Genomic DNA, 52,041 nt, shown 5'->3' with positions numbered 1-52,041 from the left:
CCCCCCCCCCCCCCCCCCCCCCCCCCCCCCCCCCCCCCCCCCCCCCCCCCCCCCCCCCCCCCCCCCCCCCCCCCCCCCCCCCCCCCCCCCCCACGACGGGGGATCGAGGGACCGGTCGGGGAGCGGGCCCAGTCGGTGCCCGCGGATCAGAGCGCGTACGGCGGCTTGCCCGTCCACCAGTTGCCCGGGGCCTCCGGGTCGCGGCTGGTCCAGTACTCGATGATCGCGTTGGTGAACTCGTCGGCCGACAGCGTCCCGTCCCCGTCGAGGTCGAGGTGGCGGAAGGCCTCGTCGGCGTCGTCCCGGCTGAGACCGGCGAAGTGGCCGCGCTGGAAGACGAAGAACTCACCGGCGTCCACCGTCCCGCTGCGGTCGGGGTCGGCCACGGCGAGGAAGGCTTCGGCGAGCGTGCCCAGGATCTCCCGGGCGGCCTCCGGGTCGTCGGCGAGCGAGCTGGTCGAGGCGACGAACTGCTGGCGGGTGATCGCCTCCGTCCCGGCGGGCTTTCCGGCGAGGTGCAGGTCGTGCCAGATGGTCAGGTAGGCGCGGACGATGAGGGCCTCGGCCTCCGAACCCTCCTGGTGGCCGAGCGAGCGGGCCACCGAGTGGCCCATCAGCACGTGGTCGCGTTCGGTGAGCAGGCCGTCCCCGTCGGCGTCGAGCTGGTCGAAGCCGTGGTTGATCTTCGCGGTGAGCAGGTCGTCCGACACAGAGCCCCTCCGATGGGGATTTCCGCGGCTCAAAAGGACCGCGCAGGCGATGTCGCGTCGCCAGCACGCTAACGCCTTGAGCCGCGCTCGCGCAGCCGAACGACGGCCGAATGGCAGGGCCCGCCGCCCCGCCGTCCCGCCGCACCGCCTCCCGCCGTCAGGCCGCCGCGCCGTCCCGGCTCAGCCGGTCTCCTGGTCGGCCCGGAGGTACGCCACCGGCAGCAGCTCCGGCACCGGCAGGGCGGTCAGCCGGCCGTTCCGCTCGACGATGACCCGCGCCCCCGGGAAGTAGTCCAGCAGCACCTGGCGGCAGCGCCCGCACGGCGGCACCACCCCGCGCCCCTTGTCGGCGAAGGCCACCACCGTGGTCAGCTCGTAGGCCCCCTGCCCGGCCGCCGCCCCGATGAGCACCAGCTCCGCGCACGGGCCGCCGGTGAAGTGGTAGACGTTCAGGGCCGTGAAGATCCGCCCGTCGGCGTTGCGTCCGGCCGCCGCGATGGTGTGGTTGTCGCCCCGCGAGTACCGCTCGGCCACCGCCCGGGCCGCCGCGACCAGTTCCCGGTCGACCCCGGGCTGATCGCCCGCCGCATGATCGATGTCGGACATCTCCGCCAGTCCTCCCAGGTCGAACCGCATCACACCGGACCGCACCGGACCGCACTGCATCACACCGGATCGCACCGGATCGGGTCAGGCCCGACCTGACACGCTTCGATCATGACCGTCCCGCCCGGCATCGTGCCACCCCCCACACGGGCCGGACGGACCCTGGGGCACCCCGACCCGACCGCCCGCCCCGGACACCCGGCCCGACCGCCCGCACCACCCAACACCCCACCCCGAACACCCGCCCCGGGCTCGCGGTACCGCATGCTGAGACCCCCGCGGCAGTCCCCGCCGGGTTGGTACGATCCCGGTGGACCGCGACTGGCGCGTACGGATGGAATCGACCATCGGGAAGCGGTCCCGTGAATCCTCACGTCGAGTTGCCGAGCGCCTGGGCCCCCCGCATCGCCGTCAGGAGACCGCCATGGCCCAGCCCGCGCAGACGCCCCACACCGCCGCCGTTCCCGCGGCCGACACCGCCTTCCGCAGCGCCCTGGACGTCGTGGCCGGCGTCGAACCGCGGATCGCCGCCGCCATCGGCCGGGAACTGGAGGACCAGCGCGCCTCCCTCAAGCTGATCGCCAGTGAGAACTACGCCTCCCCGGCCGTCCTGCTCGCCATGGGCAACTGGCTCAGCGACAAGTACGCCGAGGGCACCGTCGGCCGCCGCTTCTACGCCGGCTGCCGCAACGTGGACACCGTCGAGGCCATCGCCGCCGAGCACGCCCGCGAGCTGTTCGGCGCCCAACACGCCTACGTGCAGCCGCACTCCGGCATCGACGCCAACCTCACCGCTTTCTGGGCCGTCCTCTCCCAGCGGGTCGAGAGCCCCGCCCTGGAGCGGGCGCAGGTGCGCAACGTCAACGACCTCACCGATCAGGACTGGGCCCGGCTGCGCCAGGAGCTCGGCAACCAGCGCATGCTGGGCATGTCCCTGGACACCGGCGGTCACCTCACGCACGGCTTCCGGCCCAACATCTCGGGCAAGATGTTCGAGCAGCGCAGCTACGGCACCGACCCGGCCACCGGCCTGATCGACTACGACGCGCTGCGCGAGACCGCCCGCGAGTTCCGCCCGCTGATCATCGTGGCCGGCTACTCGGCCTACCCGCGACTGGTCGACTTCGCCCGGATGCGCGAGATCGCGGACGAGGTCGGCGCGACCCTGATGGTCGACATGGCGCACTTCGCCGGCCTGGTCGCCGGCAGGGTGCTCACCGGCGACCACGACCCGGTGCCGCACGCCCACATCGTCACCACGACCACCCACAAGTCCCTGCGCGGCCCGCGCGGCGGCATGGTGCTGAGCAACGCCGAGCTGGCCGAACACGTCGACCGCGGCTGCCCGTTGGTGCTCGGCGGCCCGCTGTCGCACGTGATGGCCGCCAAGGCCGTCGCCCTCGCCGAGGCCCGCCGCCCGGAGTTCCGCGCCTACGCTCGCGCGGTGGTGGACAACGCCCAGGCCCTCGCCGACGGCCTGCTGCGCCGCGGCGGCACGCTGGTCACCGGCGGCACCGACAACCACCTGGTGCTCGCCGACGTCTCCGGCTACGGGCTGACGGGTCGTCAGGCGGAGGCCGCGCTGCTCGACTCGGGCATCGTCACCAACCGCAACTCCGTTCCGCTGGACCCGAACGGCGCCTGGTACACCTCGGGCGTGCGCCTGGGCACCCCGGCCCTGACCACCCGTGGCCTGGGCGCCGCCGAGATGGACGAGATCGCCGCTCTGATCGACACCGTCCTGCGCGCCACCTCCCCCGCCGCCGGCGCCAACGGCAGCCCCTCCAAGGCGCATTACACCCTCGACGAGTCCCTGCGCGACGGCATCGCCAAGCGCGCCGCCGACCTGCTCGCGCCCTTCCCGCTCTACCCGGGCGTTGACCTGGTCTGACTCCGACCGGGCGGGGGCTGTCCGGCACCGGCCCGACAGCCTCCGCCCGACTCCGCTAGTACTGCAGGGACTTGTACTGGAGGAACTCCTCCAGGCCGTGCCGGCCCAGCTCGCGCCCGAGGCCGGAGCTCTTGTAACCGCCGAACGGGGCCAGCGGGTTGAACCGGCCACCGTTCAGGTCGACCTGGCCGGTGTCGAGACGACGGGCGAAGGCGGCGGCGGTGTCGGTGTCCGCTGCCCAGACGCCGCCCGCCAGGCCGTAGACGGTGCCGTTGGCGATCTCGGCGGCGTGGTCCTCGTCCCGGTACGGGAGAATCGACAGCACCGGGCCGAAGACCTCCTCCTGGGCCACCGCCATCTCCGGGGTGACATCGGCCAGCACGGTCGGCCGGACGTAGAAGCCGACCGGCAGCTCGGGCAGCGGCTCGGGGCCGCCGACCACCAGTCGGGCGCCCTCGGCGAGCGCGCCGTCCAGGTAGCCGCGCACCCGGTCCAGCTGCTTCGCGTTGACCAGCGGGCCGATCCGGGTCTGCGGATCGGCCGGGTCGCCCGGGACGTACTTCTCGGCGGCCTTGGCGGCGATCGCGACGGCCTCCTCGTACTGGTCCCGGTGCACCAACAGCCGGGTCCAGGCGCTGCAGGTCTGGCCCGAGTTGGCGAAGACGTTGGCGACGTTCACACTGACCGCACGGGCCAGGTCGGCGCCCGGCAGCACCACGTTGGCGGACTTGCCGCCCAGCTCCAGCGCGACCCGCTTCAGCCCGCGCCCGGCCGCCTCGGCGACCTGCCGACCGACCGCGGTGGATCCGGTGAACGACACCACGTCCACCTCCGGGTGGGCGGCGAGCGCCGCGCCCGCCGCCGCACCGGTACCGGTCACCAGGTTGAACACTCCCGCCGGGAAGCCGGCTTCGTCCACCAGCCGGGCGAACAGTCGGGCCACCAGCGGGGTGTCCTCGGCCGGCTTGAGGACCACCGGGCAGCCGGCCGCCAGCGCCGGGACGACCTTCGCGGTGATCTGGTGCAGCGGGTAGTTCCACGGCGTGATGGCCGCGACCACGCCGGCCGGCTCGGCGAGCACCACCGAGTTGCCGATCCGCTCCTCGAAGGGGTGCTCGGCCAGCAGGGTCAGGTAGGAGGTGGCCACGGTCAGCGGCAGACCGGCGTGCACGGCCCCGGCGAAGCCGACCGGGGCGCCCAGCTCGGCGACCACCGTCGAGGTGATCTCCGCCTGGGCGGCGGCGATCCCGTCCCGCAGCCGGGTCAGCAGCGTCAGCCGGTCCTCGCGGGTGGTGGCACCCCAGCTCCGGGCCGCCCGGCGGGCCGCCGACACCGCGGCGTCGACGTCGCTCGCCCCGCCCGCCGGTACGGTGGCGAGCACCTGCTCGGTCGCCGGGTTCAGCACGGCGATCGACCCGGCGTCCCCGGAGGGCCGCCAGGCGCCGTCGATGTACTGGTCGCCGTACTCCGCGTACTCCTGCACGGATCGTCCTCTCGACTGGTCAGCGGCTTCGACGAACAGCGCGGGTCGCAGGACCACCGCTGGTCGACGTTCAGTCAAGGTGGCCCAACGGCCGCACGCAAGAGCCGATCCCGCCGGATGTACCCGCATGTACCCGCCGGTCACTTCGGGGCGAACCGCGCGGTGTACTCGTCGAACGGCTCGATCCCGACCGCCGCGCGGCGCTCGTCCAGCCGCTCCGGGTCCTCGCACGGCCACGGCACCGGACGGCCGTCGGCCACCGCGCCGATCTGCGTGCCGTAGCGCTGCTCGCGTCCCTCGTTGACGGCCAGCCGATCCTCCAGGAACGCCAAGTCCCGGGCGCTCGCCGCGCCACGCGCCACGGCCTCGGTCATCAGGGCCACGGCCCTTCGCTGGGCGTCGAGTTGGCGGTCGGCGTGCTGGGCGACCAGCCAGGCCGCCCGGGCCGCCTCGGCGCCGACACTCCGCTCGGTCGGCCAGCCGTGCTCGGTCATGATCTCAGCCAGCCGGTCCCCGTGCCGGGCGGTGAGCCGGCGCCAGGGCGCCTGCTCGGCCAGGTCGGCACTGTTCGCCAGCCGGGCGTGGGCGCCGTCCTGCGCCATCATCGCCGTCAACTCCGCTGCCAGGCACAGGTCCTGGGCACCTGACTCGCCCCGCTGTGCTTCCGTCACGTCGATCCGCTCCTCGCCTCCGGGCCCTCCGGACGGGCCGCCCGCCACCACCGTAGGCGCGGAAACCGCGACGAAGATCATTCCCGAGGCGGGTGACAGCACGCAGTCGACGGGACACAATGGAGGTACGCCAGTCGCCGCGCCGTGTTCATCTCCGGCCGCGAATCGACAGGTCCGCCGGCACGTCTGTCCGGGAGCCTGCCCGGGCCGGTGGAGCCGCTGTGGATTGCAGCGAACTCGGCGGTGGTGCCTACTGTCGTTGGGGGCCGACTCGCGCACGGCCGGGCGGTGCAGGTGCATTCCCGCAGGGCGGGCGGGTAGCCGCTACCGCACCGAGACGTGGGCCGGATTCCGAAGGTCACCCTTACCCCGAGGAGCAACCCGTGACCGACACAGCGTTGAAGGGCGAGTCGCAGCAGCCCGTCGAACCGGCCGTGTTGGAGGACGTTCCGGGGTGGTTCTGGGACCACGACCGGCACTCCTTCGACTGGTTCCTGGGACACCAGGAGAAGACGGGCGTCACCGGCGACCTCCTGGAGATGGGCGCCTACCTCGGCCGCAGTGCGATCGTGATCGGCGAGCACCTCCAGCCGGGCGAGACGTTCACCGTCTGTGACCTCTTCGACTCGGACGCGCCCGACGAGGAGAACTCCGAGGAGATGACCACCTCCTACCGCAGGACGCTCAGCCGCGCGGCCTTCGAGGCCAACTACCTGGCCTTCCACGACGAACTGCCGCAGATCATCCAGGCGCCGACCTCCGTCCTCGCGGGCGGGCGGATCCCGGCCGGGGCGTACCGCTTCGTCCACATCGACGCCTCGCACCTCTACGAGCACGTGGTGGCCGACCTCCAGGTGGCCCGGACCGCGCTGCAGCCCCAGGGCGTCGTGGTGCTGGACGACTACCGCTCCCAGCACACCCCGGGCGTGGCCGCCGCGACCTGGGAGGCGGTGTTCAACCGCGGCCTCAACCCGATCATGCTTACCGAGTGCAAGTTCTACGGCACCTGGGGCGACCCGGAGCCGTTCCAGCGCGAGCTGCTCGACCGGGTGGGCCTTGCGGCCGGCTGCCACCTGACCGCCGAGACCCTCAACGGGCAGCAGCTGCTGCGGATGGCCGGCAACTCGGCGGGCATCCGGCCGTTCCGAGGCTCCCGCCACCAGGCGCGACTGGCCGCCGAGGCCGCCGAACGCTCGGCGCAGGAGCCCGGACGGGACATCCGGAGCGGCCAGAACGAGGCCGCCCTCGACCTCGCCGCCCGCCGCGCCCGCGCCGCCGAGGCGCGCCGCCCGCTCAACGTCGCCAAGCGCGCCGCCCGGGACCTCCTCCCGCCGGTGCTCACCTCCGCCATCCGCCGCGCCCGGCGGGCCCGCTGCGCCCGCCGAGGTTGACAGATGACAGCGGACAGATAACAAATTTCAACATCTGTTATCTGTTAGCTGAAGTCTGTTATCTGTCCGCTGTCATCTGGGCGCTGTCACCCGAACGCCACCCCACTCCCGCCACCCAACGCCGAAGGGCCGGTCGGAAAACCCGACCGGCCCTTCGATCCCCTGTGAGCTCAGGCCCGCGAAGGCTCCGTGGCCCCGCCGACCTCCGCCGCGCCGGACGATGCCGCGGCCTCCTCGGCCGCCAGCTCCTGGCGGACCGCGTCCAGCGAGGGGTTGTTCCAGGCGCTGGCGACGCCCCAGTAGTAGAAGGCCAGACCGATCGCGGCGACGACCAGCAGGTCCCAGCCCTCGGGCAGGTAGCCCTGGCCGCCGAAGTCGGTGCTGCCGGCCCAGGAGATCCCGGCCATCACGAACAGGTAGGCGACCATCCAGGCGCCCGCCTTGAGGTGCGGCTTCAGCTCGGCGAACGGCTTGCGCAGCTCGTACCAGGCCCAGATCGGCAGGCCGGCGGCCATCAGCAGGATGACCTTGCCGGTGAGCGGCCAGCGGGCCCAGTAGAGGACCAGCGAGCCGAAGACCATGGCGACCGGCGCGATCACCGGCATGGCCCGCAGCCGGACCGGCCGCTTCAGGTCCGGGGCGAGGCGGCGCAGCGCCATCACGGCGACCGGGCCGGTGATGTACGAGATCACCGTGGCCACCGAGACGATCTCGGCCAGCGAGCCCCAGCCGCGGAAGACCGCGAGGAACAGGAAGGCCACCACCAGGTTCAGCACCAGCGCCGGGCGCGGGATGCCGGTCTTGGCGTCGACCTTGCCGAAGACCTTGGGCAGGTGGCCGTTCTCCTGCACACCGTGGATCATGCGCGAGGTGGTGGCGGCGTAGATCATGCCGGTGCCGGACGGCGAGATGAAGGCGTCCGCGTACAGCAGCATGGCGAGCCAGTTCAGGCCCCAGGCGATCGCCAGGTCGGCCAGCGGTGAGGTGTAGGCGAGGCTGCTCCAGCCCTTGGACAGGTCACCGGTCGGGACGGCGCCGAGGAAGGCGATCTGCAGCGCGACGTAGATCACCAGGGCGATCAGGATCGAGCCGATGACGGCCTTCGGCAGCGACTTACCGGGGTCGCGGGCCTCGCCGGCCAGGTTGAGCGGCGACTGGAAGCCGTTGAAGGCCCAGACGATGCCGGAGACCGCCACGGCGGTGAAGACCGCGCTCCAGCCGTTCGGCGCGAAGCCGCCGTGGTCGGTGAAGTGGGCGGAGTCGAAGTGCGCGAGGAGCAGCGCGCCGGCGGTGAGCGTCGGCACGACGACCTTGAAGACGGTGATCGCCGTGTTGGTCTTGGCGAACAGCGTGATCGCGAACCAGTTGAGGGCGAAGTAGACGAGCAGCAGGACGCTGGCGAGCGCCACGCCGCTGACGCTGAGTTCCTTGCCGTCGTATAGCCCCTTGGCCCAGCCGAAGTGCCAGGAGCTCATGTACTGCACCGAGGCGGTGGCCTCGCCGGGGATGACCGAGACGATGGCGATCCAGTTGGCCCAGGCGGCCAGGTAGCCGGCCAGCGAGCCGTGCGAGTACTGGCCGTACCGGACCATGCCGCCGGCCTTGGGGAACATCGAGCCCAGCTCGCTGTACGTGAGGGCGATGGTCAGCGCCACGGCGGCGCCGATCATCCAGGCCAGGATCGAGGCGGGGCCGGCCAGCTTGGCCGCCCGTTCCGCACCGAACAGCCAGCCGGATCCGATGATCGACCCCAGCCCGACCGCGGTCAGGCTGATGGTGCCGAGCGATCGGCGGTAGTTCTGATGTGATGCCGTCGACGATTCGGGCTCACTCAACGTATCGGTCCTCTCGCTCGGGGTTCATCGGGTGGTGTCGGAGCTTTTACGGTTTTGCGTCGGTATTCCGGACAAACCCCAGAAGCCTATGGTCCGAAATGGGGCGTTTACCTCAGGGGAAGCTCAAACCGCCCCGATCGTTGCCATCTCGTGTCCGGTTTCCGGACTCGGTGATCCGCGCAGCGAGACCTGCGCCACACGCGAGGGGACGCGGCAAGGGGCGCGGCGCGGGCGTGGCAAGAGGCGGGCGGGGAACGGCGGGTGGCCGACGGCCGGCGGATCACCGGCCGAGCCGGGAAAAGGGAATTCCCCGTGGGTTCCTTTCGGATCCCACGGGGAATTCGGCTGTGTCCGAGGGGGGACTTGAACCCCCACGCCCGATAAAGGGCACTAGCACCTCAAGCTAGCGCGTCTGCCATTCCGCCACCCGGACGGGGTGTGTGTGCTCCGGGGGCTTTTCGGCTCGCCCCCTCGGCGACAGAGAGAACATTACCAGGGTTCTGGAGTGCTTCTCACCTGCGTTTCCTCGGCCTCAGGCCTACGTGCGCCCCACCGGCCGCCGTCCATCCCGTGGCCGGTGGGGGCGTCCGGCGGGCGGGACTGGCCGGGGTGGCTGGGACGGCTCGCCGGAGCGCTCGAACGCCGGCCGAAGCGGTGGCGAGCGCGAAGCGAACGCTCAGGTTGAGTGACGCAAGCGATCGGCATCGGTCCGAATCGATCCGACACGGGCAAGTTGTCGCCGGTGCCACGTCCGTGCCGACCGCTCTCCTAGCCTCTGGGGACCGAGGGCGCCATGAGCGGATCGCCTGATTCCCGGGTCGCGGACGAAGGGCGGCTGAACGTGGAGCAGATCAGCGGAACGACGGAGGCGGAGCCGAGACGCGGCAGCCACGACGGCCCCGTCGAGGGCGTCTGGCGCTTTCGGGTGCCCGCCGAGGAGGCCTCGGTGCCGCGGACCCGTCACGCGGTACGGGACCGGCTGCTGGCCCAGGGCATGGCGGGCGTCCGGTACCAGGAGCTGGTGGACGACCTGCTGCTGATCGTTTCCGAGCTGGTCAGCAACGCGGTGACGCATGCCGCCGAGCTGTCACCCGAGGTGACCACCGAGCTGTCGGTGCGGCGAGGGTGGGTGCGGGTGTCCGTCGAGGACGGCGACCCGTACCGGCCGAAGGCGCTGGAGACCGACACCGGCCGCACCGGCGGGCGCGGCCTGCTGCTGGTGAAGAGCGTGACCCTGCAGGCCGGCGGGGTGTGCGACGTCGAACGCACCGGCGAGGGCGGCAAGGTCATCTGGGCGTCGCTGCCCGTGCCCCCGGAGTCAGAGCGCTGACGGGCGCGCCGGAGGGGTCACGGCCGCCGGCCCGGCACCCGGCGGGAGTGCTCGCCGGAACGGAATCCGCGGCACTCAGCGCCGCGCGCCCCGCAGCACCGGCAGGACCGGCGCGGGCAGCACCGGCAGCACCGGCACGGGCAGCACCGGCACTACCAGTCCCGCCCGGCGATCTCCCGGATCCCCGGCAGCGCCGCCTCGAAGACCGTCTCGAACCACACCGAGAAGGGCCGCTCCGCCCGCAGCTCCCGCAGTTCCTGCGCGGTCACGAAGGCGTGGTCGTCCACCTCGTCCGGGTTGGCCTCGACCGGCGCGGTGACCAGACCCACGAACAGGTGGTTCCATTCCCGCTCGATGAGTCCGGAGGCCTCGTCCGGCAGGTCGTAGCGGACCGTCCCCGCCTCGCAGAGCAGCGCCGGTGCGACGCCCAGTTCCTCGGCGGTGCGCCGGGCGGCGGCGACGAACGGCGGCTCGTCCGGGTACGGGTGCCCGCAGCAGGTGTTCGACCAGACGCCGGGGGAGTGGTACTTGCCGAGGGCGCGGCGCTGCAGCAGCATCCGGCCCTGGCGGTCGAAGAGGAACACCGAGAAGGCCCGGTGCAGCCGGCCCGGCTGCTGGTGGGCCCAGAGCTTCTCGGCGGTGCCGATCGTGACGCCCTCGTCGTCGACCAGTTCCAGCAGGATCTCGGCGCCCGAGGGGGCGGTGGACAGGCCCCGTGGGTCGGCCGTCACGTCTGTCTCCACGTCGAGACCGGAGTCGATCTCGGCGTCGAAGTGGGTCGGTTCGGTCGGCAGACTCTGGGGCATGAGGCCTCTTTCGGGAGCGGAAGCAACGGGAGCATCGGGTGCGTCGTGTGCACCGGGTGGGGTGCAGTGGACACAGCGGGGGTACCGGCGCCGGCGTCGGGCTCCAGTCTGCCGTATGGGTGGCGGTCGGCACGGGTCCCACGCACAACCGGGCGGATCATGACCCGGAGGAGTTCCGATCCGGGCGGAGAAGGGCCCGGGACCTCCCCGGAAGGGTCATTCCTTTCGCAGAATCGTTCGGAACGCGTTCGGGGGGCGTTCGATCACGGCATGGCCACCCGGCCGTCACCGGACCGCCACCGGGCGCGTTCGGGCGGATCGTCCGGGTCGCCTACCATCACTTACGACACGCTGCCCGGATCTGTGCCGGTCCGGCGCGCCACCGCCGGGCCCGGTCCGACACCGCTCCGGCGCACCGCAGCGCCGCCGACCCGTCGGCACATCCCGCGCGCACAGCTCGACGCACGACGGATCAGGAGACCCCGCATGATCGGCCTCGTTCTGGCAGCCGGCGCCGGCCGCCGGCTGCGCCCGTACACCGACACCCTGCCCAAGGCGTTGGTGCCGGTCGACGGGGAGCGGACCGTCCTGGACCTCACCCTGGGCAACTTCGCCGAGGTCGGTCTGCGCGACGCGGCCATCGTCGTCGGCTACCGCAAGGAGGCCGTGTACGACCGCAAGGACGCGCTGGAGCGCAAGTACGGCGTCACGCTGCACCTGGTCGAGAACGACAAGGCCGAGGAGTGGAACAACGCCTACTCGCTCTGGTGCGCTCGCGAGCTGTTCGCCGAGGGCCTGCTGCTGGCCAACGGAGACACCGTCCACCCGGCCTCCGTCCAGCGCACGGTGCTGGAGGGCAACCGGCGCCTCACCGAGGAGGGCCGCGCCCCCGGCGTCCTGCTGGCCCTCGACACGGTGAAGAAGCTCGCCGACGAGGAGATGAAGGTCGTCGTCGACCCGGCCGCCGGCATGCGCCGGATCACCAAGCTGATGGACCCGGCCGAGGCGAGCGGCGAGTACATCGGCGTCACCGTGATCAACCCCGCCGCCGCCGCCGACCTGACCGACGCGCTGCGCGCCACCTACGAGCGCGACCCGCAGCTGTACTACGAGGACGGCTACCAGGAGATGGTCGACCGGGGCCTGCGGATCGACGTCCAGCCGATCGGCGACGTGTCCTGGGTCGAGGTCGACAACCACGACGACCTGGCGAAGGCGCGGGAGATCGCGTGCCAGTACTGACCCGACTGGTCCCCTCGCCGCTGTTCGCGGAGATCCGCCCGGGCGCGCTGGACGCGCTCGGCGGCATCCTCGCGGACCAGCGGCTGTCGGCCTCGGGCCGGATCGCGGTGGCGATCAGCAACGGTTCGGGGGCCGCGATGCGGGAGCGCCTGGAGCCGGCCCTGCCCGGCGCCGACTGGTACAACGTGGACGACGGCAGCCTCGACAGCGCGGTGCGCTTCGCCGAGGAGATGCGCGGCAAGCACTACGACGCGGTCGTCGGCCTCGGCGGCGGCAAGATCATCGACGCGGCCAAGTACGCCGCCGCCCGGGTCGGCCTGCCGGTGGTCGCGGTCGCCACCAACCTCGCCCACGACGGCATCTGCTCGCCGGTCTCCACCCTCGACAACGACGCCGGCCGGGGCTCCTACGGGGTGCCCAGCCCGATCGGCATCATCGTCGACCTGGACGTGATCCGGCAGGCGCCCCCGCGCTTCGTGGCGGCCGGCGTCGGGGACGTCGTCTCGAACATCTCGGCCTGCGCGGACTGGGAGTTGTCGCACGCCGTCACTGGCGAACCGGTGGACGGGCTGGCCGTGGCGATGGCCCGCTCGGCGGGCGAGAACCTGCTGCGACACCCGGGGAACACGCAGGACCAGGACCTCCTGACGGCCCTCGCGGAAGCCCTGGTACTGTCCGGCATCGCGATGAACATCGCAGGCAGCACCCGGCCCTCCTCGGGTGCCTGTCACGAGATCTCGCATGCCCTGGACGTGCTGTACCCCAAGCGTTCCGCCCAGCACGGCGAACAGGTGGGCCTCGGCGCCGCGTTCGCCAGCTTCCTGCGGGGCGAGCGCGAGCTGACCGGTCTGATCGTGGAGCGCCTGGCGAGCCACGGGCTGCCGGTGACCGCAGCTCAAATCGGCTTCACCGAAGCGGAGTTCACCGAAGCGGTGCACTACGCTCCGAACACCCGCCCCGGGCGCTTCACCATCCTGGAACACCTCGACCTCTCCCCTTCCGCAATCAGGGACGCGTACGCCGACTATGTCCAAGCCGTCAACAGCTGACCCCTCCACCACGGGCGCGCGGCCCCCGGTGGACCTGAGCCGCCGGCCCTCGATCGAGGAACTGCGCGCGGTGATCCACCCCGAGGGCATGCTCCAGCGCCGCAGCGCCGAGCACTGGGCCGGGCGCCTGTACATGCGGAAGATCTCGCTGCGGATCACCCGCGTGCTGTCCACCATGACGGCGATCACGCCCAACGGCCTGACGTACCTGATGATGTGCACGGGCATCCTGGCCGGCGCCGCGCTGGTCGTCCCGGGCATCACCGGGGCGGTCCTCGGCGCCCTGCTGATCCAGGTCTACCTGCTGCTGGACTGCGTGGACGGCGAGGTCGCCCGCTGGCGCCGGCAGACTTCGCTCACCGGCGTCTACCTGGACCGGGTCGGCCACTACATGTCCGAGGCGGCGCTGCTGACCGGCCTCGGCCTGCGCGCCACCGACCTGCTGCACCGCGAGGGCCACGGCTCCCACTGGGAGTGGGCCTTCCTGGGCACCCTGGCCGCGCTCGGCGCCATCCTGATCAAGTCCGAGACGGACCTGGTGGACGTGGCCCGGGCCCGCAGCGGCATGACGGCCGTCGAGGACAGCGCCTCGGTCCCGCGCTCGTCCTCGGTGGCCAGGGCCCGCCGCGCGGCGTCGTTCCTGAAGTTCCACCGTCTGGTCGGCGCGGTCGAGGCCTCGCTGTTCATCCTCGCGGCGGGGGTCGCCGACGCCGTCCACGGCGGACTGTTCTTCACCCGGATCGCGGTCGTGGTGCTGGCGGCGATCGCCATGCTGCAGACCGTGCTCCACCTGTTGAGCATCGTCCTTTCGAGCAGGTTGCGATGACCACTTCCACCACGCCCGCCACGTCCGGCGCGTCCACCGCCGCGGAGAGCTTCCGCCTCGGCGCCGTCATCATCACCATGGGCAACCGGCCCGCCGAGCTCACCGCCCTGATCGAGTCCGTCCGCGCCCAGGAGGGCCCGGCCGTCGAGTTCGCGGTGGTCGGCCAGGGCGCCGAGCTGCCCCCGCTGCCGGAGGGCGTGCGCAGCGTCGAGCTGCCGGAGAACGTCGGCATCCCGGGCGGGCGCAACGTCGGCATCGAACTGTTCGGGCCGAACGGCCGGGACGTGGACGCCATCCTCTTCCTGGACGACGACGGGCTGCTGCCGCGCCCCGACTCGGCCCGGCTGCTGCGCGAGGCCTTCACCGCCGATCCGGAGCTGGGCATCGTCTCGTTCCGGATCGAGGACCCGGACACCGGCGTCACCCAGCGCCGGCACGTCCCCCGGCTGCGTGCCAGCGATCCGATGCGCTCGTCCCGGGTGACCACCTTCCTGGGCGGCGCGAGCGCGGTGCGCTGCAAGGTGTTCGAGCAGGCCGGGCAGCTGCCCGCCGAGTTCTTCTACGCCCACGAGGAGACCGACCTCGCGTGGCGCGCGCTGGACGCGGGCTGGGCCATCGACTACCGGGCGGACGTGGTGCTGCACCACCCGGCCACCTCGCCGGCCCGGCACGCCGCCTACTTCCACAACGTGGCCCGTAACCGGGTCTGGCTCGCGAGGCGGAACCTTCCGGCCCCGTTGGTGCCTCTCTATCTGGGAACCTGGTTCCTGCTGACCCTGGCCCGACGTCCCTCCGCCGAGGGACTGAAGGCCTGGCTGGGCGGTTTCCGGGCGGGCTTCCGCGAACCGTGCGGTCAGCGGAGGCCCATGCGATGGCGTACCGTCTGGCGACTGACCAGGATGGGACGACCTCCGATCATCTGACGTGCTCAGGTGCTTGATCGCCACGGTCGGTGACCACTACCGGCCGGACTCCCCCCGTGATCCCAGTGGATCCCCATCGGCGCAAGGCCGGCGGACCCCCCGCCGACCGGCCGCCCCGACCGATCCCGCGTGAAGGACGAATGTGTCGACAGTGAGTGAAACCGTCAGCCCCTCAGCCCCGACGGGGGCGGACGCGGGCCTGACCCCCAAGCAGCTTGCGGACAAGTACGGTCTGTCGGTGAGCGGTGCCCGACCGGGTCTGTTCGCGTACACCAAGCAGCTCTGGGCCCGGCGCCACTTCATCTGGGCCTTCGCCACCGCCCGCCTGGTGGCCCAGTACACGGACGCCAAGCTGGGCCAGCTGTGGCAGGTCGTGACCCCGCTGCTCAACTGCGGCGTGTTCTACCTGGTCTTCGGCGTCATCCTGAAGAGCAAGCAGGGTTTCCCCGACAACACCTACATCGCCTGGCTCTGCATCGGCGTCTTCATCTTCCAGTTCACCCAGAACGCGGTGCAGTCCGGCACCCGGGCGATCTCCGACAACCTCGGCCTGATCCGCGCGCTGCACTTCCCGCGGGCCAGCCTGCCGATCGCCTTCACGGTGATCCAGCTCCAGCAGCTCCTGATCTCGATGATCGTCCTGGTCGTCACCGTGCTGTCGGCCGGCATCCGCCCGGGCCGGACCTGGCTGCTGATCATCCCGGCGCTGTTCCTCCAGACCCTGTTCAACACCGGTGTCTCGCTGATCTTCGCCCGGATCGGCTCCAAGACCAGTGACATCTCCCAGCTGATCCCGTTCGTGATGCGCGCCTGGATGTTCCTGTCCGGCGTGATGTTCAGCATCCAGGACAAGATCCAGAGCTGGCCGCACTACATCCAGACGATCATGGCCCTCAACCCGGCCTCGGTCTACATGGACCTGCTCCGGCACGCCTTCGCGCCGGTCATCTACAACAAGCACATGTCGGCCCACCAGAGCCTGCCGCCGCACCAGTGGACGTACGGCGTCGCCTGGGGCATCGGTATGTTCGTCATCGGATACGTCTTCTTCTGGAAGGCCGAGGAGGAGTACGGCCGTGGCTGACACCGACCTGAGCAAGCGCGACACCATCGCGGACACGAAGGTGGCCCGCGAGCCCACCGTCGTCGTCGACGACGTGCACATCGTCTACCGGGTGCACGGCGCCGGCTCCGGCAAGGGCAGCGCCACCTCGGCGCTGAGCCGCATCATCAGCCGCAAGCGCGCCGCCGGCGTGCGCGAGGTGCACGCCGTGAAGGGCGTCAGCTTCACCGCGTACAAGGGCGAGGCGATCGGCCTGATCGGCTCCAACGGCTCCGGCAAGTCGACCATGCTGGCCGCCATCGCGGGCCTGCTGCCGACCGAGAAGGGCGGCATCTACACCAACGGCCAGCCCTCGCTGCTGGGCGTCAACGCGGCCCTGATGAACGAGCTGACCGGTGAGCGCAACGTCGTCCTGGGCTGCCTGGCGATGGGCATGACCCCGGCCCAGGTGAAGGCGCGCTACCAGGAGATCGTCGAGTTCTCCGGCATCAACGACAAGGGCGACTTCATCTCCCTGCCGATGCGCACCTACTCCTCCGGCATGGGGGCCCGCCTGCGCTTCTCGATCGCCGCCGCGAAGACCCACGACGTGCTGCTGATCGACGAGGCCCTGGCCACCGGTGACCAGGCCTTCCAGCAGCGCAGCAAGCGGCGCATCGACGAGCTGCGCGGCTCGGCCGGTACGGTCTTCCTGGTCAGCCACGACAACAACTCGATCCGCGAGGTCTGCGAGCGGACCATCTGGATCGAGGCCGGCGAACTGGTCATGGACGGCCCGACCGACGAGGTCGTCGGCCGGTACGAGCGCGGCGAGCGCCCGTAGCCGGGTCATCGGAATCCGCTGGCGGTGAGGGGCCGGCCCCGGAATACTCCGGAGCCGGCCCTTCGGCGTGCGCGCCTCCGGTCCCCCGGGTGGCCCGCCGCCGCGGGGGTGAGCGCCACCGTCGCCGGGCGGGGCGCTCTTCTCGGGCGCGGCCCGTGCTGTCAGGCTGTAAGGCGCGGGGGTGGTGTGCCGTACGTGACGCCCGCGCTCGGACGCGTGTCCGAGTCCGACCGGTGATACCCAGCGGTGTAGAACGGGGGAGTGACTGCAGTGTCGGCTTCGGCCCAGCCCAGAGATACGCCGGTGGACCCTTCCGTGGGACAGACCCTGGAGAAGGCGGGTGCGGAGAACTTCCCGGTCGCCCCGTTCTTCGTGCCCGCGGCCTGGCGCGATGACCTGATGAGGGTCTACGGCTTCGCCCGGCTGGTCGACGACGCCGGCGACGGCGACCTGGCCGACCCGGCCGGCACCGCCGCCCTGCTCGGGATCGAACAGGCACCCCCGGCCGCCACCTCTTCGGACCAGTCCGGCCCGCCGGCCCCGCCGACCCCGCAGGAAGTCGCCTTCCGGCTCGCCCTGCTCGACGGGCTGGAGCGCGACCTCGACCGGGTCTTCGAGACGGCCCTGCACCCCGGCGGCGCCGATGGGCCCCGCCATCCCCTGCTGCGGGCGCTCGTCCCGATGGTCGAGCGGCGGGGCCTGTCGCCCGAGCCGTTCCGCCGTCTGATCGAGGCCAACCGGGTGGACCAGACCACCGCCCGCTACGCCACCTACGACGACCTGATCGGCTACTGCACGCTCTCCGCGGACCCGGTCGGCCGTCTGGTGCTGGCCATCGCGGGCGCCTCCACGCCCGAGCGGATCGCGCTGTCGGACGCCGTCTGCAGCGGCCTCCAAGTGGTCGAGCACCTGCAGGACGTGGCCGAGGACCTGTCCCGCGGCCGGATCTACCTCCCCACCGAGGACCTGGCGCGCTTCGGCGTCACCGAGGCCGACCTCGCCGCGCCGAGCGCGAACGGAGCGGTGCGGGAACTGATCGCCTTCGAGGTCGAACGGGCGCGCACCCTGCTCGACCGCGGCGCACCTTTGGTAGGTACGGTTCGGGGGAGGCTTCGACTGCTCCTGGCGGGATTCACCGCCGGCGGTTACGCGGCCCTGGCGGCCGTCGAGGACGCCGGGTACGACGTACTCGCCCAGCAGGCGAAGCCGGACAAGCGCCGCCTCGCAGCGAAGGCGGCGGCCATCTTCGCGAAGGGAAGGTGAACGCCCGAGTGGCGGCATCACCACTGGCGTCGGCGCATGTCATGGCGGCGTACCGGTACTGCGAGGCAGTCACCGGCATGCAGGCGCGCAACTTCAGCTACGGCATCCGACTGTTGCCCGAGCCCAAGCGGCTGGCCATGTCGGCCCTGTACGCCCTGGCCCGCCGGGTGGACGACATCGGCGACGGAGACCTCCCGGACGACCGGAAGGCCGAGGCGCTGCTGCGCACCCGGGAACTGGTGGACGAGGTCCGCTCCGGGGTGGTCGCCGAGGACGACACCGACCCGATCAAGGTCGCGCTGGCGGACGCCTCCCGGCGCTTCCCGATCCCGCTCGGCGGTTTCGACGAATTGATCGACGGCGTGGAGATGGACCTCAAGGGCGCCGAGTACCAGACGTACGAGGAGCTGAAGGTCTACTGCCGCTGCGTGGCCGGCGCGATCGGCCGGCTCTCGCTGGGTGTGTACGGCTGCGACGACCCCGAGCGCGGCGCGCGGTACGCGGACACCCTGGGCCTGGCCCTGCAGCTCACCAACATCCTGCGCGACCTGCGCGAGGACGCCCTGAGCGGCCGCACCTACTTGCCCACCGAGGACCTCGTCCGGTTCGGCTGCGAGCAGGGCTTCGCGCTGTCCAAGCCGCCGGTCGGCGCCGACTTCACCGGCCTGGTGGCCTTCGAGGCCGCCCGCGCCCAGGCCGCCTTCGAGGAAGGCCTGCGGCTGCTGCCGATGCTCGACCGGCGCAGCCGGGCCTGCACCGCCGCGATGGCAGGGATCTACCACCGGCTGCTCGGCCGGATCGCCGCCGACCCGGAGTCGGTGCTGCGCGGCCGGGTGTCACTGCCGGGCTGGGAGAAGGCGTATGTGGCGCTTTCCGGGCTCGCCGGGGGGCGTTCTTGATTCTTGCCACAGTTCTGTCACGCTGTGTCAGCGGGGAATCACATGCGGGTAGAGCCGTGTTGACCACGTTGACCACGACCGCGTCGACCACGACGGCGCCGACCGACAGCAGGCCGGGCACGGCGACCGCCGCGCGGTCCAGCGACTTCGAGGGGGAGGGCCGATGACCGGGCGAGCCGATGCCGCGCGCCCGGCCGCCGTCGTGGTCGGCGGCGGCCTGGCCGGGATCACCGCCGCACTGCGACTGGCCGAGGCCGGTCACGACGTCACCCTGGCCGAGGGGCGCCCCCGGCTCGGCGGGCTGGCCTTCTCGTTCCAGCGCGGCGAGCTGACCGTCGACAACGGCCAGCACGTCTTCCTGCGCTGCTGCACGGCCTACCGCGGGTTCCTGGAGCGCCTCGGCGCCACCCGGATGACCCACCTCCAGGAGCGCCTGGACGTCCCGGTGCTCTCGGCCACCGGCCCGGACGCGGCCCCGGTGCGCACCCTCGGCCGGCTGCGCCGGGCCGGCCTGCCCGTCCCGCTCCACCTGGCCGCCAGCCTCGCCCGGTACCCGCACCTGCCGCCGGCCGACCGCGCCCGGGTGGTCCGCGGCGCGCTCGCCCTCAAGGGCCTGGACCTCGACGACCCGGCGCTGGACCGGCTCTCCTTCGGCGAGTGGCTGCGCCGCAACGGGCAGAACGCCGCCACCACCGCCGCGCTGTGGGACCTGGTCGGCGTCGCCACCCTGAACGCCCGGGCCGACCAGGTGTCGCTGGCGCTCGCCGCCAAGGTGTTCAAGACCGGCCTGCTCTCCGACCCGGGCGCCGCCGACATCGGCATCGCCGCGGTCCCGCTCGGCGTGATCCACCACGACCGGGCGCTCGACGAGCTGGAACGCGCCGGAGTGAACGTGCTGCTGCGCGCCCGGGTCGCGGAGCTCAAGCCCGCCACGCCCCAACACGCCGTCCGGCTGGAGAGCGGGGAACTGCTCACCGCGGACACCGTCGTGCTGGCCGGCGCCCAGGACACCGCGGCCGCCCTGCTGCCGCCGGGCGCCGTCGCGCAGCGGCTGGCCGACTTCGGCACCGCCCCGATCCTCAACGTGCACGTGGTGTACGACCGCAAGGTGCTGCGCCGGCCCTTCTTCGCCGCGCTCGACTCCCCGGTCCAGTGGGTGTTCGACCGCACCGCCCACTCCGGCCTGGCCGGCACCTCCCTCGGCCGGGCCCACCCGGGCGCCCAGTACCTGGCGCTCTCGCAGTCCGCCGTCCAGGACGAGATCGACCTGCCGGTCGCCGAACTGCGCCGCCGCTACCTGCCCGAGCTGGCCCGGCTGCTGCCGGCCGCCGTCGGGGCCGAGGTGCTGGACTTCTTCGTCACCAGGGAGCGCACCGCCACCTTCGACGGCGCCCCCGGCACCGCCGCGCTGCGCCCGACGGCCGCGACGGCCGTCCCCGGCGTGCTGCTGGCCGGCTCGTGGACCGCCACCGGATGGCCCGCCACCATGGAGGGCGCCGTGCGCAGCGGTCATGCGGCCGCCGACGCCGTGCTCGCCGCGGCGGGTGCCCGGGTGCCGGTGGACCGCGGCGACGGGAGGTGGCCCAGGTGACGGCGGGCCCCTCGGCCGGGGAGCCCGCCAGAGCCGACGGGCGTACTGTCGGCCGCAGCGGCCCCATCGGCCCGACCGGTCCCACCGGCCGCGTCGGACCGTCCGACCGAACCGACACCGTTCGCCTCAGCAGGACCAGCGGCACCACCACCGGCACCACTGGCGCCACCGGCACCACCATCGACACCAGCCGCACCGACAGCACCCGGCCGCCCCGTGCGGTCCGGCACCACGAGGGAGAGGGAACGCACGTGGAGTCACGCACCGGCTTCGCCGTCGGAGGCACGGCGCACGCCGAACCGGTCTCGGTGCCGGAGCTGCTCGCCCGCAGCCGTACGCTCTGTACCCCGCCGCTGCGGGCCGCCGTCGCCCGTTTGGCGGCACCGATGGACACCGTCGCGGCGTACCACTTCGGCTGGATCGACCGGGACGGCACCCCGGTGCAGGGGGACGGCGGGAAGGCGGTGCGGCCCGCGCTGGCGCTGCTGTCCGCCCGGGCCACCGGTGCGGCGGCCGAGGCGGGGGTGCCCGGTGGGGTCGCCGTTGAACTGGTGCACAACTTCTCCCTGCTCCATGATGATCTGATGGACGGTGACGAGACCCGGAGGCACCGGGCCACCGCCTGGACGGTCTTCGGGCCGGCCCAGGCGATCCTGGTCGGCGACGCCCTGGCCACGCTCGGCACCGAGGTCCTGCTGGACGCCGCGGTGACCGGCGGCGCCAGCGCCACCGACGCCGCCCGCGCCGTCCGGCTGCTCACCACGGCGACCCGCCGGCTGATCGACGGCCAGGCCATGGACGTCGCCTTCGAACAGCGCGACAGCGTCACCGTCGCCGAGTGCCTGGAGATGGAGGGCGGCAAGACGGCGGCGCTGCTGGCCGCCGCCTCGGCGATCGGCGCGGTGCTGGCCGGGGCCGACGACAACGTCTCCGGAGCGCTCCAGCGCTACGGCCACCACCTCGGCCTGGCCTTCCAGGCGGTGGACGACCTGCTCGGCATCTGGGGCGCCACCGAGGTCACCGGCAAGCCGCACTGGGGCGACCTGCGCCAGCGCAAGAAGTCCCTGCCGGTCGCCGCCGCGCTGGCCGAGGGCGGCCGGGCCTCGCGCCGGCTGGCCGATCAGCTGGCGGACCCGAAGGGCCGGGGCGAGGAGGCCGAGCCCGAGCTCGCCGCCCGGGCCGCGCTGATCGAGGAGGCCGGCGGCCGGGCCTGGACCCAGGAGGAGGCCCGCCGCCAGCACACGACTGCCCTCGCCGCCCTGGACGAGGTGCCGATGTCCGACGAGGTGCGCGAGCACTTCGTCGCACTCGCCGAATTCGTGGTGGTACGAGAGAGGTGACGTTACGTTGACAGCAACCGCGGACGGCCGGCTCGACCCTGAGTACGATTCCGAGCCGGTCGCGGTGGGCGACCGCCCCCCGGGCCTGCTGGGCACGGCACGGTGGGAGCCCGAGGACACCGACCAGCTCCGGCCGGCCGGTGGGGCGGATCCCCGGCCCGCCGACGCGCGCGAAGCCCTGGCGCGCGCGACCACCCACCTGCTCTCGCTGCAGTCCTCCGAGGGCTGGTGGAAGGGCGACCTGGAGACCAACGTCACCATGGACGCCGAGGACTTACTGCTCCGCCAGTTCCTGGGCATCAGGACCGAGGAACAGACCCGGGCCACCGCCGAGTGGATCCGCTCGCAGCAGCGGGAGGACGGCACCTGGGCCACCTTCCACGGCGGGCCGCCCGAGCTGTCCACCACGGTCGAGGCGTACGTCGCCCTCAAACTGGCCGGGGACGACCCGGCCGCCCCGCACATGCTGGCCGCCGCGCGCTACGTCCGCTCGGCCGGGGGCATCGCGGCCGCCCGGGTGTTCACCCGGATCTGGCTCGCGCTCTTCGGCTGGTGGCCCTGGGAGCGGCTGCCGGAGATGCCGCCGGAGATCATCTTCCTGCCCAAGTGGCTGCCGCTGAACATCTACGCGTTCGGCTGCTGGGCCCGTCAGACCATCGTCCCGCTGACCATCGTCTCGGCCCACCGGCCGGTCCGGCTGGCCCCCTTCCAGCTCACCGAGCTGCACACCGACCCCGACCACCCCTTCCCCGAGCGGCCGCTGGCCCCGGCCACCAGCTGGGACGGCGTGTTCGAGCGCCTCGACAAGGCACTGCACGCCTACCACCGCCGGGCCTTCCGGCCGCTGCGCAGGCTCGCCATCTCCCAGGCCTGCCGCTGGATCGTCGAACGGCAGGAGGCCGACGGATGCTGGGGCGGCATCCAGCCCCCCGCCGTCTACTCGCTGATCGCCCTGCACCTGGAGGGCTACGAGCTGGAGCACCCGGTGATGAAGGCCGGGCTCGCCTCCTTCGACCGCTTCACGGTGCACACCGAGGACGGCATGCGCTGGTTGGAGGCCTGCCAGTCCCCGGTCTGGGACACCTGTCTGGCCACCATCGCGCTGGTCGACGGCGGGGTGCCGGCCGACCACCCGGCGCTGGTGTCCGCCGTCGACTGGATGCTCGGCGAGGAGATCCGCAAGCGCGGCGACTGGTCCGTCCAGCGGCCCTCGCTGCCGCCCGGCGGCTGGGCCTTCGAGTTCGAGAACGACACCTACCCCGACATCGACGACACCGCCGAGGTGGTGCTCGCGCTGCGCCGGGTGGCCCACCCCGACCCGGCCAAGGTCGAGGCGGCGGTGGAGCGGGGCGTGCTCTGGAACCTCGGCATGCAGTCCAAGAACGGCGCCTGGGGCGCCTTCGACGTCGACAACACCAGCCTGCTGCCCAACAAGCTGCCGTTCTGCGACTTCGGCGAGGTGGTCGACCCGCCGTCCGCCGACGTCACCGCCCACGTGGTGGAGATGCTCGCCGAGACCGGCCGGGCCCGGGACCCGCGGACCAGGCGCGGCATCGAGTGGCTGCTGCGCCACCAGGAGGCGGACGGCTCCTGGTTCGGCCGCTGGGGCACCAACTACATCTACGGCACCGGCTCGGTGCTGCCCGCCCTGGTGGCGGCCGGCGTCCCCGACGAGCACCCGGCGATCCGCCGGGCGGTGCGCTGGCTGGAGGACCGGCAGAACGCCGACGGCGGCTGGGGCGAGGACATGCGCTCCTACGAGGACCCGGAGCGCTGGGCCGGGCGGGGCGACTCCACCGCCTCCCAGACCGCCTGGGCGCTGATGGCGCTGCTCGCCGCCGGCGAGGGCCCGCAGGACCGGGCCAACCCGGCGGTGGAACGCGGCGTGGACTGGCTGGTGCGCACCCAGCTGCCCGAAGGCACTTGGGACGAACCGCAGTTCACCGGCACCGGGTTCCCGTGGGACTTCTCCATCAACTACCACCTGTACCGCCTGGTCTTCCCCATCACCGCGCTCGGCCGCTACCTCCACGGCGCCCCGGGCCGGGTGGCGTCGAGCGGCGCCCCGGCGATCGGGGCGGCGCGGTGACCACCGCGCCCCTGCTCGTGCTCTGCGCCCTGGGCCCCGAGGTGTGGGCCCTGCGCGGCGGTGACTGGCGCGGTGCCGCCGGCGGGCCCCCGGTGCTGGTGCGCAGCGGGGTCGGCCGGCGGCGGGCCGGGCTGGCCGTCCGGCGGCTGCTCGGCTCCGCGCCGGGCGCCTACGGCGCCGTCGTGGTGGCCGGCTTCGGCGCCGCCGTCGGCCCGGGTGTGGCACCGGGCGACGTGGTCGCCGCCGACGGGGTGCGCGACGCCGAGGGCCACCTGTACCCGGTCGACTCCGGGCCGGAACTGGCCCGGGCGCTCAAGGTGCGGGGACTGACCGCGCACACCGGGGTGCACCACACCGCCGACCACGTGGTGCGCGGCATCGAGCGGCGCGCGCTGCACCTGCAGGGCGCGCTCGCCGTCGACATGGAGGCCGCCGCCGTGCTGGCCGCGCTGCGGGAGGTCCGTCCGGTGCTGCCCGTCGCCGTCCTGCGGGTGGTCGTGGACACCCCCGAGCACGAACTGCTGCGGCCCGGCACCCTCCCGGCCGGGGTGCGCGCCTGGCGGACCCTGCGGGCGACGGTACCCGCCCTGGTCGACTGGTACCGACAGGAGCCCGGCACCGGCTCCGCAGACCTGAACCACCCCACATCCTCGACGCTCCCCCAGGAGGCGAGCTAGCCATGGCCATGCCGTTGCGCCAGACCGTGCGGGTCGGCACCTACCTGATGCAGCAGAAGCTGCTCAAGCGGAGGGACAAGTTCCCACTGATCGTCGAGCTGGAACCGCTCTTCGCGTGCAACCTCGCCTGCGAGGGCTGCGGCAAGATCCAGCACCCGGCGGGCGTCCTCAAGCAGCGGATGCCCGTGGCCCAGGCGGTCGGCGCGGTCCTGGAGTCGGGTGCCCCGATGGTCTCGATCGCCGGCGGCGAGCCGCTGATGCACCCGCAGATCGACGAGATCGTCCGACAACTGGTCGAGCGCCGCAAGTACGTCTTCCTCTGCACCAACGCGCTGCTGCTGCGCAAGAAGATCGACAAGTTCAAGCCCTCGCCCTACTTCACCTTCGCCGTGCACATCGACGGCCTGCGCGAGCGGCACGACGAGTCGGTGGCCAAGGAGGGCACCTTCGACGAGGCGGTGGCCGCGATCAAGGAGGCCAAGCGGCGCGGCTTCCGGGTCACCACCAACAGCACCTTCTTCAACACGGACACCGCGCAGACCGTCATCGACGTCCTCGACTACCTCAACGACGAGTTGAAGGTGGACGAGATGATGATCTCCCCGGCGTACGCCTACGAGAAGGCCCCCGACCAGGAGCACTTCCTCGGCGTCGAGCAGACCAGGGAGCTCTTCCGCAAGGCCTTCGCCGGCGGCAACCGCCGCCGCTGGCGGCTCAACCACAGCCCGCTCTTCCTGGACTTCCTGGAGGGCAAGGCCGACTTCGAGTGCACCCCCTGGGGCATCCCCAACTACTCGCTGTTCGGGTGGCAGCGGCCCTGCTACCTGATGGCCGACGGCTACGTGCCGACCTACCGCGAGCTGGTCGAGACGACCGACTGGAGCAAGTACGGCCGCGGCAAGGACCCGCGCTGCGAGAACTGCATGGCCCACTGCGGCTACGAGCCGACCGCCGTCCTGGCGACCATGGGCTCGCTCCAGCAGTCGCTGCGAGCCATCACCGACACCGTCGGCGCCAGCCGCGGGCGCTGAGCCCGGCAGGGCTCCCGTCCGGCCCGGGCCTCGGTGCCCGGGCCGGCCCCGCCCGCTCGGGCGGAGGCACCACCGCACCACTTCGAGTCGTGAGGTGTACCCATGTCACTGCTCTCCCGCGTCACGTCCCCGGCCGAGCTGCGCAAGCTCCCCGCGGTCGAACTCCCGTTGCTGGCCGACGAGATCCGCGACTTCCTGATCGACGCCGTCACCCGCACCGGCGGCCACCTCGGCCCGAACCTCGGCGTGGTGGAGCTGACCATCGCGCTGCACCGGGTGTTCGACTCGCCGTACGACCGGATCGTCTTCGACACCGGGCACCAGAGCTACGTCCACAAGCTGCTCACCGGCCGCCAGGACTTCTCGAAGCTGCGCACGCGCGGCGGGCTGTCCGGCTACCCCTCACGCGCAGAGTCCGAACACGACCTGGTCGAGAACTCGCACGCCTCCACCGCGCTCTCCTACGCCGACGGGCTGGCCAAGGCCGCCCAGCTGCTCGGCCAGCACGACCGGCACACCGTCGCGGTGATCGGCGACGGCGCGCTCACCGGCGGGCTCGCCTGGGAGGCGCTCAACAACATCGCCGAGGCGCGCGACCGGCCGCTGGTCATCGTCGTCAACGACAACGAGCGTTCCTACGCCAAGACCATCGGCGGCCTGGCCAACCACCTGGCCACCCTGCGCACCACCCAGGGCTACGAGCGCTTCCTCGCCCTCGGCAAGGAGGCGCTGCAGCGCACCCCGCTGGTCGGCCAGCCGATCTTCGACGCGCTGCACGGCGCCAAGAAGGGGTTCAAGGACGCCTTCGCGCCACAGGGCATGTTCGAGGACCTCGGGCTGAAGTACCTCGGGCCGATCGACGGCCACGACGTGGGCGCGGTCGAACAGGCGCTGCGCCAGGCCCGCAACTTCGGCGGCCCGGTCATCGTGCACTGCCTGACCGTCAAGGGGCGCGGGTACCGGCCCGCCGAGCAGGACGAGGCCGACCGCTTCCACGCCGTCAACCCGATCGATCCGTACACCTGCCTGCCGGTCTCGCCCAGCGCCGGGGTCTCCTGGACCTCCGTCTTCGGCGAGGAACTCGTCGAACTCGGCGCGCAGCGGCCCGACCTGGTGGCGATCACCGCGGCGATGCTCCAGCCGGTGGGCCTGGGGCCGTTCGCCAAGGCGTACCCGGACCGGACCTTCGACGTCGGGATCGCCGAGCAGCACGCCGTCACCAGCGCGGCGGGTCTGGCCACCGGCGGACTGCACCCGGTGGTCGCGGTCTACGCGACCTTCCTCAACCGGGCGTTCGACCAGGTCCTGATGGACGTCGCCCTGCACAGGCTGGGCGTCACCTTCGTGCTCGACCGCTCCGGGGTGACCGGCCCGGACGGCGCCTCGCACAACGGCATGTGGGACATGTCGATCCTCCAGGTCGTCCCGGGCCTGCGGCTGGCCGCCCCGCGCGACGCCGACCAGCTGCGCGCCCAGCTGCGCGAGGCCGTCGCGGTCGAGGACGCCCCCACCGTGGTGCGCTTCCCCAAGGGCAACGTCGGGCCCGCCGTCGCGGCGCTCGAACGGATCGGCGGGACGGACGTGCTGCTGCGCACCGGCCCGGAGCCGGAGATCCTGCTGGTCGCGGTCGGGACCACCGCCTCCGCCTGCCTGGACGCCGCCCGGCTGCTGCTCGCCGAGGGCTTCACCGCGACGGTGGTCGACCCGCGCTGGGTCAAGCCGGTCGACCCGGCGCTGCCCGAACTCGCCGCCGGGCACCGGCTGGTGGTCACCGTCGAGGACAACGGGCGGGCCGGCGGCGTCGGTTCGGCCGTCTCCCAGGCGCTGCGAGACGCCGACGTGGACGTCCCGGTGCGCGTGCTGGGCCTGCCGCAGGAATTCCTCGGGCACGCGTCGCGCGGCGAGATCCTCGAGGAGGCCGGGCTGACCGGCACCGGGGTCGCCGCCCAGACCGCCGTCTTCGCCAAGAACCTGCTACCGACCCGAGGAGCGAACCCGCGCCATGCCGGCTGATCCCGACCGCCCAGCCTTCGACCTCGCCGCGCTCGTCGCCGACCGCGGCGGCGAGCGCTACGAACTGCACAGCCGCTACCTCAACCCGCAGCTGCCGCGGATGCTGCGCACCATCGGCTTCGACAAGTACTACGACCGCGCCGAGGGCCAGTACTTCTACGACGCCGAGGGCAACGAGTACCTCGACATGCTGGCCGGCTTCGGCATCTTCGCGCTGGGCCGCCACCACCCGGTGGTGCGATCGGCGATCCAGCAGGTGATGGACCTGGACCTGCCGGACCTGGTCCGCTTCGACTGCTCACCGCTGCCCGGACTGCTGGCCGAGCGGCTGCTGTCGTACGCGCCGGGGCTGGACCGGGTGTTCTTCGGCAACAGCGGCACCGAGGCGGTGGAGACGGCGCTCAAGTTCGCCCGGTACGCCACCGGGCGCAAGCGGATCCTCTACGCCGACCACGCCTTCCACGGGCTGACCACCGGCTCGCTCTCGGTCAACGGGGAGCGCGGCTTCCGCAAGGGCTTCGACCCGCTGCTGCCGGACACCGCCGTCCCGCTCGGCGACATCGGCGCGCTGGCCAAGGAGCTGAAGCGCGGCGACGTGGCGGCGCTGATCGTCGAGCCGATCCAGGGCAAGGGCGTCCAGGCGACGCCGCCCGGCTGGCTGCGGGCCGCCCAGGCGCTGCTGCACGAGCACAAGGCGCTGCTGATCTGCGACGAGGTCCAGACCGGGATCGGGCGCACCGGCGAGTTCTTCGCCTACCAGAGCGAGGAGGGCGTGCTCCCCGACCTGGTGTGCGCCGCCAAGGCGCTGTCCGGCGGGTACGTGCCGGTCGGGGCGACGCTCGGCAAGAGCTGGATCTTCGAGAAGGTGTACTCCTCGATGGACCGGGTCCTGGTGCACTCGGCCAGTTTCGGGTCCAACGCCCAGGCGATGGCCGCGGGGCTGGCGACCCTGGAGGTGGTGCGCGAGGAGAAGGTGGTGGAGAACGCCCGGCAGGTCGGTGACCGGTTCCGCGAGCGGCTGGCCGCGCTGGTCGACAAGTACGAGCTGCTCGCCGAGGTGCGCGGCCGCGGGCTGATGATCGGCATCGAGTTCGGCCGGCCCAAGTCGCTGAAGCTGCGGACCGGTTGGACGGCCCTGCAGGCGGCCCGCAAGGGGCTGTTCGCGCAGATGGTGGTCGTCCCGTTGCTGCAGCGGCACCGGATCCTGACCCAGGTGTCCGGGGACCACCTGGAAGTGATCAAGCTGATTCCGCCGCTGATCATCACCGATCGGGACGTGGACCGGTTCGTGGACGCCTTCACCGAGATCATGGACGAGGCGCACCGGGGGAACGGCCTGATGTGGGACTTCGGGCGGACGCTGGTGAAGCAGGCGGTCGGTAACCGCTGACCGGTGCGGCAAATGAGCTGCACGGAGTGGGACGTCGGCCGGGCCGACTTCCCACTCCGTGGGAGACACCGCGTCAGAGCTCGGTCCGGCGGCGCCGGACCACCACCACGAGATCGACGACGGCGAACAGAGTGAGCACGCCGAGGGCGATGGCGAAGCCGGTCAGTGTGCCCCGGCTGGGGGCGCCGTCCACCGGAGAGGCGGCCGCCCAGAGGGCGAAGCCCACGGTGCCCAGCAGGAAGAGCGGAGTGAAGGTGAGCGAGAGCAGGTACCGGAGCTTGAGATCGCTGCGCGCGCTGGTCGGCTCGGTGCCGCTGCGCCACCGTCGCGGAGTGGTAGTGCGCATGGCCGGTCACCTCCGTGCCGCGCGGATCGGGACTACGGTTCCAGCGTACGTCCGTGGGTGCGGGCCGGGGGAGGGGCGATGACGGAGTCGGACGACGCGGGGGCGGGCGCGATGGGCGAGGACGCCGAGGGGTACGCGGGGCTGCGGGTCGAGCGCGCCGAGGAGCTGGCCCGGCGGCACGGCTGGGCCGCCGTGCGGGTGCTGGAGCCCGAGCAGATGATCACCCTGGAGTACCGGCAGGGGCGGCTCAACCTCGCCGTGCGGGACGGCGTGGTCGAGCGGAGCTGGGAGGGCTAGCCGGTCCGGTCGGGTCGGTTCGTGCCGTGGGCGGCCCGCCGGGTGCGGGCGGACCGGGGTCAGCGGGCGAACCGGCGGTGAAGGCGCCGCTCGGCGGCGGCGACCAGCGGTTCCAACAGCGGCAGCGTGAGCAGCACCAGCAGTCCGGCGGCCCAGCCGGCCAGCACGTCGGTGACCCAGTGGGTGCCCAGGTAGACCGTGGTCAGGCCGATCGAGCAGGCGGTGGCCGCGGCGATCACCCCTCCGGTGCGCCGCCAGCGGACCGCGAGGTAGGCGAGCACGCCCCAGGTGACCACGGCGTTGGCGGTGTGGCCGGAGGGGAAGATGGTGCCGCCGGAGAAGAGCTCGGGCGAGCCGACGTACTGGGCGTAGTGCGGGCCGAGCCGTCCGGTGACGATCTTCACCGCGCCGACCGTGATGTTGAGCAGCAGCAGTGCGAGGCCCATGACCAGCAGCGGGCGCAGCCGGCCGAGACGGCGGGCGCGCCAGGTGAGCCACGCGAAGGCGGCGATGGCACTGGGCCCGCGCTGTCCGGCGACCACCCAGGTGGCGAGCAGGGGCTCGAGGCTCGGCCACCGCTCGTAGGGGCGGAGCAGGCGGACCGACCAGTCGAGGTCGACCAGGGCGGTGTTGAGCAGGACTCCGGCCAGCACCAGCAGGTAGGCGCCGCAGGTGGCGGCGAGCAGGGCGGCCCGGCGGCGGCTCATCGGCGGCCAACCGAACTCCCCCCGGTCGGGGCCGAGGGAGCCGGGGACGCGGTCGGGCACCCGGAGGTCCCGGGGGTCCGCGGTGAGGCGTTCCGGCTCCTGTCGCGGAATGCCGGCTGGGGTACTTCTCGATTGCACGGGGTGACCTTACCCATCCTGGCCGGGTCATTCCGGAGGGAATTGTCATTTTCCCGGGAAATCGACAATCGGGTCGGAGCGCGATGGCCTCGGGAGTGATTTCCGGTATTACCGGATCGAATGCCCGTGTGGCCTTCGAATGATTCTCCAAAAGCGTCGGTAAAGGAGACGGGGCGGGGAGCCGGTCCTGCCGGCTTCCCACCCCGTGGTCACCCTGTGTAGGTTCAGTGCTCAGTCGAGGGGGCCGCCCGCGACGTAGATCACCTGGCCGGAGACGAAGCCGGCGCCCTCGCTGGCGAGGAAGGAGATGGTGTGGGCGACATCCTCGGGCTCACCGACCCGCTGGACCGGGATCTGAGAGGCTGCGGCCCGCTTGAAGTCTTCGAAGTCCATGCCGACCCGGGCCGCGGTGGCCGCCGTCATGTCCGTGGCGATGAAGCCGGGGGCGACCGCGTTGGCCGTGATGCCGAACTTGCCCAGCTCGATGGCCAAAGTCTTGGTGAAGCCCTGCAGCCCGGCCTTGGCGGCGGAGTAGTTGGCCTGGCCGCGGTTGCCCTGGGCCGATGAGGAGGACAGGTTGACGATGCGGCCGAATCCGGCGTCGACCATGTGCTTCTGCACCGCGCGGGTCATCAGGAAGGCGCCGCGCAGGTGGACGTTCATGACCGTGTCCCAGTCGGACTCGGACATCTTGAAGAGGAGGTTGTCACGGAGCACGCCCGCGTTGTTGACCAGCACGACGGGGGTGCCGAGCTCGGCCACCACGCGGTCGACGGCCGCCTGGACCTGCTCGGCGTCCGAGACGTCGGCGCCGACGGCCAACGCCCGGCCGCCGGCGGCGGTGATCCGGTCGACGGTGTCCTTGCCGGCGCTCTCCTCCAGGTCCAGCACCGCGACCGCGTAGCCGTCGGCGGCCAGCCGGACGGCGGTGGCGGCGCCCAGGCCGCGGGCGGCGCCGGTGACGACGGCGACCCGGGTGGTGGTGCTCCGCTCGGTCATGCTCGCTTCGGTCATGCTCGCTCTCGTCTCTCTCGGGGGTGCCTCCGGGGAGTGCCCCCGGAGAGGGTGCCCACACCCTACCGGCGAGTAGGGAAGGCGACCAGGGTGGAGAGGCGCAGGTGACGGTCGGTAAGGACCGGCCGGTCGGCTTTCTGCTGAGAACGGGTTACTGCAAGGCGTTGGCAGCGCGTAAATATGCCAATGTCGCCGAACCTGCGTCTACTATCCGCCCCTGCCTGCCAGCACGGGCCCGCCGTTTGTATAGTGTCCGCCAGCAGCCACCGGCTGCACGGCTGGAGCGCCCTCCCTCATAGCTGGACGCCCACTCGCCGTTACTGCCCCACCCGGGTGTCCCACACACACCGGGTGTGACATCGGGACGGATACATGGTGCTGGGGGAGATCCCGACAACCCGCGTGTCCGCGCGACTGCAGCAGTCGCCCGGACACCTCATTCGCGTCGCACAACAGGTCCACACCCGACTGTGGTCGGAGCACGTCGGAGCCGATCTCACGGCTCCACAGTTCGCGGTCCTGCTGGTGCTCGCCCTCGAACCGGGCGCTGACCAGCGGACGGTGGGCGAGCGTGCCTCGCTCGACAAGGCCACGATGGCGGAGATGGTGGCGCGGCTGGTCCGCCGTGGCCTGGTGCTGCGACGGCGTGATCCGGCCGACGGACGCCGCAAGCTGCTCGCGCTCTCGCAGAGCGGCGCGCAGGCGGTGCGCGAGGCCACCGGCGGGGTGGTCCGCGTGCAACGCGTGCTGTTCGAGCCGCTCAGCCCGGACGAGCAGGTCGAGATCGTCCGGGTCATGGCCAAGATAGCCAGGCTGGAGCCCGCCGCGGTCGCGGTCTTCTCGGACGCGCGGCCGATACTGGACGCTCAGCGCGCGATCGGCTACCTGATCAGGGTCGGCCAGCAGGTGCACACCAAGCTCTGGTCGGAGCACGTCGGCGCGGAGCTGACGGCCCCCCAGTATGCCGTGCTGGACGCGCTGGAGCTGGAACCGGGCGCGGACCAGCGCACGGTCGGCGAGCTGGCCTCGCTGGACAAGGCCACGATGGCCGAGATGGTCAGCCGGCTGGTGCGGCGCGGACTGGTGCAGCGCCGGCGCGACCCCTCGGACGGTCGCCGCAACCTGCTGTCGCTCTCCTCGGCGGGCCAGGACCTGCTGCACCGGTCCGCCGCGGGTGTGGCCGAAGTCCAGCGGCTGCTGCTCGCGCCGCTGGCGGAGGAGGAGCACGAGATGGCGCTCGCGCTCCTCGCCAAGGCGGCCAGGCTGTAGGCAAAGCTTCCGTAACGCCAGCCAAAACGATTCGCCAACAGATCCGAGGGCTGAGGTCCACGGCCGTCGGTGAGTTCGGGCACGCCGAAGTACCGCCCTTCCCTGTCCGGGACGGGCGGTACTTCGGTATGACGGGCAGTCGGCCGGAGCCCGCCCTGGCGGGGTCGGGCGTCAGTAGTCGAAGCCCTGCGGGTCCGGGCCGATCCGCTTGCCGGTGGCGACGGCGGCGATGGCCGCCATGTCCTCGGCGTCCAGCTCGAAGCCGGTGACGTTCAGGTTCTCCCGGATGCGGGACGGGGTGACCGACTTCGGGATGGCGATCACGCCGCTCTGCAGGTGCCAGCGGAGCACCACCTGGGCGACCGTGCGGCCGTGCTTCTCGGCGATCTTCACCAACGCCGGCTCGGCCAGCAGCTCGCCGCCCTGGCCCAGCGGGCTCCACGCCTCGGTGGCGATGCCGTGCCGGGCGTGGAAGGCGCGTAGCTCCTCCTGCGGGAAGTACGGGTGCAGCTCGACCTGGTTCAGCACTGGGACGACCGAGGCCTCCTCCACCAGCCGGGTGAGCTGCTCCGCGCCGAAGTTGGAGACGCCGATCGACTTGACCCGGCCGTCCGCCTTCAGCTGCTCCAGGGCCTTCCAGACGTTCAGGTAGGTGCCGTGCATCGGGCGCGGCCAGTGGATCAGGTAGAGGTCGATGTAGTCGAGGCCGAGCTTGGCCAGCGAGGCGTCGAACTCGCGCAGCACCGCGTCGCGGCCCTGCTCGCCGGACCAGTCGCGGGTGCCCGAGTTCCACAGCTTGGTGGTGACGTAGAGGTCCTCACGGGTGACGACGTTGTCCGCGAGGGCCTCGGCGATCGCCGCGCCGGTGCCGGCCTCGTTCTCGTAGACCGCGGCGGTGTCGATGGAGCGGTAGCCCGCCTCGATCGCGGTGCGGACGGCGGCGGTGGCCTCGCCGTCGGGGACCTGCCACACGCCGAAGCCGAGCTGGGGGATGCTAGCGCCGTCGTTCAGGGTGACGCTGGGGATGTTGCTCACGGGAAGGGATGCCCTCTCCTGGTCGTCTCTGGTTCCAGCGGGGCCAACTGGCACCCGGAGACGATTGTTCCCTCCGTTCGGGCGAATCCCCGGCGACGCTCCAGGGCGGCGTGGCGGAACGCGGGCGGTCCGCCGGAAAACCTGTTGCGTGGATCACATCGCGCTTGGCAGGCTCGCCGACATGACCTCCTGAGATCCGGCCCCTTCGTGCCCCACCCGTGTCAGTCCGGCCGCTGCCGCCGGACTTGGGGACCTTGCCGCGCCCCCTGCGGTGTCGCTTCGCCGCGCGGTTCGGCGCGCCGTCGGTTCCTCCCCGTACCGGCGCCCCCCGCGCTCACCTTTACGCGTCCGTACGTCCGCACGTCCACGCCTCCGCACGTCCACGCCTCCACACCTCCGCACCTTCCGCATCGGAGTGTCATGCCGCTCACCCCCCTGCCACTGGCCGACCCCGGCAGTCCTGACCTCTCCTCACCCCTGGCCTTCCTCCGCTGGCTGCAGCGTGCCCAGCGGCGGGGGCAGATCCGCGCCACCTGCTGGGCGCTGCTCGAGTTGGGCTCCCAGGCCGCGGTGGCGGTGCCGCTCGGGCACGGTGTGCAGGCCGCCGCCGACGGCGACGCCGGCGGGATCTGGCGGGCCGGCGCACTCGCGCTGCTGCTCTCCGCCACCGCCGCACTGGGCACCGTGCTGCTGCACCGGCAGGCGGTCTGGAACTGGATCCACGCCGCTTGCCACGTACGGCAGTTGGTGGCTAAGCAGGCCTCGCACCTCGGGGCCGGCCTGTCCCGGCGGATCGCCACGGGGGAGGTGGTCGCGGTCGGCAGCGGGGACGTCGAGCGGATCGGATGGTACGTCGAACTGGTCGCCCGGGTCCGGGCCGCGGTGATCGTCTGGCTGTCCGTCAGCTCGGTGGTGCTGGTGGTCGAACCGGTCCTCGGGATCGGGGTGCTGCTCGGCGTCCCGGTGCTGGCCGCCTCGGTCTGGCCGCTGATCGGGCCGTTCGAGCGGCGTTACGAGGAGCAGCGCGGGCTCGGCGGCAAGGCCACCGAGCTGGCCGCCGACACCGTGGCGGGGCTGCGGGTGCTGCGCGGCATCGGCGGCGAGGAGCTGTTCCTGGAGCGGTACCGGGCGGCCTCCCAGAAGGTCCGTGCGGCGGCCGTGCGCTCCGCTCGCCTCTCATCTCTGATGCAGGCTCAGCAGATCCTGCTGCCGGGCCTGTTCGTCATCGGGGTGACGTGGTTCGGCGCCCGGCTGGCCGCCTCCGGCGAGCTCGACGTCGGCACCCTGATCGCGGTGTACGGCGCGACCGCCTTCCTGGCCGCACCGCTGCGGATCCTGGGCGAGGCGGCGCACGCGTGGAGCGTCGCCAGGGTCTCCGCGGGGCGGGCCGTGCGGGTGCTCTCGCTCGGCCGCACCGCCGGCGCGGCCGACGCCGCACTGACCCGGCCCGGCAAGACCGACCTGCACGACCCGGTGACCGGGCTGATTGCGCGGGCCGGCGAGTTGACCGCGGTGGTCTGCGGGGACCCGGACTTCGCCGGGGCGCTCGCCGAGCGGCTGGGCGGGCACGTCCCGCTGCCCGAGGGGGAGCGGGCGCAGCCCTCCGTCCGGCTCGGCGGCACGGAGCTGGACGCGGTGCCGTTGCCGGAGGCCCGGTCGGCGGTGCTCGTCCACGACAAGGAGCCGGTGCTGCTCTCCGGCACGCTGGCCGAGCTGTTGGACGTCCCCTCCTCCGGGCGGGTGTCGGCCGCCGAGGCGCTGGCCGCGGCCCACTCCGAGGACGTGCTGGAGGCGCTCGCGGACGGCTCGCCGGACTGCGGAGGCGACCCTCTGCTCGCGCGGATCACCGAGCGCGGGCGCTCGCTCTCCGGCGGCCAGCGCCAGCGGCTGGCCCTGGCGCGCGCGCTGCTCGCCGACCCGCCGGTCCTGGTGCTGGACGAGCCGACCAGCGCGGTGGACGCCCACACCGAGTCCCGGATCGCCGCCGGGCTGCGGGACATTCGGGCGGGGCGCACCACCGTGGTGTTCGCGACCAGCCCGCTGCTGCTCGACCAGGCGGACCGGGTGGTGCTGCTGCGCGACGGCCGGGCGGTCGCGGCCGGCCGGCACCGCGAGCTGATGCGCACCGAACCGGCCTACCGGGCCGTGGTCACCCGGGACGAGGAGGCGGCGTCGGTATGAGCGCCGGTACGAGCACTGCCGGCGACCGTCCGGCCCGACGAGCGAGGAGTACGTCGTGAAACCCCCCGTCCATCAGGAGCAGGGACCGGCCACCACCCTGCCGGTCGGCTCGCCGGCCGCCGTGCGCGGGTACCTGGGCCTGCTGGCGCGGCGCCACCGGGGCGGGTTCGCCGCCGTGGTGGGTCTGCACTCGATGGCCACCGTGGCCGGGCTGGTCGGGCCCTGGGTGCTCGGCAGCCTGGTCGAGTCGCTGGCCACCGGCACCGCCGGGGCCACCATCGCGGTGGCGGTCGGCTGGTACCTGCCGGCCCTGGCGGTGCAGTCCGCGTTCACCGGCTGGTCGCGGATGCGCGGGGCCGTGCTGGGCGAGCGGGTGCTGGCCGACCTGCGCGAGGACTTCCTGGTCCGCTCGGTCGCGCTGCCGACCGGCGTGCTGGAACGGGCCGGCACCGGGGACCTGGTCTCCCGGGGGACCACCGACATCGACCGGCTGGACAAGTCGGTGCGCGAGGCGGTGCCCGAACTCGCCGTCGCGGTCGTGTCGTTGCTGCTGGTGCTCGGCGCCCTGCTGGTCACCTCACCACTGCTCGCGCTGACTTCGCTGGTCGGCTTGCCGCTGCTGCTGGCCGGCTCCCGGTGGTACTTCCGGCGCGCCCCGCAGTCCTACCGCAACGAGTCGGCCGGGTACGCGGCGGTGAGCAACGTGCTGGCCGAGACGGTGGACGCCGGGCGGACGGTGGAGGCGCTGCGCCTGGGCGAGCAGCGCGTCCGGCTGACGGAGCGCAAACTGCGCGAGTGGCTGGCCTGGGAGCGCTACACCCTGTGGCTGCGCTCGGTCTGGTTCCCGACCATCGAGGCGGTCTACGCCTCGGCGGTGGTGACCACCCTGGTGGTCGGCGGGCTGTGCACGCTGAAGGGCTGGCTCACCGTCGGGCAGTTGACCACCGGCGTGTTGTACGCCCAGCTGCTGATCGGCCCGGTGGACCTGATCCTGCGCTGGTACGACGAGCTGCAGATCGGGCAGGCCTCGCTGGCCCGGCTGGTGGGCGTCCACGAGGTGCCGGAGCACGAGGGCGAGGAGTCGGCCTGTCCGCAGGGCCGCCGGGTCGAGGCCAAGGACGTCCGCTTCGGCTACCGCGAGGGTGCGGACGTCCTGCACGGGATCAGCCTGGACGTGGCCCCGGGCAGCCGGGTCGCGCTGGTCGGTCCGTCCGGGGCGGGAAAGTCCACCCTCGGGCGGCTGTTGGCCGGGATCTACGCGCCGGGCCGGGGCAGCGTCACCCTCGGCGGGGCCGCGCTGTGCCGGATGCCCGCCGAGCGGGTCCGGGCGGAGGTCGCGCTGGTCAACCAGGAGCACCACGTGTTCGTCGGCACCCTGCGGGACAACCTGCGGCTGGCCGCGCCCGAGGCGGACGACACGGAACTGCGGGCCGCCCTGGAAGCGGTGGACGCCGGGGCCTGGGTGGACGCCCTGCCGGAGGGGCTGGACACCGAGGTCGGCTCCGGCGGTGCCTCGCTGACCCCGCCGCAGGCCCAGCAACTGGCCCTGGCCCGGCTGGTGCTGGCCGACCCCCACACCCTGGTGCTGGACGAGGCGACCTCACTGCTCGACCCGCGCGCCGCCCGGCACCTGGAACGCTCGCTCGCCCGGGTGCTGGAGGGCCGCACGGTCATCGCCATCGCCCACCGGCTGCACACCGCGCACGACGCCGATGTGATCGCGGTGGTCGAGGGCGGGCGGATCAGCGAGTACGGCAGCCACCCCGAACTGGTCGCGGCCGGCGGTCCGTACGCGGCGCTCTGGCGCTCCTGGCGGGACGAACGGTAGCGCTTCGGGGGCGTGCCGCCGCCACACCGGGAGGGAAGATCGGTAAACCGGCACCGGGCCGGATTGCCCCGTGCGGGTTACTCCCAGGCCCGTAAGGGCGCGTAACCGGGCAAACCGCCGCCCCGGCCAGCAGACTGCTCCGGTGACCAAGATTTCGGACGGCTCGTCCCGACCCCAGCGCAGCGAGATCGGCGGGATCCCCACGCGATACATCGGGATCGGCGTCATCGTCATCCTCGCGGTGTGGTTCCTGTTCGCCAACCTCGACAAGGTCAAGATCCAGTTCTGGGTGTTCACCGTCACCGCGCCGCTCTGGATCGCCCTGCTGGCCACGCTGATCGCGGGCGCCGTGCTCGGCTGGCTGCTGAAGGGGCGGCGGCTCCGGTGACCACCGACCCCCCACCGGCACCGACCGGTTCCACTGTCTTCACCCCGCTGATCGAGATGCGCGGGGTCGACAAGCACTTCGGTGACCTCCACGTGCTGCGCGACATCGAGCTGACGGTCGGCCGCGGCGAGGTCGTCGTGGTGATCGGCCCGTCCGGCTCCGGAAAGTCCACGCTGTGCCGGGCGATCAACCGGCTGGAGCCGATCGAGCGCGGCACCATCCTGATCGACGGCCGGCCGCTGCCCGCCGAGGGAAAGGGCCTGGCCAAGCTGCGCGCCGAGGTCGGCATGGTGTTCCAGTCCTTCAACCTGTTCGCGCACAAGACCGTGCTGCAGAACGTCTCGCTCGCCCAGATCAAGGTCCGCGGCCGCTCCAAGGGGGAGGCGGACGCCAAGTCCCGCTCGCTGCTGGAACGGGTCGGCCTCGCGACACAGGCCGACAAGTACCCGGCCCAGCTCTCCGGCGGCCAGCAGCAGCGCGTCGCGATCGCCCGGGCGCTGGCGATGGACCCCAAGGCGCTGCTCTTCGACGAGCCGACCTCGGCGCTCGACCCCGAGATGATCAACGAGGTGCTCGACGTCATGCGCCAACTCGCCAGCGAGGGCATGACGATGGTCGTGGTCACCCATGAGATGGGCTTCGCCCGGGCCTCGGCCAACCGGGTGGTGTTCATGGCCGACGGGCGGATCGTCGAGGACCGCGCCCCGGAGGAGTTCTTCAGCGCCCCCGAGAGCGAGCGCGCCCGGGACTTCCTGTCCAAGATCCTGAAGCACTGAGGCGGCGCCGTGACCCGTCAGACGACGCCCCCCGCGCGTGCGCGCTTCGGCGTGCGCGCCGCCGTCCTGCTGCTCACCGCCCTCGCGGCCGGCTGCGGCAAGGCCGGCACCCCGCCGCCCAAGGGCCCCCAGCCCAGCGCGCTGCCCAGCTACCAGGTGCAGGACGCCACCTCGATCACCGGCTCGCCCACCCTGGACACCGCCCGTGCCCGGGGCCGGCTGGTGGTCGGCGCCAAGGAGGACCAGCCGTACCTGGGCCAGAAGAACCCGGCCACCGGCGTGTACTCCGGCTTCGACATCGAGATCGCCAAGATGGTCGGCGCGTCGCTGGGCTTCGGACCGGACCGGATCCAGTTCAAGACCATCGCCTCGGCCAACCGCGAGACCGCGCTGCAGAACGGCCAGGTCGACTACTACGTCGGCACCTACACCATCAACGACAACCGGAAGAAGCTGGTCGGCTTCGCCGGGCCGTACTTCATCGCCGGGCAGTCGCTGCTGGTGCGCAAGAACGACGACAGCATCCACGCGCCGCAGGACCTCGACGGCAAGAAGGTCTGCTCGGCGTCCGGCTCGACCCCGTACCAGCGCATCCAGTCGCAGTACCCCAAGGCCCACCTGATTGGCTATGACAGCTACTCGGCCTGCGTGGACAACCTGATCACCGACCAGGTCGACGCCGTCACCACCGACAACGCGATCCTGCTGGGCTACGCGGCCAAGGTGCCGGACGAGCTCAAGGTGGTCGGGCCGCTGTTCTCGACCGAGCCGTACGGCATCGGGACGCCGAAGAACGACACCGTGCTGCGCACGGCCCTGGACGACGCCCTGGCGAAGCACGAGCAGAACGGCGACTGGAAGAAGGCCTTCGAGGCGACCCTCGGACTGTCCGGGGAGCCCGCGCCCACCCCGCCGCCGATCGACCGGTACTGAGAGGGCCGCGCCGTGAAAACGCTGACCGACAACTGGTCGACCTACTGGGACGGCTTCCTCGGCACGCTCTCGCTGTTCGCGGTGAGCGCCGTGCTGTCACTGGTGCTGGGCGTGCTGATGGCGGGCTTCCGGGTCTCCCCGGTGCGGCCGCTGCGGGTGTTCGGGACGGTGTGGGTGACGGTGCTGCGCAACACGCCGCTGACCCTGCTGTTCTTCATCGTGGTGCTGGGCCTGCCCCGGTTCGACATCACCCTGCCCTTCTACACCTTCGCGGTGCTGGCGCTCGGCTGCTACACCTCGGCCTTCGTCTGCGAGGCGATGCGCTCGGGCATCAACACCGTGCCGTCCGGGCAGGGTGAGGCGGCCCGCAGCCTGGGCATGAGCTTCGGGCAGACGATGAGCCTGGTGGTGCTGCCGCAGGCGTACCGGTCGGTGGTGGCCCCGATCGGCAGCGTGATGATCGCGCTGGCCAAGAACACGGCGATCGCCGGCTCCTTCAGCGTCACCGAACTGCTGGGCACCTACCGCACCATCAACGAGCTGGGCTACAGCATCATCTGGACCTTCGTCTGGATCGCCGTCGGCTACCTGATCATCACCCTGGCCATCAGCGCCGTCTTCAACCTGCTGGAACGACGAGTGGCGGTGTCCCGATGACCGTTGGATCCTCGGCGCTGTACGACATCCCCGGGCCGAAGGCGCTGGCCCGCCACCGGCTCTACGGCGGGATCGCGCTGCTGCTCATCGCGGCGCTGATCGGCTGGATCGTCTACATGCTGTTCCAAACCCACCAGTTCACCTCCGCCAAGTGGGAGCCCTTCGAGTACCGGGGCGTCCAGGACCTGCTGCTGCGCGGACTGGGCAACACCCTGAAGGCCTTCGGCTGGACGGTGCTGTTCGCGCTGCCCTTCGGCGCGCTGTTCGCGGCCGGGCGGCTCTCCGACCACCGGGTGGTGCGCTGGTTCGCCACCCTGGTGGTGGAGTTCTTCCGGGCCATGCCGCTGCTGGTGATGATCTTCTTCGTCTTCGTCGCCCTCAAGGTGCAGCCGCTGTGGGCCCTGGTGGCCGGGCTGGTGCTCTACAACGGCTCGGTGCTGGCCGAGGTGTTCCGGGCCGGCGTGCTCGCGGTGCCCAAGGGCCAGCGCGAGGCCGCCTACGCGCTGGGCATGCGCAAGACCCAGGTCATGACGTACGTGCTGGTGCCGCAGGCCAACCGGGCGATGCTGCCGGCCATCATCAGCCAGCTGGTGGTCGCGCTCAAGGACACCTCGCTCGGGTTCCTCATCACCTACGAGGAGTTCCTGCACGCGGGCAAGCTGATCGCCACCAACCTGGACTACGACCTGCCGTTCATCCCGGTGGTGATGGTGGTCGCGCCGATCTACATCGGGATGTGTCTGCTGCTGTCCTGGCTCGCGCGCTTCGTCGAGCGGCGCAGCCGACGCAGCCCGAGCGTGCGGGGCGGGGCGCCGGTGGCGAAGGCCGAGGTCGCGATGGGGTTGCCGCCGTCGGCGCAGCAGTGAGCCGGTTGGTTCGAGACTGAACCATAGGTGCGAATGAGTCTCGGGTCGGCACCTCCAAATTCCTCTTATGATTGCCGGGGACAGCGGGAAGAGGAAGACGACCGGGCGGAGGGGCCATGGAGCCGGTGTTCGACTCGCGGCACATCAGGACGTTCCACGAAGTGGTCCGGGCCGGTTCCTACTCGGCCGCCGCGCGGGAACTCGGCTACACCCAACCCGCCATCACCCAGCAGATGAAGGCCCTCGAACGCAGCGTCGGCGTCCCGCTGTTCACCCGCGCCGGACGCGGCCTGCGGCTCACCGAGGCCGGCGAGGCGCTCTCCCGGCACGCCGAACTGATCCTCGGCAGCCTCTCCGCCGCCCAGCAGCAACTCGCGGCGCTCGCCCGGCTGCGCGCCGGCCGGGTGCGGGTCTGCGCCTTCCCCAGCGCCAACGCCACCCTGATACCCGAGGCGATGGCCCGGCTGCTCGCCGAGCACCCCGGAGTGCGGGTCGAACTGCTGGAGGCCGAGCCGCCGGACTCCGTCCAGCGGCTGCTGCGCGGGGAGTGCGACATCGCGCTGGCCTTCCGCTACCCGGGCGCGGCGACCGAGGTGCCGGACGGCCTGGATGAGATACCGCTGATGGAGGACCTGCTCACCGTGCTGCTGCCGGTCGGGCACCCGCTCGGCCGCCGGCACGCCGTACGGCTCGCCGACCTGGACGGCGAGCGCTGGATCGCCGGCTGTCCGCGCTGCCGGGCCAACCTGCTGCACGTCTGCGCCGAAGAGGGCTTCGCACCCGACATTGTGTTCTCCACCGACGACAACCTCGCGGTGCAGAGCCTCGTCGCCGCCGGGGTCGGGATCGCCCTGATGCCCGCCCTGGTGCTCTCCTTCATGTGCCACCGCAAGGTCACCGGACGGGCCGTCGAACCGCACCTGCGCCGCCAGGTGAGCGCGTACGTGCTCAACGAACACCGGCGGATCCCGGCCACCGGGCTGGTGCTGGACCACCTGCGGCAGGCGGCGGCGAGCCGGGTGGGCTGCTGAACCATAAGGGCTAGTGGGGGTATCGCTTAGGAACCCTCCTTGGACGTGATAGGTCGCCAGGTCCGAACCTGCTGCCATGACCATCCACGCCACGGTCGGCACCGACCGGCTCACCGAGCGGATGACCGCGCTGATCAGTGAGATCCGCGCCGTCGTGGACCGCGGACTGCCCCCCGAACTCACCGCCTACCTGGTCGGCGAGCGCCTCGCCCCCCACCTGCTCGCCGACCCCGACGGGCCGGACGCGCTGCTCACCCCCGCCCAGTGCGAGGGCGACCCGCAGCGCTACCGCCAGCACGTCCTGCACGCCGAGGAGGACGGCAGCTTCTCCGTCGTCGCCCTGGTCTGGCTGCCCGGGCAGCGGACCCCGATCCACGACCACGTCTCGTGGTGCGTGGCCGGCGTCCACCAGGGCCAGGAGAGCGAGACCCGCTACCGGCTGGTCTCCGACGGGCGCAGCGCCCGGCTGGTCGAGACCGAACACGTGGCCGGCCCCGCCGGGACCGTCGCCGCCTTCGCCCCGCCCGGCGACATCCACCTGGTGCGCAACTCCTGTAGCACCACGGCGATCTCCATCCACGTGTACGGCGCGGACGTCTCGCGGCTGGGCACCAGCATCCGGCGGATCTACCGGCTCCCCGCCGACCAGGAGCGGTGAGCGGCGGCGTGGCACTGACCCTCCGGGAGCGGGCCGCCCGCACCCGTTCACTCCCCCCGCTCGGCGGGGACGCCCCCGGGCTGCTGCTCGCCGCGGCCGGCGTGGCCGCCGCCCTGGGCGTCCACGCCGTCGTCCCCGCCGTGCCCAAGCTCACCGCCGCCGTCGTGCTCGGCATGGCGGCGGCCCACCTGCCCGGGCTGCGCCCGGTGGTGCGCGGCGTCGCCCGGCCCGGGCTGTCCACGGCCGGCAAGCGGCTGATGCGGGTCGGGATCGTCCTGCTCGGGCTCAAGCTCAGCCTGGACGACGTGCTCGGCCTCGGCTGGGCCACCGTCGCCATGGTGCTCACGGTCGTCATGGCCACCTTCGCCGGCACGATGTGGCTCGGCCGCAAGCTCGGACTGCCCGGGGACCAGCCGCTGCTGGTCGCCACCGGGTACTCGATCTGCGGCGCCTCGGCGATCGGCGCGGTCAGCCAGGCGGCCGGCAGCGAGGAGGAGGACGTCGCCTCCTCGGTCGCGCTGGTGACCCTGTGCGGGACGCTGGCGATCGCCGTGCTGCCGCTGCTCCAGCATCCGCTGGGGCTCGGCGGGGTGGAGTTCGGGCGCTGGGTCGGCGCGAGCGTGCACGACGTCGGGCAGGTGGTGGCCACCGCGCAGACCGGTGGGGCGGGAGCGCTGCGCGAGGCCGTCCTGGTCAAGCTGATGCGGGTGATGCTGCTGGCGCCGCTCGTCGCGGGGGTGGCCGTCGTGGTGCGGCGCAACGCGCGCGGGGCCGGCGGGGCCGGGGAGACCTCGGGCGCCGGGGGGGATGCCGGGGGTGCGGGGGCTTCCAATGCGAGGAGCGGCCGTCGGCCGCCGATCGTGCCGCTGTTCGTAGCCGGGTTCCTCGCGATGATCGTGCTGCGGACCACCGGGGTACTGCCCGACCGGGCGCTCGGCGTGGCCGGGGACGCGCAGGAACTGTTGCTCGCCGCCGCGCTGTTCGGCCTCGGCAGCGCCGTGCACCTGCCGACCATGATGCGCACGGGTGGGCGGATCGCACTCCTCGGCCTCGGGTCGTGGGTCGTCGTCGCGGGCGTGTCGTACGCGGGGGTGCTGCTCACGACGTGAGGGGCGGAGCGCGGGCGTGCCTCGGTGGCGGCCACGGTGCGGTGGGGCTCACGGGATCAGCGGGCCCGGTCGGTGGGAGGGCGGTTATTGTCGGGCGCGTGATCGTACGCACCGGTACGGTCCTGCTACCGAGCACGTCGAGGAGGACGCATGACCACCGCACTGCCCCAACGGGACGGCCACGAGGCCGTCGTCACGCTCGACCGACGGGAGGGGCCGTTCGGCGAGGTGGTGCTGCGGCAGCGTGGACGACACTACGAGATCATCGCCAACGGCTGCTTCCTGATGGACACCGCCGACGGGCGCTCCGAGCGGCTGCTGATCCAGGCGGCGCTGGACGCGCTGGTCGCGCCGGGAGCGCCGGGAGCGTCGGACGTGTCGGACACGGTGGGAGCGTCGGACGCGTCGGACGTGTCGGACCGTATGGGGTGGACCGGGGAGGGCGCCGCCGGTGGGGCGGTCACCGGGCCGGCGGTGCTGATCGGCGGGCTCGGGGTCGGATTCTCGCTCGCGTACGCCGTGGCCGAGCCGCGCTGGGGCCGGATCGCCGTCGTCGAGCGGGAGAGCGCGATCATCGACTGGCACCGCAACGGCCCGCTCGGCGCCTTCTCCGGCGGCGCGCTGGACGACGAACGGGTCACGGTGCTCCACACCGATCTGCTGGAGTACCTCGCGGCGGCGGACGGCGAGCGCTACGACGCGCTGTGCCTGGACATCGACAACGGCCCGGACTGGACCGTCACCGACTCCAACAACGGACTGTACGGCGCGGACGGGCTCGCGGTGCTCTGGCACCGGCTGAGGCCCGGCGGGGTGCTGGCGGTGTGGAGTGCGCAGCCCTCCTCGGCCTTCGAGGAGGCGCTGCGGGCGGCCGGCTTCTCCGATGTCGCCACGCACGAGGTCCCGGTCAGCAGGGGTGTGCCGGACGTGGTGCACCTGGCGCGGCGGGCGGGTCAAGGGGCCTGGGCCTGACGCGCTCGTGGGCCCTGTTCGCCCTGGTGTCGGCCGGACGAATTCGGTGGCTGGGTGGGGCCGTTGTGTGCGGTGGCGGCCAACCGGCGGGAAGGCTGCGCTGGTTGGGCTGTGCCTGCTGGGCTTCCCGAACGGCGGTGCCCGAACGATCGGGCGCGGCCCGGCGGATGGCCGGCTGCTAGCGTGGGCGGTCACGGTGCACTAGTGCGGTGGTCGAGCGGGCGGTGGTGGGTGTGGTGGAGCAGGGGACTCCTTCGGAACGGATCGCGGCTGAGCTGCGGCGGCGGATCACGGCGGGGGAGTTGAAGCCCGGGGCCCGGGTGCCGTCCACCCGCCGGATCACTCAGGAGTGGGGCGTGGCGATGGCCACCGCGACCAAGGTGCTCACCCGGTTGCGGGAGGAGGGGCTGGTCCGGGCCGTCCCGGGGGTGGGAACGGTGGTGGCGGCTCCGCCTGCGGCCGCCCAGGTGCCCGCGGCGGCCCGAGAGGCCGGGCGGCCGTCGGGCGCGGTGCCGGGGACGCCGGGAGGGTCGGGTACCTCGGTGGTGCGGCGGGTTCGCGGCGGAGAACGGGAGTTGAGCCGGGAGCGGGTCGTCGCGACGGCGGTCCGGGTGGCCGACGCGGAGGGGTTGGCGGCGCTGTCCATGCGCCGGGTCGCCACCGAGCTGGGCGTCGCGACCATGTCGCTCTACCGTCATGTGCCCGGCAAGGACGAGTTGTTGCGGCTGATGACGGACCTGGTCTTCGGGGAGCAGCCGTTGCCCGACCCACCCGCGCCGGGTTGGCGGGCGGGGCTGGAGGAGGTCGCGCGGCTGCAGTGGCGGATCTACCGGCGGCACCCGTGGCTGGCGTCCACGATGTCCTTCACGCGGCCGGTGCTCGCGCCGGATGCGGCGCTGCACACCGAGCGGTCGATGGCGGCGCTCGCCGGGCTGGGGCTGAGCTCGGAGGAGATGGCCCAGGCCGCGGTCTCGCTGGCGGCCTTCACCTGCGGGCTGGCCATCCACTTCGAGCGGGAGGCGCAGGCCGAGCAGGACAGCGGGATGTCCGCGGACGAGTGGATGGACCGGGTGGACGACGAGGACCACGACCGGCTGATGTCCGATCCGCGGTTCCCGATGTTCGACGCGCTGAACCGCGGGCCGGACGTCGATCTGAGTCTGGAGGCGCTGTTCGAGTTCGGCCTGGTGCGAATGCTGGACGGGGTGGCGGCGCTGATCGAGGCGCGCCGGGGCGGCGGCGATGCGGGAACGCGAACGGGAACGGGTGTCAGGTGACAACTAACAACTAACAGATTTCAGCGAACAAAATCTGAAATCTGTTAGTTGTCATCTGTTACCTGTCGTTCGTCACCTGCTCTGTCGCCGATCCGCCCGTCGTCCGTCAGCCGAAGGGCCGGTGCTCCGGTGCCGCATCGGCCTGGTCTTCCGGCTCCGGTTCCTCCGGGGCCCCGCTCGAGGACTCCGTCATGCCGAAGGGGTCGAAGTCCGCGGGCGGAATCAGCACCGGCGTGCCCTTGCGCGGGCCCGGCTCCACGTCCGTCCCCGGGGTGTCCGCTGCGGCCTGGGCCGGGACGATGGGCGGAACGGAGGGCGGCGGCGGGACGGTCGGACCGGCCGCGGCGACGGTGGTGCCGAACGGGTCCGCCTTCTGCTCGGCGGCGATCGTCGTGCCGAACGGGTCGGGAGTCGCGGCCGCCCGGGCGGGCTGCGTGGTCGGCTCGTCCGGGGCCCCGCTCGAGGACTCCGTCATGCCGAAGGGGTCGAAGTCCGGCGGCGGGATCAGCACCGGCGTGCCCTTCGGCTCTTCGTCGACCACCGAACCGGCGGCACCCTCGGCGGCCGTCTCCTCCGCCACCGGGGCGAACGGGTTGAAGTCTGCGGGCGGGATGCGCACCGGAGTGCCACGCAGGTGCACCGGCGTCTCCTCCGCCCCCTCCGCCAGGGGCGCAGTGGCTGGCGCGGACACCGGTACGTCCGGGGCGGCCGGCAGCGGAACGGTCTCTGCCGTCGGCAGGGGCGCGCCGGCCACCGCGCTCGCCACTCCGCTCGGCACCGAACTCACCGTCGCGCCCGCCGCACCACCGGCCGCCGCGACCGGCTCGCCGTCCCAGCCGAACTCGATGCTCTTCAGCAGCTCCGCGAACGCCTCCGTGTACAGCTCCCAGTCCTCCGGCCGCGCCGTGGACAGCTGGGCGCACAGCACCGTACCGCCGTCCGGCAGCGGGACGAACGCCTCGACGACCGAGGTGACCACCCAGCGCCGCTGTCCGTCGGCGGCCAGCGGTCCGGGCACCGGGACGGTCCGCCCCTCGACCAGGACGGCGGCCGGACCGGCCGGCAGCAGGACCGTCCACACCTCGGCGTGCCGCCGTACGGTGGCCAGTTCGGTGGCGAGCGCGGTGATCGGCAGCGGGTGCCGGGCGAGCGAGATGACCAGGGTGGCCTCCGAGGCTCGTCCGTCCACCTCCAGGGCGCACACGCCCGCGTAGCGGACTCCGGCGCCCTGGATCAGGTCGGTCAGGGTCGCGGCGATCACCGCGAAGTCGCGGCGCGGGGCCGGGCCGGTGGCGCTGAACAACTCCTCGGCGACCTCGGCCAGGTGCCAGGTCAGCTCGGCGGCCGCCGCCGCGGTGGTCCGATCGCCACCGGCGCCGCCGACACCGTCCGGAAGGGCGGGCACGGTACGGGCGGAGGCCCCGGCGGGCCCGCCGGGGGACGTCAGCGCGTGGAAGCCCGGCGGGACGACCAGGCGGACCTCGGCGCCCGCGCCGGTGGCCAGTTCGACGGGCTGCCGGGTCTGCTGCCCGGCCGCCAGCGCGGCCAGCGCCGGGGCGAACGGCGGGCGCAGCTTGGCGTCGGCGAACTCACCGGTGACCGGCAGCTGGAACAGGGCGGCCGAGGTGGTGCCCCGGTCCGCGATGGCGCCGCGCACCGCTCCGCCGCCGTAGCGGTTGTGCAGCGCGGTCGTCACCCGGTCGGCGATCGGAACGCCGGTGCCCGGGCGGGCGGTTCCGGCCGTGGTCACCGTGCCGAGCCGGTCGAAGGCCTCGTGCACCGGTCCGTTGGGCGCCAGCCGCAGGCTGAACAGGGCCTCGGTGGCGGGGTGCCGCGCCGTCCGCAGGGCGCTCAGTGAGGCCGCCGGGTGGCGCGAGGTGTGCTCGTCGAAGAGGGCGTCGGTGAGCGTGCCGAGGGTCGAGCAGACCTGCTCGGCCGCCGCGAAGGGGTTGGCCTCCGCGCTGAACTGGACGTCCTGGGTCAACTGGTGAGCCCCCCGCTCTGCTCCGTCTGCCGTCGGTGGTTTCGGGTGGGACCGGGCCCGCCCGGGCGGCGCGCCGTCAGATCCCTGCCCATTCCTATCAGAGCCCACCGTCGTCGCCGAACCGCAGGATCACCCGATGATCATTCGCCGCCGGGCCGGGTGGAACCCTCGGTGGCCCGAGCGGATGCGGGCACCCCCGCAGCCGGTGCTCCCGCAGGCGGCGTTCCGGCTTCCGGCGCTCCGGCGGCCAGCGCCGTGACCGCGTCGAGGATGCCGGGGACGGTGAACAGCCCGGCGAGGTCCTGGACCAGGCGCCCGGTCGGTCCGTCCGGCCGCTCGTCGGCGAAGAAGGAGGCCAGTTCGGTGGCGAGGGCCGGCTCCCGGGCCGCGGTGAGGGTGAGCGCTGCGACGAACTCCTGCACCAGGTGCAGTTGCAACTCCTCCAGCGGCACGGAGCGCTCGGCCAGCCACTCCAACGAGGTGATCTCGGCGTTGGCGATCCAGGCCCGGACGGTGAGCCGCAGCCCGGGGCTCGGCCGGGGGATCGCCAGGTGGCTCAGGATCTGGTCGTGCGCGGCCCGGCGCACCTCGTCGATCACCGCCGAGGTGCCCGCACTGGCCGCCACCGAGCCGCCCCGCAGCAGCGCGGCGAAGCCCGGACCGTGGCTCTGCACGAAGTCGAGGTAGCGCCCCATCACCCGGTACAGCCGCTCCGACAGCGGCCCCTCCATGGGCTCCTCGAAGCGCGCCGACAGCTCCCGCCCGGCCCGCCGCAGCGACGCCTCGTACAGCGCCTGCTTGCCGGGGAAGTAGTGGTACACCAGCGGCCGGGAGGCGCCCGCGGCGGCGGCGATGTCGTCGATCGACACCTCCTCCGGAGGTCGCCGGCTGAACAGCTCGAGCGCCACGGCGATCAGCTGCTCCCGCCGCTCGTCCACGCTCAGCCGCCGGCGCGGCCGCTCACCCGAGGCGCCCCCGCCGGGTGCGGCGGCGGTCCGTGCTGCGCGGTCGGCCGTCGGCGACGGCGTACGGGAGGCCATGGGCGCCACCCTATCCGGCACTCCCGCTCCGGCCCATGCGCCCTCGGCCCACGTCTGCTCGGCCGCGTCCCCTCGACCTGCCTCTCCTCGGCACGACTGCTCGGCCGCGTCCCCTCGGCCTATGCGGCGCGCAGCTCCAGGTAGCGGCGGTAGGCCTCGCGGCCGTCGATGACGAAGGTGTCGCGGGTGAGGCGCTCGGCGAGTTCGCCCGGGGTGAGCCAGGCGTGCCAGGCGACCTCGGACTCCTGCGGGGAGACCGGGCCGTCCCAGTCGGCCTCGTACACGTTGCACCACCAGGAGAGCCGGCCGCCGTCGGGTTCGCGGAAGAGGAACTTGAACAGGGGGCGCGGGGCGATGCCCCGGACGCCGCGTTCCTCCTCGGCCTCGCGGACGGCGGCCTCGGCGTAGGTCTCGCCGGAGCCGACCACACCGCCGACGAACATGTCGTACGCACCGGGGGCGAACAGCTTGGTGTCGGTGCGGCGGTGGACGAAGATCCGGCCGGCCGGATCGCGGACCAGGATGAACACGCACCGGTGGATCAGCCCCCGCCGGTACACCTCCCCGCGCAGTGCGGTCCCGATGACCCGGTCGTGCTCGTCGACGACGTCCAGCAGCTCCTCGGAAGGGTTGGTCATGTCCCACAGGTTAGGGTTTCGGGGCCCGCTTCGAACGCGGGATCGATCGATCGGGCGGACACCGGGGATTCGGGTGGACACCGAGGAACGGGTCCGGACGAGCGGTCCGGACGGGCGGAGGGCGGCGCGCGATGGTGGAGATCTGGGGCGAGACGGCGGAGGGGTTCGAGCCGGTACGGGCGGCCTTCGCCCGGAACTTCGCCGAGTACGGCGAGCTCGGCGCGGCCTTCGCGCTGTACGTGCGCGGCCGCAAGGTGGTCGACCTGTGGGGCGGTGACGCCCGGCCCGAGGTCGGCGGGCGGCCCGCGCCCGCCGTGCCGTGGACGGCGGACACCGCCCAGGTGATGCGTTCCGTCACCAAGGGCCTGACCGCGAGCGCCGCGCTGCTGCTCGCCGAGCGCGGCCTGCTCGATCTGGACGCGCCGACGGCCTCGTACTGGCCGGAGTTCGCGGCGGCCGGCAAGGGCGACGTGCCCGTGCGCTGGCTGCTGTCGCACCAGGTCGGGGTGCCGGCGCTGGACGTGCCGCTGCGTCTGGAGGACGTGCTGACCTGGGAGCGGGCCGTCGACGCGGTGGCCGCGCAGGAGCCCGCGTGGAAGCCCGGGACCGCGCACGGCTACCACCCGTACACCTTCGGCTGGCTGGTCGGCGAGGTGGTGCGGCGGGTGAGCGGTCGGACGATCGGACAGTACTTCGCCGAGGAGATCGCCCGGCCGCTCGGGCTGGACCTGTGGATCGGGCTGCCGGCCGGCGCCGCGCCCCGGGTCGGCAGGCTGGTCGACCTGCCCGCCCCGGAGGCGGCGCGAACCGGCCCGAGCGGGCTGCGGCTGCGGCCCAAGCAGTCCGTCCGGGACGCCTACCAGGACCCGACCTCGCTGACCGCCCGGTCCTTCGCCTCGGTCCTGCCGGGGGTCGACCTCAACGACTCGGCCGTGCAGGCCGCCGAGATCCCCGGCGCGGGCGGCATCGGCACCGCCCGTTCGCTGGCCCGGTTCTACGCGGCGCTGATCGGCGCGGCCGACCGCCCGGACGACTCCGGCGCCCTGCTGCCGCCGCTGCTCGGCGCGGAGACGATGGCCCGCGCGGTCGGGCCGGTGGTGAACGGGCCGGATCGGGTGCTGATCGTCAACTCCACGTTCGGCCTCGGCTTCTGGCGGCACGGAGCGACCGCCCCGATGGCCTCCCCGGCGAGCTTCGGCCACCCGGGCCGGGGCGGCTCGCTGGGCTTCGCCGACCCGGATCTCGGGCTGGGGTTCGGGTACGTCACCAACGGCATGCAGCCGGGGGTCACCGGGGACGTCCGCTCGCGCAATCTGATCCGCGCGGTGCGGGGGTGCCTGGGGCTGTCCTGAGGGGCGGCCGGCTTGGGACAGGCCCCGGTCGGTCTACGCCTGGCCGGTCTCGAAGCGGCTGATCTTCCCGTCGTCGACGGTGAACCGCCAGGCGGTGCGCATCTCGCCCCAGGTCTCGTTGGTGAAGTTGGCGACGAGGGCGCGGCCGCCGTTCGACTCGGTCTGGACGTCCATCCGGCCGTTCGGGCCGAAGATCTCCCGGTCGATCCAGTCCCGCAGGTCGCGGTCGGAGCCGTCGTCGGACATGGTCGCGTCCGGTGTCAGCAGCGCGAGGAAGGCGTCGCGGTCGCCCGCGTTGACGGCGGTGACGAAGGCGCGGACGGCGGGGTCGGTGAGCTTGGCGGGGGCGATGGTCATCGGCCGGGACTCCCAACGGGGACGGGCGGACTGGGGAGTCCTGTCTACGGCGTTCGCGCGGAGCGTCCGGGCATGTCGGCGGCGCGTCGGCAAAATCGGGGGATTCATGTGCTTATGATCCCGAAACAGGCGATTTTCCTCATGAGCCCGCCACGGGGAGTGGCGGGGGGGGGGGGGGGGGGGGGGGGGGGGGGGGGGGGGGGGCGCGGCTTCTTCCCCGCCCCGCGCGAGACCACCACCCCACCC

At 72.7% G+C, this 52,041-nt stretch carries 47 protein-coding genes, 1 tRNA gene and 1 riboswitch; of the genes, 33 read left to right on the top strand and 15 right to left on the bottom strand.

Translation table 11 applies throughout. The annotated features are described in order from the left end of the window. Nucleotides 1-146: 146 nt before the first annotated feature. Nucleotides 147-710: an EF-hand domain-containing protein gene (locus tag ACZ4WV_RS25900; protein WP_465750643.1), complete on the bottom strand. Its 564-nt coding sequence runs from the start codon at nucleotides 708-710 to the stop codon at nucleotides 147-149. A 180-nt stretch (nucleotides 711-890) separates the two neighbouring features. Then, nucleotides 891-1,316, bottom strand: a complete 426-nt coding sequence (locus ACZ4WV_RS25895) for a cytidine/deoxycytidylate deaminase family protein (protein WP_465750641.1) — start codon at nucleotides 1,314-1,316, stop codon at nucleotides 891-893. A gap of 307 nt (nucleotides 1,317-1,623) precedes the next feature. Then, nucleotides 1,624-1,720, top strand: a riboswitch (ZMP/ZTP riboswitch). Between the two features lie 20 nt (nucleotides 1,721-1,740). Here ACZ4WV_RS25895 and ACZ4WV_RS25890 point away from each other — a divergent pair. Further along, nucleotides 1,741-3,207: a glycine hydroxymethyltransferase gene (locus tag ACZ4WV_RS25890; protein ID WP_465750639.1), complete on the top strand. Its 1,467-nt coding sequence runs from the start codon at nucleotides 1,741-1,743 to the stop codon at nucleotides 3,205-3,207. 55 nt (nucleotides 3,208-3,262) lie between these two features. Here ACZ4WV_RS25890 and ACZ4WV_RS25885 read toward each other — a convergent pair whose 3' ends face one another. Together ACZ4WV_RS25885 and ACZ4WV_RS25880 are read right to left on the bottom strand one after the other, a co-directional pair. Then, nucleotides 3,263-4,690: an aldehyde dehydrogenase family protein gene (locus ACZ4WV_RS25885; protein WP_465750637.1), complete on the bottom strand. Its 1,428-nt coding sequence runs from the start codon at nucleotides 4,688-4,690 to the stop codon at nucleotides 3,263-3,265. 140 nt (nucleotides 4,691-4,830) lie between these two features. Beyond that, nucleotides 4,831-5,295: a DUF6624 domain-containing protein gene (locus ACZ4WV_RS25880; RefSeq protein ID WP_465750660.1), complete on the bottom strand. Its 465-nt coding sequence runs from the start codon at nucleotides 5,293-5,295 to the stop codon at nucleotides 4,831-4,833. Nucleotides 5,296-5,744: 449 nt separating this feature from the next. Here ACZ4WV_RS25880 and ACZ4WV_RS25875 point away from each other — a divergent pair, with 449 nt between their 5' ends. Beyond that, nucleotides 5,745-6,752 carry a class I SAM-dependent methyltransferase gene (locus ACZ4WV_RS25875; protein WP_465750635.1) on the top strand — a complete coding sequence of 336 codons (1,008 nt, stop codon included), beginning with the start codon at nucleotides 5,745-5,747 and terminating at the stop codon, nucleotides 6,750-6,752. Between the two features lie 170 nt (nucleotides 6,753-6,922). On the opposite strand, the gene ACZ4WV_RS25870 is transcribed toward ACZ4WV_RS25875, so the two are convergent. After that, nucleotides 6,923-8,587: an APC family permease gene (locus ACZ4WV_RS25870; protein ID WP_465750633.1), complete on the bottom strand. Its 1,665-nt coding sequence runs from the start codon at nucleotides 8,585-8,587 to the stop codon at nucleotides 6,923-6,925. A gap of 348 nt (nucleotides 8,588-8,935) precedes the next feature. Beyond that, nucleotides 8,936-9,020: transfer RNA gene (locus ACZ4WV_RS25865), tRNA-Leu, on the bottom strand. 360 nt (nucleotides 9,021-9,380) lie between these two features. Between ACZ4WV_RS25865 and ACZ4WV_RS25860 the strand changes: the two genes are divergently transcribed. Continuing rightward, nucleotides 9,381-9,917 (top strand): ATP-binding protein, encoded by a 537-nt coding sequence (locus ACZ4WV_RS25860; RefSeq protein ID WP_465750631.1) that lies wholly within the window; start codon nucleotides 9,381-9,383, stop codon nucleotides 9,915-9,917. Between the two features lie 152 nt (nucleotides 9,918-10,069). On the opposite strand, the gene idi is transcribed toward ACZ4WV_RS25860, so the two are convergent. Further along, nucleotides 10,070-10,723 carry an isopentenyl-diphosphate Delta-isomerase gene (gene idi, locus ACZ4WV_RS25855; protein ID WP_465750629.1) on the bottom strand — a complete coding sequence of 218 codons (654 nt, stop codon included), beginning with the start codon at nucleotides 10,721-10,723 and terminating at the stop codon, nucleotides 10,070-10,072. A gap of 486 nt (nucleotides 10,724-11,209) precedes the next feature. Between idi and ACZ4WV_RS25850 the strand changes: the two genes are divergently transcribed. The 15 genes from ACZ4WV_RS25850 to ACZ4WV_RS25780 all read left to right on the top strand — a co-directional run bounded on the left by ACZ4WV_RS25850 (nucleotide 11,210) and on the right by ACZ4WV_RS25780 (nucleotide 28,942). After that, nucleotides 11,210-11,965, top strand: a complete 756-nt coding sequence (locus ACZ4WV_RS25850) for a phosphocholine cytidylyltransferase family protein (protein ID WP_465750628.1) — start codon at nucleotides 11,210-11,212, stop codon at nucleotides 11,963-11,965. Beyond that, the gene (locus tag ACZ4WV_RS25845; protein WP_350744185.1) at nucleotides 11,953-13,014 is read left to right on the top strand and encodes an iron-containing alcohol dehydrogenase family protein; all 1,062 of its coding nucleotides are present in this window, start codon (nucleotides 11,953-11,955) and stop codon (nucleotides 13,012-13,014) included. The genes ACZ4WV_RS25850 and ACZ4WV_RS25845 overlap by 13 nt, the downstream gene beginning before the upstream one ends. Nucleotides 13,015-13,102: 88 nt before the next feature. Continuing rightward, nucleotides 13,103-13,840: a CDP-alcohol phosphatidyltransferase family protein gene (locus ACZ4WV_RS25840; RefSeq protein WP_465750658.1), complete on the top strand. Its 738-nt coding sequence runs from the start codon at nucleotides 13,103-13,105 to the stop codon at nucleotides 13,838-13,840. Beyond that, nucleotides 13,837-14,763 (top strand): glycosyltransferase family 2 protein, encoded by a 927-nt coding sequence (locus tag ACZ4WV_RS25835; RefSeq protein WP_465750626.1) that lies wholly within the window; start codon nucleotides 13,837-13,839, stop codon nucleotides 14,761-14,763. Before ACZ4WV_RS25840 ends, ACZ4WV_RS25835 begins: the two co-directional genes overlap by 4 nt. A gap of 142 nt (nucleotides 14,764-14,905) precedes the next feature. Beyond that, nucleotides 14,906-15,847: an ABC transporter permease gene (locus ACZ4WV_RS25830; protein ID WP_465750625.1), complete on the top strand. Its 942-nt coding sequence runs from the start codon at nucleotides 14,906-14,908 to the stop codon at nucleotides 15,845-15,847. After that, the gene (locus ACZ4WV_RS25825) at nucleotides 15,840-16,649 is read left to right on the top strand and encodes an ABC transporter ATP-binding protein (RefSeq protein WP_465750623.1); all 810 of its coding nucleotides are present in this window, start codon (nucleotides 15,840-15,842) and stop codon (nucleotides 16,647-16,649) included. The genes ACZ4WV_RS25830 and ACZ4WV_RS25825 overlap by 8 nt, the downstream gene beginning before the upstream one ends. A 315-nt stretch (nucleotides 16,650-16,964) precedes the next feature. Then, nucleotides 16,965-17,912, top strand: coding sequence for a squalene synthase HpnC (gene hpnC / locus ACZ4WV_RS25820; protein WP_465750621.1), 948 nt, complete (start codon nucleotides 16,965-16,967; stop codon nucleotides 17,910-17,912). A gap of 41 nt (nucleotides 17,913-17,953) precedes the next feature. After that, nucleotides 17,954-18,811 (top strand): presqualene diphosphate synthase HpnD, encoded by an 858-nt coding sequence (gene hpnD, locus ACZ4WV_RS25815; protein ID WP_465750656.1) that lies wholly within the window; start codon nucleotides 17,954-17,956, stop codon nucleotides 18,809-18,811. Nucleotides 18,812-18,974: 163 nt separating this feature from the next. Next, the gene (gene hpnE / locus ACZ4WV_RS25810) at nucleotides 18,975-20,402 is read left to right on the top strand and encodes a hydroxysqualene dehydroxylase HpnE (protein WP_465750619.1); all 1,428 of its coding nucleotides are present in this window, start codon (nucleotides 18,975-18,977) and stop codon (nucleotides 20,400-20,402) included. A gap of 251 nt (nucleotides 20,403-20,653) precedes the next feature. After that, a complete protein-coding gene (locus tag ACZ4WV_RS25805; RefSeq protein ID WP_465750617.1) occupies nucleotides 20,654-21,742 on the top strand; it encodes a polyprenyl synthetase family protein in 1,089 nt (362 codons plus the stop codon). A gap of 64 nt (nucleotides 21,743-21,806) precedes the next feature. Beyond that, nucleotides 21,807-23,831 carry a squalene--hopene cyclase gene (gene shc / locus ACZ4WV_RS25800; protein WP_465750654.1) on the top strand — a complete coding sequence of 675 codons (2,025 nt, stop codon included), beginning with the start codon at nucleotides 21,807-21,809 and terminating at the stop codon, nucleotides 23,829-23,831. Next, entirely contained in the window at nucleotides 23,828-24,508 is a 681-nt protein-coding gene (locus tag ACZ4WV_RS25795) for a phosphorylase family protein (RefSeq protein WP_465750615.1), read from the top strand. Before shc ends, ACZ4WV_RS25795 begins: the two co-directional genes overlap by 4 nt. 2 nt (nucleotides 24,509-24,510) lie before the next feature. Continuing rightward, on the top strand, nucleotides 24,511-25,539 hold the full coding sequence (gene hpnH / locus ACZ4WV_RS25790) for an adenosyl-hopene transferase HpnH (protein ID WP_465750613.1): 1,029 nt from the start codon (nucleotides 24,511-24,513) through the stop codon (nucleotides 25,537-25,539). Between the two features lie 102 nt (nucleotides 25,540-25,641). Further along, nucleotides 25,642-27,552 (top strand): 1-deoxy-D-xylulose-5-phosphate synthase, encoded by a 1,911-nt coding sequence (gene dxs, locus ACZ4WV_RS25785; protein WP_465750611.1) that lies wholly within the window; start codon nucleotides 25,642-25,644, stop codon nucleotides 27,550-27,552. Next, nucleotides 27,542-28,942, top strand: a complete 1,401-nt coding sequence (locus tag ACZ4WV_RS25780; RefSeq protein ID WP_465750609.1) for an aspartate aminotransferase family protein — start codon at nucleotides 27,542-27,544, stop codon at nucleotides 28,940-28,942. The genes dxs and ACZ4WV_RS25780 overlap by 11 nt, the downstream gene beginning before the upstream one ends. Before the next feature lie 73 nt (nucleotides 28,943-29,015). Here ACZ4WV_RS25780 and ACZ4WV_RS25775 read toward each other — a convergent pair whose 3' ends face one another. Beyond that, the gene (locus ACZ4WV_RS25775) at nucleotides 29,016-29,288 is read right to left on the bottom strand and encodes a DUF6343 family protein (RefSeq protein ID WP_465750607.1); all 273 of its coding nucleotides are present in this window, start codon (nucleotides 29,286-29,288) and stop codon (nucleotides 29,016-29,018) included. Between the two features lie 78 nt (nucleotides 29,289-29,366). On the opposite strand from ACZ4WV_RS25775, the gene ACZ4WV_RS25770 reads away from it, so the two are divergent. Next, entirely contained in the window at nucleotides 29,367-29,585 is a 219-nt protein-coding gene (locus tag ACZ4WV_RS25770; RefSeq protein WP_465750605.1) for an I78 family peptidase inhibitor, read from the top strand. Between the two features lie 59 nt (nucleotides 29,586-29,644). Here ACZ4WV_RS25770 and ACZ4WV_RS25765 read toward each other — a convergent pair whose 3' ends face one another. Both ACZ4WV_RS25765 and fabG read right to left on the bottom strand, forming a co-directional pair. After that, nucleotides 29,645-30,352: a phosphatase PAP2 family protein gene (locus ACZ4WV_RS25765; protein ID WP_465750603.1), complete on the bottom strand. Its 708-nt coding sequence runs from the start codon at nucleotides 30,350-30,352 to the stop codon at nucleotides 29,645-29,647. Nucleotides 30,353-30,661: 309 nt separating this feature from the next. Next, a complete protein-coding gene (fabG, locus tag ACZ4WV_RS25760) occupies nucleotides 30,662-31,429 on the bottom strand; it encodes a 3-oxoacyl-ACP reductase FabG (protein ID WP_465750652.1) in 768 nt (255 codons plus the stop codon). Nucleotides 31,430-31,846: 417 nt separating this feature from the next. Between fabG and ACZ4WV_RS25755 the strand changes: the two genes are divergently transcribed. Further along, on the top strand, nucleotides 31,847-32,713 hold the full coding sequence (locus tag ACZ4WV_RS25755; RefSeq protein ID WP_465750601.1) for a MarR family winged helix-turn-helix transcriptional regulator: 867 nt from the start codon (nucleotides 31,847-31,849) through the stop codon (nucleotides 32,711-32,713). Nucleotides 32,714-32,884: 171 nt separating this feature from the next. Here ACZ4WV_RS25755 and ACZ4WV_RS25750 read toward each other — a convergent pair whose 3' ends face one another. Beyond that, nucleotides 32,885-33,748, bottom strand: a complete 864-nt coding sequence (locus tag ACZ4WV_RS25750) for an aldo/keto reductase (RefSeq protein WP_465750599.1) — start codon at nucleotides 33,746-33,748, stop codon at nucleotides 32,885-32,887. 420 nt (nucleotides 33,749-34,168) lie between these two features. Here ACZ4WV_RS25750 and ACZ4WV_RS25745 point away from each other — a divergent pair, with 420 nt between their 5' ends. From ACZ4WV_RS25745 to ACZ4WV_RS25690, 12 genes are all read left to right on the top strand, one after another. Continuing rightward, a complete protein-coding gene (locus ACZ4WV_RS25745; protein WP_465750597.1) occupies nucleotides 34,169-35,929 on the top strand; it encodes an ABC transporter transmembrane domain-containing protein in 1,761 nt (586 codons plus the stop codon). Nucleotides 35,930-35,984: 55 nt separating this feature from the next. Then, nucleotides 35,985-37,757, top strand: a complete 1,773-nt coding sequence (locus tag ACZ4WV_RS25740) for an ABC transporter ATP-binding protein (protein WP_465750595.1) — start codon at nucleotides 35,985-35,987, stop codon at nucleotides 37,755-37,757. 142 nt (nucleotides 37,758-37,899) lie between these two features. Further along, on the top strand, nucleotides 37,900-38,145 hold the full coding sequence (locus tag ACZ4WV_RS25735; RefSeq protein ID WP_465750593.1) for a lipopolysaccharide assembly protein LapA domain-containing protein: 246 nt from the start codon (nucleotides 37,900-37,902) through the stop codon (nucleotides 38,143-38,145). Between the two features lie 56 nt (nucleotides 38,146-38,201). Continuing rightward, nucleotides 38,202-38,921: an amino acid ABC transporter ATP-binding protein gene (locus ACZ4WV_RS25730; RefSeq protein WP_465750651.1), complete on the top strand. Its 720-nt coding sequence runs from the start codon at nucleotides 38,202-38,204 to the stop codon at nucleotides 38,919-38,921. 9 nt (nucleotides 38,922-38,930) lie between these two features. Beyond that, on the top strand, nucleotides 38,931-39,854 hold the full coding sequence (locus tag ACZ4WV_RS25725; protein ID WP_465750591.1) for a glutamate ABC transporter substrate-binding protein: 924 nt from the start codon (nucleotides 38,931-38,933) through the stop codon (nucleotides 39,852-39,854). A gap of 12 nt (nucleotides 39,855-39,866) precedes the next feature. Beyond that, on the top strand, nucleotides 39,867-40,511 hold the full coding sequence (locus ACZ4WV_RS25720) for an amino acid ABC transporter permease (RefSeq protein ID WP_465750589.1): 645 nt from the start codon (nucleotides 39,867-39,869) through the stop codon (nucleotides 40,509-40,511). After that, entirely contained in the window at nucleotides 40,508-41,377 is an 870-nt protein-coding gene (locus ACZ4WV_RS25715) for an amino acid ABC transporter permease (RefSeq protein WP_465750587.1), read from the top strand. The genes ACZ4WV_RS25720 and ACZ4WV_RS25715 overlap by 4 nt, the downstream gene beginning before the upstream one ends. Before the next feature lie 125 nt (nucleotides 41,378-41,502). After that, the gene (locus ACZ4WV_RS25710) at nucleotides 41,503-42,408 is read left to right on the top strand and encodes a LysR family transcriptional regulator (protein WP_465750649.1); all 906 of its coding nucleotides are present in this window, start codon (nucleotides 41,503-41,505) and stop codon (nucleotides 42,406-42,408) included. Nucleotides 42,409-42,484: 76 nt separating this feature from the next. After that, on the top strand, nucleotides 42,485-43,066 hold the full coding sequence (locus ACZ4WV_RS25705) for a cysteine dioxygenase family protein (RefSeq protein WP_465750585.1): 582 nt from the start codon (nucleotides 42,485-42,487) through the stop codon (nucleotides 43,064-43,066). Nucleotides 43,067-43,080: 14 nt separating this feature from the next. After that, nucleotides 43,081-44,175: a YeiH family protein gene (locus tag ACZ4WV_RS25700; RefSeq protein ID WP_465750647.1), complete on the top strand. Its 1,095-nt coding sequence runs from the start codon at nucleotides 43,081-43,083 to the stop codon at nucleotides 44,173-44,175. 150 nt (nucleotides 44,176-44,325) lie between these two features. Next, nucleotides 44,326-45,147: a spermidine synthase gene (locus tag ACZ4WV_RS25695; protein WP_465750583.1), complete on the top strand. Its 822-nt coding sequence runs from the start codon at nucleotides 44,326-44,328 to the stop codon at nucleotides 45,145-45,147. A 209-nt stretch (nucleotides 45,148-45,356) separates the two neighbouring features. Further along, nucleotides 45,357-46,424 carry a TetR/AcrR family transcriptional regulator C-terminal domain-containing protein gene (locus tag ACZ4WV_RS25690; RefSeq protein ID WP_465750581.1) on the top strand — a complete coding sequence of 356 codons (1,068 nt, stop codon included), beginning with the start codon at nucleotides 45,357-45,359 and terminating at the stop codon, nucleotides 46,422-46,424. Nucleotides 46,425-46,530: 106 nt separating this feature from the next. Here ACZ4WV_RS25690 and ACZ4WV_RS25685 read toward each other — a convergent pair whose 3' ends face one another. The 3 genes from ACZ4WV_RS25685 to ACZ4WV_RS25675 form a co-directional block, all read right to left on the bottom strand. After that, nucleotides 46,531-48,408, bottom strand: coding sequence for a hypothetical protein (locus ACZ4WV_RS25685; protein WP_465750579.1), 1,878 nt, complete (start codon nucleotides 48,406-48,408; stop codon nucleotides 46,531-46,533). Nucleotides 48,409-48,548: 140 nt separating this feature from the next. Next, nucleotides 48,549-49,448: a TetR/AcrR family transcriptional regulator gene (locus ACZ4WV_RS25680; protein ID WP_465750577.1), complete on the bottom strand. Its 900-nt coding sequence runs from the start codon at nucleotides 49,446-49,448 to the stop codon at nucleotides 48,549-48,551. 119 nt (nucleotides 49,449-49,567) lie between these two features. After that, nucleotides 49,568-50,086 carry an NUDIX hydrolase gene (locus ACZ4WV_RS25675; RefSeq protein WP_465750575.1) on the bottom strand — a complete coding sequence of 173 codons (519 nt, stop codon included), beginning with the start codon at nucleotides 50,084-50,086 and terminating at the stop codon, nucleotides 49,568-49,570. A 131-nt stretch (nucleotides 50,087-50,217) separates the two neighbouring features. Here ACZ4WV_RS25675 and ACZ4WV_RS25670 point away from each other — a divergent pair, with 131 nt between their 5' ends. Then, complete coding sequence (locus ACZ4WV_RS25670; protein WP_465750573.1) at nucleotides 50,218-51,438, top strand: serine hydrolase domain-containing protein; 1,221 nt, start codon at nucleotides 50,218-50,220, stop codon at nucleotides 51,436-51,438. A 33-nt stretch (nucleotides 51,439-51,471) separates the two neighbouring features. Here the strand turns inward: ACZ4WV_RS25670 and ACZ4WV_RS25665 are convergent, their stop codons facing one another. Then, nucleotides 51,472-51,795, bottom strand: coding sequence for a nuclear transport factor 2 family protein (locus tag ACZ4WV_RS25665; protein ID WP_465750571.1), 324 nt, complete (start codon nucleotides 51,793-51,795; stop codon nucleotides 51,472-51,474). Between the last annotated feature and the right edge of the window lie 246 nt (nucleotides 51,796-52,041).

The organism is Kitasatospora sp. NPDC029312, assembly GCF_055569215.1.
This window is presented reverse-complemented; position numbering and strand designations above follow the sequence as displayed.

Excerpts from the sequence above, each read along its gene's own strand:
- ACZ4WV_RS25895 (WP_465750641.1), bottom strand. The coding sequence starts at position 1,316 with ATGTCCGACATCGATCATGCGGCGGGCGATCAGCCCGGGGTCGACCGG.
- ACZ4WV_RS25890 (WP_465750639.1), top strand. The coding sequence starts at position 1,741 with ATGGCCCAGCCCGCGCAGACGCCCCACACCGCCGCCGTTCCCGCGGCC.
- ACZ4WV_RS25880 (WP_465750660.1), bottom strand. The coding sequence starts at position 5,295 with ATGATGGCGCAGGACGGCGCCCACGCCCGGCTGGCGAACAGTGCCGAC.
- ACZ4WV_RS25860 (WP_465750631.1), top strand. The coding sequence starts at position 9,381 with ATGAGCGGATCGCCTGATTCCCGGGTCGCGGACGAAGGGCGGCTGAAC.
- idi (WP_465750629.1), bottom strand. The coding sequence starts at position 10,723 with ATGCCCCAGAGTCTGCCGACCGAACCGACCCACTTCGACGCCGAGATC.
- ACZ4WV_RS25850 (WP_465750628.1), top strand. The coding sequence starts at position 11,210 with ATGATCGGCCTCGTTCTGGCAGCCGGCGCCGGCCGCCGGCTGCGCCCG.
- ACZ4WV_RS25840 (WP_465750658.1), top strand. The coding sequence starts at position 13,103 with ATGCTCCAGCGCCGCAGCGCCGAGCACTGGGCCGGGCGCCTGTACATG.
- ACZ4WV_RS25835 (WP_465750626.1), top strand. The coding sequence starts at position 13,837 with ATGACCACTTCCACCACGCCCGCCACGTCCGGCGCGTCCACCGCCGCG.
- hpnD (WP_465750656.1), top strand. The coding sequence starts at position 17,954 with ATGGCGGCGTACCGGTACTGCGAGGCAGTCACCGGCATGCAGGCGCGC.
- hpnE (WP_465750619.1), top strand. The coding sequence starts at position 18,975 with ATGACCGGGCGAGCCGATGCCGCGCGCCCGGCCGCCGTCGTGGTCGGC.
- hpnH (WP_465750613.1), top strand. The coding sequence starts at position 24,511 with ATGGCCATGCCGTTGCGCCAGACCGTGCGGGTCGGCACCTACCTGATG.
- dxs (WP_465750611.1), top strand. The coding sequence starts at position 25,642 with ATGTCACTGCTCTCCCGCGTCACGTCCCCGGCCGAGCTGCGCAAGCTC.
- ACZ4WV_RS25780 (WP_465750609.1), top strand. The coding sequence starts at position 27,542 with ATGCCGGCTGATCCCGACCGCCCAGCCTTCGACCTCGCCGCGCTCGTC.
- ACZ4WV_RS25775 (WP_465750607.1), bottom strand. The coding sequence starts at position 29,288 with ATGCGCACTACCACTCCGCGACGGTGGCGCAGCGGCACCGAGCCGACC.
- ACZ4WV_RS25770 (WP_465750605.1), top strand. The coding sequence starts at position 29,367 with ATGACGGAGTCGGACGACGCGGGGGCGGGCGCGATGGGCGAGGACGCC.
- fabG (WP_465750652.1), bottom strand. The coding sequence starts at position 31,429 with ATGACCGAGCGGAGCACCACCACCCGGGTCGCCGTCGTCACCGGCGCC.
- ACZ4WV_RS25745 (WP_465750597.1), top strand. The coding sequence starts at position 34,169 with ATGCCGCTCACCCCCCTGCCACTGGCCGACCCCGGCAGTCCTGACCTC.
- ACZ4WV_RS25730 (WP_465750651.1), top strand. The coding sequence starts at position 38,202 with ATGCGCGGGGTCGACAAGCACTTCGGTGACCTCCACGTGCTGCGCGAC.
- ACZ4WV_RS25715 (WP_465750587.1), top strand. The coding sequence starts at position 40,508 with ATGACCGTTGGATCCTCGGCGCTGTACGACATCCCCGGGCCGAAGGCG.
- ACZ4WV_RS25705 (WP_465750585.1), top strand. The coding sequence starts at position 42,485 with ATGACCATCCACGCCACGGTCGGCACCGACCGGCTCACCGAGCGGATG.
- ACZ4WV_RS25695 (WP_465750583.1), top strand. The coding sequence starts at position 44,326 with ATGACCACCGCACTGCCCCAACGGGACGGCCACGAGGCCGTCGTCACG.
- ACZ4WV_RS25680 (WP_465750577.1), bottom strand. The coding sequence starts at position 49,448 with ATGGCCTCCCGTACGCCGTCGCCGACGGCCGACCGCGCAGCACGGACC.
- ACZ4WV_RS25675 (WP_465750575.1), bottom strand. The coding sequence starts at position 50,086 with ATGACCAACCCTTCCGAGGAGCTGCTGGACGTCGTCGACGAGCACGAC.
- ACZ4WV_RS25670 (WP_465750573.1), top strand. The coding sequence starts at position 50,218 with ATGGTGGAGATCTGGGGCGAGACGGCGGAGGGGTTCGAGCCGGTACGG.
- ACZ4WV_RS25665 (WP_465750571.1), bottom strand. The coding sequence starts at position 51,795 with ATGACCATCGCCCCCGCCAAGCTCACCGACCCCGCCGTCCGCGCCTTC.